The sequence below is a fragment of the Stenotrophomonas testudinis genome, assembly GCF_024499815.1.
Lineage (GTDB): Bacteria > Pseudomonadota > Gammaproteobacteria > Xanthomonadales > Xanthomonadaceae > Stenotrophomonas.
Map to the genome: position 1 here is coordinate 170,692 of NZ_JAMOKY010000003.1, position 53,654 is coordinate 224,345.

61 protein-coding genes and 2 tRNA genes (1 of these 63 running past the window's edge) are annotated in these 53,654 nt (G+C 65.3%); 45 read left to right on the forward strand and 18 right to left on the reverse strand.

The genetic code is table 11. The annotated features are described in order from the left end of the window. From NQ204_RS03415 to NQ204_RS03440, 6 genes are all read right to left on the reverse strand, one after another. On the reverse strand, positions 1-690 hold the 5' portion of the coding sequence (locus NQ204_RS03415; protein WP_256643070.1) for an SOS response-associated peptidase. It extends 54 nt beyond the left edge of the window; the window shows 690 of its 744 coding nt (coding positions 1-690); it begins with the start codon at positions 688-690; its stop codon lies beyond the left edge, outside the window. A gap of 18 nt (positions 691-708) precedes the next feature. Continuing rightward, a complete protein-coding gene (locus NQ204_RS03420; RefSeq protein ID WP_256643071.1) occupies positions 709-897 on the reverse strand; it encodes a hypothetical protein in 189 nt (62 codons plus the stop codon). Beyond that, entirely contained in the window at positions 894-1,142 is a 249-nt protein-coding gene (locus tag NQ204_RS03425) for a hypothetical protein (RefSeq protein WP_256643072.1), read from the reverse strand. The genes NQ204_RS03420 and NQ204_RS03425 overlap by 4 nt, the downstream gene beginning before the upstream one ends. A 142-nt stretch (positions 1,143-1,284) precedes the next feature. Beyond that, positions 1,285-2,481, reverse strand: coding sequence for an MFS transporter (locus tag NQ204_RS03430; protein ID WP_256643073.1), 1,197 nt, complete (start codon positions 2,479-2,481; stop codon positions 1,285-1,287). Between the two features lie 75 nt (positions 2,482-2,556). Further along, complete coding sequence (locus NQ204_RS03435) at positions 2,557-2,709, reverse strand: hypothetical protein (protein WP_256643074.1); 153 nt, start codon at positions 2,707-2,709, stop codon at positions 2,557-2,559. Continuing rightward, positions 2,675-3,007, reverse strand: a complete 333-nt coding sequence (locus NQ204_RS03440) for a hypothetical protein (protein ID WP_256643075.1) — start codon at positions 3,005-3,007, stop codon at positions 2,675-2,677. The genes NQ204_RS03435 and NQ204_RS03440 overlap by 35 nt, the downstream gene beginning before the upstream one ends. Before the next feature lie 123 nt (positions 3,008-3,130). Between NQ204_RS03440 and NQ204_RS03445 the strand changes: the two genes are divergently transcribed. The 21 genes from NQ204_RS03445 to NQ204_RS03540 all read left to right on the forward strand — a co-directional run bounded on the left by NQ204_RS03445 (position 3,131) and on the right by NQ204_RS03540 (position 22,105). Further along, complete coding sequence (locus tag NQ204_RS03445) at positions 3,131-3,388, forward strand: hypothetical protein (RefSeq protein ID WP_116862660.1); 258 nt, start codon at positions 3,131-3,133, stop codon at positions 3,386-3,388. Between the two features lie 36 nt (positions 3,389-3,424). Next, positions 3,425-5,104 carry a type IV secretory system conjugative DNA transfer family protein gene (locus NQ204_RS03450; RefSeq protein WP_256643076.1) on the forward strand — a complete coding sequence of 560 codons (1,680 nt, stop codon included), beginning with the start codon at positions 3,425-3,427 and terminating at the stop codon, positions 5,102-5,104. A gap of 417 nt (positions 5,105-5,521) precedes the next feature. Continuing rightward, positions 5,522-5,968 (forward strand): hypothetical protein, encoded by a 447-nt coding sequence (locus NQ204_RS03455; protein WP_116862662.1) that lies wholly within the window; start codon positions 5,522-5,524, stop codon positions 5,966-5,968. A gap of 89 nt (positions 5,969-6,057) precedes the next feature. Beyond that, positions 6,058-7,089 carry a VirB8 family type IV secretion system protein gene (locus NQ204_RS03460; RefSeq protein ID WP_256643077.1) on the forward strand — a complete coding sequence of 344 codons (1,032 nt, stop codon included), beginning with the start codon at positions 6,058-6,060 and terminating at the stop codon, positions 7,087-7,089. A 52-nt stretch (positions 7,090-7,141) separates the two neighbouring features. Then, complete coding sequence (locus NQ204_RS03465) at positions 7,142-7,921, forward strand: TrbG/VirB9 family P-type conjugative transfer protein (protein WP_116862663.1); 780 nt, start codon at positions 7,142-7,144, stop codon at positions 7,919-7,921. Then, the gene (locus NQ204_RS03470) at positions 7,918-9,165 is read left to right on the forward strand and encodes a TrbI/VirB10 family protein (protein WP_256643078.1); all 1,248 of its coding nucleotides are present in this window, start codon (positions 7,918-7,920) and stop codon (positions 9,163-9,165) included. Before NQ204_RS03465 ends, NQ204_RS03470 begins: the two co-directional genes overlap by 4 nt. 14 nt (positions 9,166-9,179) lie before the next feature. Beyond that, positions 9,180-10,223 carry a P-type DNA transfer ATPase VirB11 gene (virB11, locus tag NQ204_RS03475; protein ID WP_256643079.1) on the forward strand — a complete coding sequence of 348 codons (1,044 nt, stop codon included), beginning with the start codon at positions 9,180-9,182 and terminating at the stop codon, positions 10,221-10,223. A gap of 3 nt (positions 10,224-10,226) precedes the next feature. Next, on the forward strand, positions 10,227-11,201 hold the full coding sequence (locus NQ204_RS19645; RefSeq protein ID WP_256643080.1) for a lytic transglycosylase domain-containing protein: 975 nt from the start codon (positions 10,227-10,229) through the stop codon (positions 11,199-11,201). Positions 11,202-11,274: 73 nt separating this feature from the next. Then, a complete protein-coding gene (locus tag NQ204_RS03485; protein WP_256643081.1) occupies positions 11,275-11,688 on the forward strand; it encodes a TrbC/VirB2 family protein in 414 nt (137 codons plus the stop codon). Further along, positions 11,681-11,989 carry a VirB3 family type IV secretion system protein gene (locus NQ204_RS03490; protein WP_256643082.1) on the forward strand — a complete coding sequence of 103 codons (309 nt, stop codon included), beginning with the start codon at positions 11,681-11,683 and terminating at the stop codon, positions 11,987-11,989. Before NQ204_RS03485 ends, NQ204_RS03490 begins: the two co-directional genes overlap by 8 nt. Positions 11,990-12,072: 83 nt before the next feature. Beyond that, on the forward strand, positions 12,073-14,514 hold the full coding sequence (locus NQ204_RS03495) for a VirB4 family type IV secretion/conjugal transfer ATPase (RefSeq protein WP_256643083.1): 2,442 nt from the start codon (positions 12,073-12,075) through the stop codon (positions 14,512-14,514). A gap of 46 nt (positions 14,515-14,560) precedes the next feature. Continuing rightward, on the forward strand, positions 14,561-15,364 hold the full coding sequence (locus tag NQ204_RS03500) for a hypothetical protein (protein ID WP_256643084.1): 804 nt from the start codon (positions 14,561-14,563) through the stop codon (positions 15,362-15,364). 84 nt (positions 15,365-15,448) lie between these two features. Next, entirely contained in the window at positions 15,449-16,591 is a 1,143-nt protein-coding gene (locus tag NQ204_RS03505) for a TrbL/VirB6 family protein (protein WP_256643115.1), read from the forward strand. A 39-nt stretch (positions 16,592-16,630) separates the two neighbouring features. Beyond that, entirely contained in the window at positions 16,631-17,143 is a 513-nt protein-coding gene (locus tag NQ204_RS03510) for a DUF4189 domain-containing protein (RefSeq protein ID WP_256643085.1), read from the forward strand. Positions 17,144-17,470: 327 nt separating this feature from the next. After that, positions 17,471-17,578: a type IV secretion system protein gene (locus tag NQ204_RS03515; RefSeq protein ID WP_256643086.1), complete on the forward strand. Its 108-nt coding sequence runs from the start codon at positions 17,471-17,473 to the stop codon at positions 17,576-17,578. 18 nt (positions 17,579-17,596) lie between these two features. Next, the gene (locus NQ204_RS03520) at positions 17,597-17,854 is read left to right on the forward strand and encodes a hypothetical protein (protein ID WP_256643087.1); all 258 of its coding nucleotides are present in this window, start codon (positions 17,597-17,599) and stop codon (positions 17,852-17,854) included. 214 nt (positions 17,855-18,068) lie between these two features. Next, positions 18,069-18,587 carry a DUF4189 domain-containing protein gene (locus NQ204_RS03525; RefSeq protein ID WP_256643088.1) on the forward strand — a complete coding sequence of 173 codons (519 nt, stop codon included), beginning with the start codon at positions 18,069-18,071 and terminating at the stop codon, positions 18,585-18,587. A gap of 482 nt (positions 18,588-19,069) precedes the next feature. After that, positions 19,070-19,279, forward strand: coding sequence for a DUF4189 domain-containing protein (locus tag NQ204_RS19650; RefSeq protein WP_488192337.1), 210 nt, complete (start codon positions 19,070-19,072; stop codon positions 19,277-19,279). A gap of 477 nt (positions 19,280-19,756) precedes the next feature. After that, on the forward strand, positions 19,757-20,242 hold the full coding sequence (locus NQ204_RS03530; RefSeq protein ID WP_256643116.1) for a DUF4189 domain-containing protein: 486 nt from the start codon (positions 19,757-19,759) through the stop codon (positions 20,240-20,242). Positions 20,243-20,509: 267 nt separating this feature from the next. After that, the gene (locus tag NQ204_RS03535) at positions 20,510-21,046 is read left to right on the forward strand and encodes a hypothetical protein (RefSeq protein ID WP_256643089.1); all 537 of its coding nucleotides are present in this window, start codon (positions 20,510-20,512) and stop codon (positions 21,044-21,046) included. A 57-nt stretch (positions 21,047-21,103) separates the two neighbouring features. Further along, positions 21,104-22,105: an XVIPCD domain-containing protein gene (locus NQ204_RS03540; protein ID WP_256643090.1), complete on the forward strand. Its 1,002-nt coding sequence runs from the start codon at positions 21,104-21,106 to the stop codon at positions 22,103-22,105. A 39-nt stretch (positions 22,106-22,144) separates the two neighbouring features. Here NQ204_RS03540 and NQ204_RS03545 read toward each other — a convergent pair whose 3' ends face one another. Beyond that, complete coding sequence (locus tag NQ204_RS03545; RefSeq protein WP_256643091.1) at positions 22,145-23,452, reverse strand: XVIPCD domain-containing protein; 1,308 nt, start codon at positions 23,450-23,452, stop codon at positions 22,145-22,147. Further along, positions 23,449-24,036 carry a hypothetical protein gene (locus tag NQ204_RS03550; RefSeq protein WP_256643092.1) on the reverse strand — a complete coding sequence of 196 codons (588 nt, stop codon included), beginning with the start codon at positions 24,034-24,036 and terminating at the stop codon, positions 23,449-23,451. The genes NQ204_RS03545 and NQ204_RS03550 overlap by 4 nt, the downstream gene beginning before the upstream one ends. A gap of 399 nt (positions 24,037-24,435) precedes the next feature. Here NQ204_RS03550 and NQ204_RS03555 point away from each other — a divergent pair, with 399 nt between their 5' ends. Next, positions 24,436-24,948: a GNAT family N-acetyltransferase gene (locus NQ204_RS03555; RefSeq protein ID WP_256643093.1), complete on the forward strand. Its 513-nt coding sequence runs from the start codon at positions 24,436-24,438 to the stop codon at positions 24,946-24,948. A gap of 27 nt (positions 24,949-24,975) precedes the next feature. Here NQ204_RS03555 and NQ204_RS03560 read toward each other — a convergent pair whose 3' ends face one another. Together NQ204_RS03560 and NQ204_RS03565 are read right to left on the reverse strand one after the other, a co-directional pair. Next, on the reverse strand, positions 24,976-25,179 hold the full coding sequence (locus NQ204_RS03560) for a hypothetical protein (RefSeq protein WP_256643094.1): 204 nt from the start codon (positions 25,177-25,179) through the stop codon (positions 24,976-24,978). A 63-nt stretch (positions 25,180-25,242) separates the two neighbouring features. After that, a complete protein-coding gene (locus NQ204_RS03565) occupies positions 25,243-25,680 on the reverse strand; it encodes an acetyltransferase (protein WP_116862680.1) in 438 nt (145 codons plus the stop codon). A 116-nt stretch (positions 25,681-25,796) separates the two neighbouring features. Here NQ204_RS03565 and tadA point away from each other — a divergent pair, with 116 nt between their 5' ends. Beyond that, complete coding sequence (tadA, locus tag NQ204_RS03570; RefSeq protein ID WP_256643095.1) at positions 25,797-26,321, forward strand: tRNA adenosine(34) deaminase TadA; 525 nt, start codon at positions 25,797-25,799, stop codon at positions 26,319-26,321. A gap of 75 nt (positions 26,322-26,396) precedes the next feature. Beyond that, positions 26,397-26,969, forward strand: coding sequence for an oligoribonuclease (gene orn, locus NQ204_RS03575; protein ID WP_116862682.1), 573 nt, complete (start codon positions 26,397-26,399; stop codon positions 26,967-26,969). A gap of 54 nt (positions 26,970-27,023) precedes the next feature. On the opposite strand, the gene NQ204_RS03580 is transcribed toward orn, so the two are convergent. Then, complete coding sequence (locus NQ204_RS03580; protein ID WP_116862683.1) at positions 27,024-27,581, reverse strand: DUF4189 domain-containing protein; 558 nt, start codon at positions 27,579-27,581, stop codon at positions 27,024-27,026. 121 nt (positions 27,582-27,702) lie between these two features. On the opposite strand from NQ204_RS03580, the gene NQ204_RS03585 reads away from it, so the two are divergent. After that, a complete protein-coding gene (locus tag NQ204_RS03585; RefSeq protein WP_116862684.1) occupies positions 27,703-28,575 on the forward strand; it encodes an EcsC family protein in 873 nt (290 codons plus the stop codon). Between the two features lie 162 nt (positions 28,576-28,737). Continuing rightward, complete coding sequence (locus NQ204_RS03590; RefSeq protein WP_256643096.1) at positions 28,738-29,853, forward strand: alkene reductase; 1,116 nt, start codon at positions 28,738-28,740, stop codon at positions 29,851-29,853. 103 nt (positions 29,854-29,956) lie between these two features. On the opposite strand, the gene NQ204_RS03595 is transcribed toward NQ204_RS03590, so the two are convergent. Together NQ204_RS03595 and ppsA are read right to left on the reverse strand one after the other, a co-directional pair. Continuing rightward, entirely contained in the window at positions 29,957-30,853 is an 897-nt protein-coding gene (locus tag NQ204_RS03595) for a mechanosensitive ion channel family protein (RefSeq protein ID WP_256643097.1), read from the reverse strand. A 131-nt stretch (positions 30,854-30,984) separates the two neighbouring features. Beyond that, on the reverse strand, positions 30,985-33,363 hold the full coding sequence (gene ppsA, locus NQ204_RS03600; RefSeq protein WP_256643098.1) for a phosphoenolpyruvate synthase: 2,379 nt from the start codon (positions 33,361-33,363) through the stop codon (positions 30,985-30,987). Positions 33,364-33,506: 143 nt separating this feature from the next. Between ppsA and ppsR the strand changes: the two genes are divergently transcribed. The 3 genes from ppsR (at position 33,507) to NQ204_RS03615 (ending at position 35,558) form a co-directional block, all read left to right on the forward strand. Then, positions 33,507-34,328 (forward strand): posphoenolpyruvate synthetase regulatory kinase/phosphorylase PpsR, encoded by an 822-nt coding sequence (ppsR, locus tag NQ204_RS03605; RefSeq protein ID WP_164074306.1) that lies wholly within the window; start codon positions 33,507-33,509, stop codon positions 34,326-34,328. 186 nt (positions 34,329-34,514) lie between these two features. After that, positions 34,515-35,027, forward strand: a complete 513-nt coding sequence (locus tag NQ204_RS03610) for a DUF1249 domain-containing protein (protein WP_256643099.1) — start codon at positions 34,515-34,517, stop codon at positions 35,025-35,027. 42 nt (positions 35,028-35,069) lie between these two features. After that, the gene (locus NQ204_RS03615) at positions 35,070-35,558 is read left to right on the forward strand and encodes an NUDIX hydrolase (protein ID WP_256643100.1); all 489 of its coding nucleotides are present in this window, start codon (positions 35,070-35,072) and stop codon (positions 35,556-35,558) included. A 156-nt stretch (positions 35,559-35,714) separates the two neighbouring features. On the opposite strand, the gene NQ204_RS03620 is transcribed toward NQ204_RS03615, so the two are convergent. After that, entirely contained in the window at positions 35,715-36,365 is a 651-nt protein-coding gene (locus NQ204_RS03620; RefSeq protein ID WP_256643101.1) for a class I SAM-dependent methyltransferase, read from the reverse strand. Positions 36,366-36,710: 345 nt separating this feature from the next. On the opposite strand from NQ204_RS03620, the gene NQ204_RS03625 reads away from it, so the two are divergent. The 11 genes from NQ204_RS03625 (at position 36,711) to NQ204_RS03675 (ending at position 47,314) form a co-directional block, all read left to right on the forward strand. Further along, the gene (locus tag NQ204_RS03625; protein WP_116862691.1) at positions 36,711-37,325 is read left to right on the forward strand and encodes a CDP-alcohol phosphatidyltransferase family protein; all 615 of its coding nucleotides are present in this window, start codon (positions 36,711-36,713) and stop codon (positions 37,323-37,325) included. 22 nt (positions 37,326-37,347) lie between these two features. After that, positions 37,348-38,433, forward strand: coding sequence for a class III poly(R)-hydroxyalkanoic acid synthase subunit PhaE (gene phaE, locus NQ204_RS03630; protein WP_256643102.1), 1,086 nt, complete (start codon positions 37,348-37,350; stop codon positions 38,431-38,433). A gap of 6 nt (positions 38,434-38,439) precedes the next feature. Next, the gene (phaC, locus tag NQ204_RS03635; RefSeq protein ID WP_116862693.1) at positions 38,440-39,507 is read left to right on the forward strand and encodes a class III poly(R)-hydroxyalkanoic acid synthase subunit PhaC; all 1,068 of its coding nucleotides are present in this window, start codon (positions 38,440-38,442) and stop codon (positions 39,505-39,507) included. A gap of 33 nt (positions 39,508-39,540) precedes the next feature. Then, the gene (locus tag NQ204_RS03640; protein WP_116862703.1) at positions 39,541-39,909 is read left to right on the forward strand and encodes a YfeK family protein; all 369 of its coding nucleotides are present in this window, start codon (positions 39,541-39,543) and stop codon (positions 39,907-39,909) included. A 66-nt stretch (positions 39,910-39,975) separates the two neighbouring features. Then, positions 39,976-40,179 carry a PspC domain-containing protein gene (locus NQ204_RS03645; RefSeq protein WP_106468444.1) on the forward strand — a complete coding sequence of 68 codons (204 nt, stop codon included), beginning with the start codon at positions 39,976-39,978 and terminating at the stop codon, positions 40,177-40,179. After that, positions 40,176-40,628, forward strand: coding sequence for a hypothetical protein (locus NQ204_RS03650; protein WP_256643103.1), 453 nt, complete (start codon positions 40,176-40,178; stop codon positions 40,626-40,628). The genes NQ204_RS03645 and NQ204_RS03650 overlap by 4 nt, the downstream gene beginning before the upstream one ends. A 752-nt stretch (positions 40,629-41,380) precedes the next feature. Then, positions 41,381-41,596: a hypothetical protein gene (locus NQ204_RS03655; RefSeq protein WP_025879252.1), complete on the forward strand. Its 216-nt coding sequence runs from the start codon at positions 41,381-41,383 to the stop codon at positions 41,594-41,596. A 189-nt stretch (positions 41,597-41,785) separates the two neighbouring features. After that, positions 41,786-44,173: a Tex family protein gene (locus NQ204_RS03660; RefSeq protein ID WP_256643104.1), complete on the forward strand. Its 2,388-nt coding sequence runs from the start codon at positions 41,786-41,788 to the stop codon at positions 44,171-44,173. A 207-nt stretch (positions 44,174-44,380) separates the two neighbouring features. Then, positions 44,381-46,564 carry a PAS domain-containing protein gene (locus NQ204_RS03665; protein ID WP_116863985.1) on the forward strand — a complete coding sequence of 728 codons (2,184 nt, stop codon included), beginning with the start codon at positions 44,381-44,383 and terminating at the stop codon, positions 46,562-46,564. 94 nt (positions 46,565-46,658) lie between these two features. After that, positions 46,659-46,880 (forward strand): hypothetical protein, encoded by a 222-nt coding sequence (locus NQ204_RS03670; protein WP_116863986.1) that lies wholly within the window; start codon positions 46,659-46,661, stop codon positions 46,878-46,880. A 62-nt stretch (positions 46,881-46,942) separates the two neighbouring features. Beyond that, the gene (locus NQ204_RS03675) at positions 46,943-47,314 is read left to right on the forward strand and encodes a hypothetical protein (protein ID WP_256643105.1); all 372 of its coding nucleotides are present in this window, start codon (positions 46,943-46,945) and stop codon (positions 47,312-47,314) included. 2 nt (positions 47,315-47,316) lie between these two features. On the opposite strand, the gene NQ204_RS03680 is transcribed toward NQ204_RS03675, so the two are convergent. After that, positions 47,317-48,405, reverse strand: a complete 1,089-nt coding sequence (locus NQ204_RS03680) for a DUF5694 domain-containing protein (RefSeq protein WP_256643106.1) — start codon at positions 48,403-48,405, stop codon at positions 47,317-47,319. Positions 48,406-48,570: 165 nt separating this feature from the next. On the opposite strand from NQ204_RS03680, the gene NQ204_RS03685 reads away from it, so the two are divergent. The 3 genes from NQ204_RS03685 to NQ204_RS03695 all read left to right on the forward strand — a co-directional run bounded on the left by NQ204_RS03685 (position 48,571) and on the right by NQ204_RS03695 (position 51,388). Further along, a complete protein-coding gene (locus tag NQ204_RS03685) occupies positions 48,571-48,846 on the forward strand; it encodes a hypothetical protein (RefSeq protein ID WP_256643107.1) in 276 nt (91 codons plus the stop codon). A 15-nt stretch (positions 48,847-48,861) separates the two neighbouring features. Beyond that, entirely contained in the window at positions 48,862-49,272 is a 411-nt protein-coding gene (locus tag NQ204_RS03690; RefSeq protein WP_165835713.1) for a GNAT family N-acetyltransferase, read from the forward strand. Positions 49,273-49,549: 277 nt separating this feature from the next. Continuing rightward, the gene (locus NQ204_RS03695; protein ID WP_256643108.1) at positions 49,550-51,388 is read left to right on the forward strand and encodes a methyl-accepting chemotaxis protein; all 1,839 of its coding nucleotides are present in this window, start codon (positions 49,550-49,552) and stop codon (positions 51,386-51,388) included. A gap of 62 nt (positions 51,389-51,450) precedes the next feature. Here NQ204_RS03695 and NQ204_RS03700 read toward each other — a convergent pair. Continuing rightward, positions 51,451-51,536 (reverse strand) — tRNA-Leu (locus tag NQ204_RS03700). A 136-nt stretch (positions 51,537-51,672) separates the two neighbouring features. Here NQ204_RS03700 and NQ204_RS03705 point away from each other — a divergent pair. Beyond that, complete coding sequence (locus NQ204_RS03705) at positions 51,673-52,053, forward strand: response regulator (RefSeq protein WP_116863992.1); 381 nt, start codon at positions 51,673-51,675, stop codon at positions 52,051-52,053. Positions 52,054-52,068: 15 nt separating this feature from the next. Here NQ204_RS03705 and NQ204_RS03710 read toward each other — a convergent pair whose 3' ends face one another. Further along, positions 52,069-53,025, reverse strand: coding sequence for an SOS response-associated peptidase family protein (locus NQ204_RS03710; RefSeq protein ID WP_256643109.1), 957 nt, complete (start codon positions 53,023-53,025; stop codon positions 52,069-52,071). Positions 53,026-53,101: 76 nt separating this feature from the next. Between NQ204_RS03710 and NQ204_RS03715 the strand changes: the two genes are divergently transcribed. Continuing rightward, on the forward strand, positions 53,102-53,518 hold the full coding sequence (locus NQ204_RS03715; protein ID WP_256643110.1) for a GNAT family N-acetyltransferase: 417 nt from the start codon (positions 53,102-53,104) through the stop codon (positions 53,516-53,518). 60 nt (positions 53,519-53,578) lie between these two features. Here NQ204_RS03715 and NQ204_RS03720 read toward each other — a convergent pair. Further along, positions 53,579-53,654: transfer RNA gene (locus NQ204_RS03720), tRNA-Glu, on the reverse strand.

Sequence of the window (53,654 nt, forward strand, 5' to 3'; positions counted from 1 at the left end):
ACCCAGAGCGTCGGGGTCCACCGGCTCCAGCAGCGTGTAGTCATCCCGTCGCGGGTCGCGGATACCTAGGCCCACATAGGCAGCCTCCAGCGCCGCGGTATGCGCGTGCCGTCGCAGCTGCGCCGGCGTGGTCAGCTCTCCCCTCAGCCATGCCGCTGCGACCGCGGGCTCCACAAAGACCGGCCCGTCGGTAGACAGCGGGGCCGGGATAGCCGGGTTGCCGTCAGTCAGGATCGAGAACGTGTCGCGCATGTCGCCGGCCTCGTCCTGCCAGTGCTCCCACAGGCCTGCTGCCAGCAACGCCAACCCATCCTGACGCTGGACGAACATCGGCCACGGTGGTCGTCGCTGCCGGTCCCATTTGAAATAGCCCGTCATCGGCACGATGCAGCGCCGCTTGCTCCACGCATCTGCAAAGATGCGGCTGCGCGGGGCGCGTTCCAGCCGGGAGGTCACCGTGGTGTAGGGCGTGGAAGGTTGCTTCGACCAGCGCGGCACCAGGCCCCACTGCATCTCCGCAACCACCGTCGTGGTCTTCGTATCGGCGGCGCCGGCCGCCCAGACCCAGGCGTGGCCGTCCTTGCCGATGTTGTAGCGCGCATCCGCCGTTGCCAGTGCTGCCGACACGTCGCCGGGCAGGGCAGGGGCAAAGCTGTCCACATCCACAAAGGCCTGCACGAAACGCCGCATGCCCGCTCCGTCGTCGGCTCAGCGTGGCGACTGGGCTTGCAACGCGTCGCGTCCGCGCGGGGTCAGGTCGATGTCACCGTCTTCTGCCTGCACGGCAAGGCCTGCGTTGACCGCCCAGGTGGCGGCGTCACTGTCCACCTGCCCCGCATCGGCAATGGCCTGCAGGATCTGGCGCTGTGGCCCGGTCAGGGACGTGTTAATGTTCATACGCCCAGCACGCGCGGCAGCTTCCAGTCCGCAACCCGTGCATTGCTTACCGCTTGGTGGCATCCGCAGTCATCACAGCGGAACAGGGTGCCGCCGGGCAGGTGCAGCAGGTTGCCTTCGGTGGACGAGGTCGTCGCCTCGCAGTGGTTGCAGGTCACCGTCAGCGAGGTGATGCGTTCGACCCCGCCGGCCATGTTGAAGACGGCCTCGAAGGCGCGAATGGCGAAATGACCGGTGTCCGACATGGGGAAAGGGGTGCCAAGGGAGAAGGTGTATTCATCGTCACACTTTCCCCTGTGATGACCCTGTCAGTCCGATGCGGTGGCGAGGTCAAATCCAGTCACGTGGCCACAGCCCCTGCCGGCGGCAAGGGCTGCGTGCAGGACCTCAGGCGGCCTTGCGGCGGCGGTCGACCAGCATCGACACGCCCCACAGCAGCAGGCCACCGATGGCGGTGGCGGCGCCGACATAACCGGTGGTGGCCGGGCTGAAGCCGGCGCTGATGGCCATGCCGCCCAGCCACGGGCCCAGCGCGTTGGCGGTATTGAACGCCGCGTGGTTGGAGGCGGCGGCCAGCGTCTGCGCCTCGCCGGCCACGTCCATCAGGCGGGTCTGCAGCACGGCGGCCAGCGCACCCATGGTGCCCACGGTGATGATCATCGGACCGATGGTCCACACCGACTGCGCGGCCAGCGGGTACAGCAGCAGCATCACGATGGACCACACCAGCACGACGGCGGCGGCGTTGAAGTGGAACTTGTCCACCAGCCAGCCGCCGGCGATGTTGCCGATGATCGCGCCGATGCCGAACACGCCCACGGCCAGCGGCATCCACGACTCGGCCACGCCGGTCACCTGCACCAGGGTCGGCGCGAGGTAGGTGAACACGCAGAACATGCCGGCAAAGCCGACCGCGCCGATGCCCAGCGCCAGCCACACCTGGGTGGTGTTGAACGCGCGCAGCTCACGCATCGGCGAGGTACGCACCTCGTCCGGGTCGGGCAGCAGGAAGCGGGCGATCATCACCACCGTGGCGATGGCCAGCACGCTGACCAGGGCGAAGGCGGTGCGCCAGCTCAGCTGCTGGCCCAGCCAAGTGGTCAACGGGTTGCCGATCAGGATCGCGATGGACAGGCCGAGCAGCACCCGTGACATCGCCTGGCCACGCTGGCCGGCCGGGCTGATGGCCGCGGCCACCAGCATCGCCACGCCGAAGTAAGCGCCATGCGGCAGGCCGGCGACGAAGCGCGCGATCAGCATGGTGCCGTAATTCGGGGCCAGGGCGCTGGTCAGGTTGCCCACCGCGTAGAAGCCCATCAGCGCCAGCAGCAGCTTGCGGCGCGGGAACGAGGCACCGATGAAGGCGAGGATCGGCGCACCGACTACCACGCCGATGGCGTAGGCACTGATCAGGTGGCCGACCTGGGTCTCGCTGATCGACAGGCCGCGGCTGATCTCCAGCATCAGGCCCATGCTGGCGAATTCACTGGTGCCGATGGCAAAGCCACCCAGCGACAGGGCAAGGATGATCCAGGTGCGCTGACGCGGCGTCAGCCGCGCGGCCAGGGGGGAATTAGGGCTCATGCGGGGGCGGGCAGGGCGGGGGAAGCCGCCCATTGTACTGCTGCACCGCAGCAGCGGCACCCGCGCAGGGGTAAATCAGTGTTCGATGGATGGAGCGGGCGGCCCGGGCAGGGAGGCAAGCTGGGCCAGCGCATGACGGTATTTCACGCGCAGGCGCTCGGCGGTGGTGGCGTCCAAGGCGGCCAGCCGGCCTTCATCGGCGTTGTCGGCGATACCGGCCAGCTTCACCTTCAGCGCCAGCGGGTCGGCGGCAATGCGCGCGTGAGTGGTCGGCGTCGGGTGTGCTGTTGCGGCTCAGCATCTGGACCGCGTGCCGTACTGCTGGCGGAAATGCCTGCACCTGCGCGGCAAATCCGGGGCAGTCCTCCACCATATCGTGCAGCCACGCCACCACCTCGGCATCGGCGTCGCCGCGGACGCGGGCGGCTACCCGGCCCACATGGCCGATGTAGGGCTGGCCGGCCTTGTCCATCTGCCCGGCGCGGGCTTCGGTGGCCAGTGCGCGGGCGCCTGCGATCCAATCCATGACAATCTCCGGTGCACGGATGTGTATTGTCGTCTGCGTCGCCTGCATGCCGCCACTACGGCAGGGGCGGCATCATCGCCTGACGCGGGCACGAGATGTGAACGCCATCACGGAGAAGCATGCATGCAGGAGTACACGCATCAACTCGAGCTGCGCGGCCGCTATCGGCTGGTAGCGGTGACCCACGCGCCGGTGTACGCTCCCGGCGATGTGATCGGTCACGCGGTCATCGTCGATGACGGGGAGCGTCTTACCGATCTGATGTCGCTGGCCGAAGCGCGCCGGTACCTGGAGGTGCTGGAGCGTGAAGAGGGCATCGAGCCCGGGCTGGAGAATGAAACCAACCTGCGGAAACGCGCGTCGCAACGACGCCGCCGCTAGGCCGTCGCGCCTCAGTGCGCATCATGGAGGATTCGGGTGTTGCCCAGTAATAAGTTCCTGACCATCGCCATCGCTACGGTGGTCGCCCTGCTGCTTGGTTTCGCGTTGTCCGGCTACCTGACGCTGTTGCTGCTTGGCCTGGACACCAAGCTGTTCACCTGGAATACCTACTACCAGTACTACAACGCACTGGGCCAGCCACAGGTCGCCCCGTTCGTGGGCAAGATCAGGTGGGCCGGCTACCTGGGCTTCGGCCTGCCGCTGCTGATCGTGCTGGTGGGCAGCCTGGTGTGGCTGCTGAAGAAGGAAAAGAAGTCGCTGCATGGCGACGCGCGCTTTGCCACCGGTGCCGACCTGGCCAAGCACGGCCTGTACAAGAAGACCGACCAGAGCATCGTGGTCGGCAGCCATGGCGGCAAGCTGGTGCGACTGGACGGCCAGCAGTTCGTGATCCTCGCCGCGCCGACCCGATCGGGCAAGGGCGTGGGCGTGGTCATCCCGAACCTGCTCGAGTACGGCGAGTCGCTGGTGGTGCTGGACATCAAGCAGGAGAACTTCGACCTGACCAGTGGTTGGCGCGCCAGCCAGGGGCAGGAGATCTACCTGTTCAATCCCTTCGCCGAAGACCGCCGCACGCACCGCTGGAACCCGCTCAGTTACGTCTCCGACGATCCGGCCTTCCGCATCTCGGACCTGATGAGCATCGGCGCCATGCTCTACCCCGATGGTGCCGAGGACCAGAAGTTCTGGGTCAGCCAGGCCCGCAATGCCTTCATTGCCTTCACCCTTTACCTGTTCGAGAACTGGGATGACGAGCGCGCCAGCGGCTTCCCCGGTGGCCAGGGCACGCCCACGCTGGGCGCGGTGTACCGCCTGTCCTCGGGCGATGGCACCGACCTCAAGAAGTTCCTGAAGAGCCTGTCCGAACGGCCGTTCCTGAGCAGCAATGCGCGCTCGGCGTTCGCCAACATGCTGTCCCAGGCCGATGAGACCTTCGCCTCGATCCTGGGCACCTTCAAGGAACCGCTGAACGCCTGGGTCAACCCGGTGCTGGACAAGGCCACCAGTACCAACGACTTCCTGCTCACCGACGTGCGCAGGAAGAAGATGACCATCTACATCGGCATCCAGCCCAACAAGCTGGCCGAGAGCCGCCTGATCATCAACCTGTTCTTCAGCCAGCTGATCAACCTCAACACCAAGGAACTGCCCAAGTCCAACCCGGACCTGAAGTACCAGTGCCTGTTGCTGATGGACGAGTTCACCTCGATCGGCAAGGTCGACATCATCGCCTCGGCGGTGTCCTACATGGCCGGCTACAACGTGCGCCTGCTGCCGATCATCCAGAGCATGTCGCAGCTGGACGCGACCTATGGCCGCGAGATCTCCCGCACCATCATCACCAACCACGCGCTGCAGATCCTTTACGCGCCGCGTGAGCAGCAGGATGCCAACGACTATTCGGACATGCTGGGCTACACCACCATCCGCAAGAAGAACGTCACCCACGCGCGTGAGAAGACCCACAGCTTCACCGAAGAGCGGCGTGCGCTGATGCTGCCTCAGGAACTGAAGGCGATGGGCCCGGACAAGGAAGTATTCCTCTACGAAGGCATCCCGCATCCGGTGAAATGCGACAAGATCCGCTACTACAAAGATAAATATTTCACGTCGCGTCTACTGCCAAAAGTGGAAGCTCCTGTTCTGAATTTGTGAGGAAGCCGCATCCGACTGGCCGAAAAACGCGGTCTCACAAATATAAATTTGTGAGACGCGTCAAGAAAGCGCCATACGTTCGTGCAATTCAGACTTGTCTGACATTGAATTGACGCGTGGTTGTGCCAGTCTATGCATGGCGCGGGGACCTTTTGGTTCAGCTCGCTTTCAGAAGTGGCCAGGAGTTTCAGCCATTGGAACAGGGATGGTTCCGAAGTTGGTGAGGGTGCGAGAGGACGGGTTGGTGTAACCGTTTTCAGCAACCTGGTTGGCGGTCTTCGGGCCGCCGGGGAGCCGTCGTGAAGCCGCGCGTACGCGTCGGGTTCCCGACGCGTGTCCGGTTGGCATAATGCCAAGCCGGAGCAGCCAGGGGACCAACATCGGGACTGCTTTTTCGTACGTCAAAGTGAAGCCCGTATGAATCAGGCGTTTATTGCAAAGTTGTCCATCGCCGCAGCAGCGGCGGTGATGGTGGCCGGATGTGCTACCAAGCCCGCACCCGATTTCGGCGGCCGGTGGAAGCCGGTCAACCGTTTCGCGGAAACCCCCACCGAGATTCCGCTGTATTCCAGCTACGTGTACCAGGCCTCGCCCATGGACGGCACGCTCAAGGGCATGCTCGACCGATGGGCCAAGGATTCCGGCCGCACGCTGGATTATCGCCTCAGCTCGGATTTCACCCTCTACGGAGCGGTGACGCGGATTGATACGACCAACGCGCAGCAGGCCGTGATCGATGTCACGTCGGCCTACTCGGCGCAAGGCGTTTCCGTGTCCATCGTCGGCAACCAGATCGTCGTGCAGAGCGCCGGATCGACGCCGACCGCGTCGGCCCAGGGCCCTGATCCGGACAGCGGCAGCTGAGTCATCCAGGAAACCATCGAACATGCTGCACCCCGCGCCTGGCGCAGGGGCGTTGCACCCATTGATGTTTCAGCAGTACGGAAGAATCCATGTTCCGCAAGAAGGATGCAGGCAACAGCCAGAAGGTCGAGCAGTCGGTCGCCAAGGCGGTCAGCTACGAGATCACCGTGGCCGACATGGCACGCCGCAGCGAGCGGCGCGCGTGGTGGGTGGCTACCGCATCGTTGCTGATGTCGCTGGCCTTGGCCGGTGGCTACTACTACATGCTGCCGCTGAAGGAGAAAGTGCCGTTCCTGGTGATGGCTGACGCCTACACCGGCACCGCCACCGTGGCGCGCCTGCGCGGCACGTTCCAGGGCGAGACGATCACCACCAACGAAGCGGTCAACCGCAGCAACGTGGCCCAGTACGTGCTGGCGCGTGAGTCCTACGACTCCGCTGTGATGGGCCTGCGCGACTGGGAGCTGGTCTTCGTGATGTCCACCGATGCGGTGGGCGCGAGCATGAAGCAGCGTTACGCGGGCAACAATCCGCAGAACCCGTTCGTGATGTATGGGCGCGGCAAGGCCATCCGCGTGAAGATCCTCAGCATCACGCCGCTGGCCGCCCAGGCCAACGGCAGCTTCCGCGGTGCATCCGTGCGCATCCAGCGCAGCCTGCTGGACAAGCGTACCGGTGTCTCGACCTACCTGGACAACCAGCTGGTCACGATGCGCTTCGAGTACAACCAGAACCTGGCGTTGTCCGAACAGGATCGCGTGCTCAACCCGCTGGCCTTCCAGGTCACCGAGTACCGCGTCGACAACGACTACGCCCGCGGCGTGCCGGTGCCCGACGAGGGCGCGATGCAGCAGCAGGCGGACGCAGCGCAGCAGGCGCAGCAGGCTGCAGCACAGGCACAGGGCATGTATGACCCGAACGGCCCGGCCGCGGCGCCGATGGTCGATCCGGCCACGGGCCAGCCGATGCAGGGCCAGCCGATGCAGCGCCAGCCTGTGCAGGGGCAACCCATGCAGCAGGGCCAGCCCATCCAGGGCCAGCCGATGCAGCAGGCGCAGCCGATGCAGGGACAGCCGCAGAGCACGCAGCCCCCGCAGGCGCAACCGATGCGGGGTGGGTAATGAACCGCGCACAGAACCAATCCACCGGAAATGCTGATGGAGCAAGCAACCGATGAGTAGTCGAAAAGTCAGGGGGAGCGCATTGGCGCTGCTGTCGTTGCTGTCGCTGGTGTTTTCCACCGCGGCGATGGCGCAGGCAGTGGACCGATACGAGTATGAGAAGGACCGGATCTACCCGGTTCGTACCGGCCTGGGTCTGACCACCCAGATCGAGCTGAGTCCGAACGAGAAGATCCTCGACTACAGCACCGGCTTCAGCAGTGGCTGGGAACTGACCCGTCGCGAGAACGTCTTCTACCTCAAGCCGAAGAACGTCGACGTCGACACCAACATGATGGTGCGCACCGAGACCCATTCCTACATCTTCGAACTGAAGGTGGTGGCGACCGACTGGCGCCAGCTGGAACAGGCCCGCCGTGCCGGCGTGCAGTACAAGATCGAGTTCGTCTACCCGAACGAGACCGTGTTCGGCGTGGCCCAGGAAGCGGTGGAAGAAGAAGCCAAGCCGCTGCTGAGCACCGAACTGGCCAAGGATCGCCAGTACAACTTCAACTACTCCTATTCGACCAGCAAGGCGAAGAAGATGGGGTGGCTGATTCCGGTGCACGCCTACGACGACGGGCGTTTCACCTACCTCAAGCTGCCGAATTCGCCGGAGTACAAGACCGGCATTTTCCCGGCAGTCTTCGGGCGTGAGAAGGAATACGGTGAGGACTTCGTGGTCAACACCACCGTTGAAGGCAACACGCTGATCGTGCACGGGACGTACCCGTACCTGGTCATCCGCCACGGCGACTTCGTCGTCGGCCTGCGAAGGAACGTGAAGAAATGAGCCAGCAGAACACTCCGGGCAACGACCCGAATCAATCTCCGTACGGGCAGGACCCGGCGGGCCAGGAGACGTCGTCCAACCCGTATTACGGCACTGCCCGGACCCAGGACGCGCCCGATCTGGACGCCGCTGCCCCGCAGCTGCGCTCGGCTGAAGAGCAGCGCCTGAACCGCAAGGCGCTGCTGTTCCTGGGCGGCATTTTGGTGCTGGTGCTGGCGATGGGCTTCCTGCTGATCCGTCAGGGCAACGACGATAAGTCCGAGATCGATCCGGTGCCGCAGGTTGCGCGTTCCAGTACGCCGACGCTGCCGACTGACGTCGCTCCTGATCCGCAACCGGCCATGCCGCCTCCGCAGCCCATCCCGCCGCTGCCGCTCGCCCCTGCCGTTGAACCGGACCGGGGCTCGATGATGGGCGGACGTGAACCCGTGGATCGTGGCCCGACCCTGGCCGAGCGCCGGATGGGCGCGCAGCCAGGCTTCGTCGGCAACGGCGACGGAACGACCGCGGGTAGTGGCCTGAGCAGCACGCAGGACGAATACACCCGGATGATGATCCAGCAGATGGGCGCGCAGAACGGCCAGCCGCCGCAGGATACGCGTTCCCGTCGCGGCCCGGATGTCGAGGATGTGTCGAGTGCGAGTTTCATCCAGAGCCCGGATGCGTTGCTGGTCCGCGGCACCTACCTCCGCTGCGTGCTCGAAACCCGCATCATTACCGATCTGTCGGGCTATACCTCCTGTCTGCTGACCGAACCTGTCTATTCCATCAACGGCCGCAGCCTGCTGCTGCCGAAGGGCTCGAAGATCTACGGTGCCTACGCAGGTGGTGCGAAGGGCAAGCGTGTGGAAGTGGTTTGGGACCGCATCACGACGCCTAATGGCATCGACGTTGCGATGTCTAGCCCGGGCGTCGATCAACTCGGCGGCGCCGGTCACCCTGGCCAGTACAGCGCGCACTGGGGCAGTCGCATCGCCTCGGCGTTGATGATCAGCCTTATCGCCGATGCATTCAAATACGCCGCCGCCGAACATGGTCCTGAGAGCACGACGATTTCCAGCAATGGCTTTGCCGTGCAGTCGCCTTATGAAAGCGCCACCGCCCGCACCATGGAGCGCTTGGCCAATGACGCGCTGAGCAGCAACAACCGTCCGCCGACGGTCACCATCAACCAGGGCACCATCGTGAACGTCTACGTCGCAAAGGACGTTGACTTCACCAACGTGCTCAATCCGCGCCGGTAACCGATAGAACGACCATGGACGCCGAAGTGTCACCCCTCGCGCTTGTCTCCAGCGATTTCCTGCGCTATCAGTACGAAGTGCTGGGCATTGCCGAGTACATGACCTCGCCTGAAGTGACGGAAATCTGCATCAACCGTCCGGGCGAGCTGTACCTGGAGACGCGGGCGGGGTGGCAGCGTGTGGATGTGCCGGGCCTGACATTCGAGCGGGCCCGGCAGTTCTGCACAGCGGTCGTCAACGAGAGCAACACTGGCCAGCGCATCACCGATGCCGACCCGGTCGTGTCGCTGACCTTCCCGACCGGGCAGCGTGCCCAGTTCGTGATCCCGCCGGCCTGTGACGCAGGCAAGGTGTCGATCACCATCCGCCTTCCGTCCAAGCACACCAAGTCGCTCACCCAGTACCACGAGGACGGCTTCTTCGCCCAGATCCTCGAGCAGGATGGCAGCCTGAGCGAGCAGGATCGCGAGCTGCTGGAGCTGCGGCACACCCGCGAGTACGCCGAGTTCTTCCGGCGCGCGGTGATGTACCGCAAGAACATCGTCGTGTCCGGCGCGACCGGCAGTGGCAAGACCACCTTCATGAAGGCCTTGGTCAACCACATTCCGGACAGCGAGCGGCTGGTCACCATCGAGGATGCGCGCGAGCTGTTCCTGACCCAGCCCAACGTGGTGCACCTGCTGTATTCCAAGGGTGGACAGAGCGCGAGCAACGTCACCGCCAAGAGCTGCATGGAAGCCTGCCTGCGCATGAAGCCCGAGCGCATCATCCTGGCCGAGCTGCGCGGCGATGAGGCCTTCTACTTCATCCGTAACTGCGCGTCCGGTCATCCCGGTTCGATCACCAGCTGCCACGCCGGCAGCCCGGAGCAGACCTGGGACCAGCTGGCGCTGATGGTCAAGGCGTCCACCGAAGGCTCCGGCCTGGAATTCAACGTCATCAAGCGTCTGCTGATGATGACCATCGACATCGTTGTGCATATCAAGGCGCATGCCGGCGCGCGCTACATCACCGGCATCGACTTCAATCCTGGGCGTGCCCAGGGGCAGGAGGGCTGAACCATGCTCCCAGGTCTGGAAATGATGGCGTGCCCGGAAATGGCCGTCTCCATGGACGTGATGCAGCACGTCATCAATGTCGAATCCTCGCGCAATCCCTATGCCATCGGCGTGGTGGGCGGCGCCCTGGTGCGGCAGCCCAAGGCGCTGGATGAAGCGCTGGCGACGGTGCGCATGCTGGAAGAGAAGGGCTACAACTTCTCTGTCGGCCTGGCCCAGGTCAACCGCTACAACCTCGGCAAGTACGGCCTGGATTCCTACGAAAAGGCCTTCCAGCAGTGCGCCAACCTGCAGGCCGGTTCACGCATCCTGGCCGAGTGCTACAAGCGCTCGGGGCAGGACTGGGGCAAGTCCTTCAGCTGCTACTACTCGGGCAATTTCGAGACCGGCTTCCGCCACGGTTACGTGCAGAAGATCTATGACTCGATGCGACGTGGGCAGCAGCTGGCCAGCAATGGCGTGGCCCCCATCGACGTGGTCAACCGCGGCGAGCGCCGCGTGGTCAAGGTTGAACACCACCCGCAGAGCGTGTCGCCGATGGAAGCGCGGATCGTGGCGCAGAACACGGCGCCGGTCTATGTGCCCAGCAATGACCCCGCGCGTGCCTACACCGTCTATCCCTCGACCGGCGCGATGGCGCGCGGAAGTCTGCTCAACATTGCAGACCAGGCATTGTCGCGGGTCGTCCTGGGTTCCGTGGATCGCGCGATGCAGCCGCAGGCGCAGGCGCCCCAGGGCTATCCGCAGCCGCTGCCGCAGCAAATGCCGCAGACCGCAGCGCAGCAGCCCTCCCTGGCCATGCCGCAGCAGTTGCCGGGGGCAGTTTCCGGCGGCAGCGATGCCCCGGTGATGCTCCGTCCGTGGAATGAACGCAATCAGCCGGTTGCGGCACCTGGCAATGTTTACAACGCACCGGCGACGGCACCTGCCGCGCCGGTTCAGCAGATTCCCGCAGGGGATGCGGCCTTCGTGTTCTGACGAAGTCGTGGTGCGACCGGTCCCCCGGCCGGTCGATTCAGTTGTGTTAGTCCATCAACAAGGAAATCCATCCATGAAGCAGTTCAATCTCGACGTCGTACAGGCCCAGCGCACGCTGAAGACCATGCTCATGGCCGTCGCATTTGCCGGTGTGCTTTTCGCCCCCCAGGCCTTCGCGGGCACGGACTACGGCGGCACCGATGAGCGCGTCTGCGGCTTCTTCTCCAACGTCAACGGCCTGCTCAACATGGCCTCCATCGCCGTGGTGACCATCGCCGTGGTCTTCGCCGGCTACCAGATCGCCTTCGCCCACAAGCGCATCGGCGACGTAGCCCCGATCCTGATCGGTGGCGTGCTGATCGGCGCGGCTGGCCAGATCGCCCGCATGCTGCTGGGCAAGGACGCCGGTTCGTGCGAAAGCGTGGGTGGCGGTGTCACCATGACGATCGAAGCCCTGAAGCACGTCGGCCAGATCTACGGTGCATAAGAACGTCGTGTTTCGCGGCTGCACCCGCCCTGCCATGTTTCTGGGCGTGCCTTACCTGCCATTTTTCATAGTGGCCGGTGGACTGCTCCTGCTCAGCATGTATACGAATTTCTGGTTCCTGCTGACTATCCCCGTCGCCATTTTCATCATGCGGCAGATGGCCAAGCGTGACGAGATGATCTTCCGGCTGCTGGGATTGCGCCTGATGATCAAGCTCAGGGTTCGAAACGTGCGTGAGAATGATGGCATGTGGGTGTTCAACCCGAATCACTACCGCGACAAGCCAGCCCGCAAGGATTGAGGGGCGGTAAGGGCCGACGGGCGTCCAGCGCCCGTCGGCTCCTGACGAGAATTCCTTCGCAGTACCTCTTTGGAAGCAGTCGTATGTTCAGCCCAGACACCTCCATCAGCGAGTTCATTCCCCTGTCGTCGCATGTAGCCCCGAACGTGGTGAAGACCACGGGCGGCGATTACCTGTTGACGTGGCATCTGGAAGGGCTGCCGTTTGTCGGTCGCGAGGAGTGGGAGCTGGAGCACCGGCACAATACGTTCAACCGGCTGCTGCAGACCCTGCGCGCGCCGGATTTCGTCAACGTGGCCTTCTGGGTGCACGACATCCGCCGTCGCCGCACGCTGAAGGGAAAGAGTACGTTCAAGCAGCGCTTCAACCAGGACGTCTCCGACCAGTACATGGGCATGCTGTCCTCGCAGCGCATCATGCAGAACGAGCTGTACCTGACGATGATCTATCGTCCGGTCGTGGCCGGTAAGCGCTTCGTCGAGAAATCGGCCAATGTCGACAAGCTGCGTGCAGAGCAGGAACAGGCCGTCGAAAAGCTGCTGGAGCTGGCCGGCAACGTCGAGGCTGTCATTCGCGATTACGCGCCGTATCGCATGGGCATGTACGAAGCAAAAAACGGTGTGGTCTTCTCCGAAACGCTGGAGCTGTTCGGCTACCTGATCAACCGCATCGATGAGCCGGTTCCGGTGCTGTCCGCCCCGGTGAAGGACTACCTGCCGGTCAGCCGGCACATGTTCTCGGCCAAGACCGGTGACTTCGTCATCAACACCCCCAATGGCGCCAACCATTTCGGCGCAATCCTGAATATCAAGGAGTATGCCGAGGGTACGTACCCGGGCATCCTCAATGGGCTGAAGTACCTGGACTACGAGTACGTCATCACACACTCTTTCAGCCCTATGGGTCGCCAGGACGCACTGAAGGTGCTGGACCGCACCAAGGGCATGATGATCTCCTCGGGCGACAAGGCCGTCAGCCAGATCGTTGAACTCGACCAGGCCATGGACCAGCTGTCTTCAGGCAACTTCGTGCTGGGCGAGTACCACTTCATCATGACCGTGTATGGCGACAGCCAGGCCAAGCTGTCCCAGAACGTGGCCACCACGCGCGCCGAGCTGTCCAATGCCGGCTTCGTGTCGACCAAGGAAGACTTGGCTGTCACGTCCTCGTTCTATTCGCAGCTGCCGGGTAACTGGCGCTACCGCACGCGTCTGGCCAATGTCAGCTCACTGAATTTCCTCGGCCTGTCGCCGCTGCACAACTTCGCCACCGGCAAACAGCACAACAATCCGTGGGGCGACTGCGTCACCACGCTGCAGACCACCAACGGGCAGCCGTACTACTTCAACTTCCACGCCACCCATCCGTCGGAAAATTCGCTGGGTGAGAAGGCCATCGCCAACACCATGGTGATCGGTAAGTCGGGTACCGGTAAAACCGCGCTGATCAACTTCCTGCTCAGCCAGGTACAGAAGTACGAGCCGTCGCCGACCATCTTCTTCTTCGACAAGGACCGCGGTGCGGAGATCTTCGTGCGCGCCTGCGGCGGCAACTACCTGGCCCTGGAAAACGGCGCGCCGACCGGCTTCAATCCGTTCCAGTGCGAGAACAACGAAGGCAACGTGCAGTTCCTGGCCGACCTCATCAAGGTGCTGGCCGGCAAGCGGGAGTACAGCGCCCGTGAGGAAGAGGATATCTACCGCGCGGTGGAGAGCATGCTCGACACACCGATGCACCTGCGCAGCATGACCAACTTCCAGAAGAGCCTGCCCAACATGGGCGACGATGGGCTTTACGCGCGCATGCGCCGCTGGACATCGGGCAATTCGCTGGGCTGGGTGTTCGACAACCCCGTCGATACGGTGGACCTGAGCAAGGCCAACATCATCGGCTTCGATTACACCGACATCATCGACAATCCCGAAGTGCGCGTGCCGGTCATCAATTACCTGCTGCACCGCCTGGAGTCGCTTATTGACGGTCGTCCACTGATCTACGTGATGGACGAATTCTGGAAAATCCTGGATGGCGAAGGTGGCCTGAAGGAGTTCGCCAAGAACAAGCAGAAGACCATCCGTAAACAAAACGGCCTGGGCATCTTCGCCACGCAGAGCCCGGAAGATGCGCTGAAGAGCGACATCTCTGCGGCTCTGATCGAACAGACCGCCACGCTGATCCTGCTGCCGAATCCGAATGCCAGCAAGAGCGACTACATGGATGGCCTCAAGCTGACCGAGGCGGAGTTCCGGGTGGTCACCGCACTGGACGAGCGCTCGCGCTGCTTCCTGGTCAAGCAGGGTCATGCATCCAGCGTCTGCCAGCTCAACCTGCGCGGCATGGACGATATCCTGTCGGTGATCTCGGCATCCACCGACAACATCGATGTAATGCACCGTGTGCTGCAGACCGCAGCCGTCCGTGCCCGTGTGACTGTGGATGAATTGACGCCCGAACAGTGGCTGGAAGAGTTCTACAAGCAGCGGAAGGGTTCGCGCTCGACCCCCAACAAGGAAGAGGCCGCCTGAGGCATTGCGCTTCAGGGACGCTTATGCATCGAGTATGGAGAAGAGAATGAAAATGGCAATGAACTTGGCAGTCGGAACCACGGTTCGATCCCGTAGCCTGATCAAGCCGCGGTTCGCGGCGTTGGCCGTGGGCTTGGCGCTTGCATTCGGCGCAGGTGCGCCGAACACCGCAGTGGCCAGCGGTGTTCCTGTCTTTGACGGCGCTGGCTGGTTCGAGACAATGATGGGGCGCCTGCAGACGATGTACGAGTACGTCAAGGACAATACGCGTTGGCTGGCAGTGCTGAAGGATGTCTCGGACGCAGTCATTCAGGCATACGGAATTTTCAAGTCATTTGGCCTGCCGCCGGGTGCCATCTTGACGCCTGTGCCGGATACTTATCTCGTCAACGAGTCATGCGGATCGCCAAATGATCTGTCAGTCGATTCCCTCCTCGGCTACTTCGTGTTCAACAGCAAAGGGGATTGGAAGGCTCAGCAGCGTCAGATCTGCGTGAACATCCGTATGATGCAGAATCGAAAGTACAATGATTCAGTCGCATTCATTACCCAAACGATCCCGCAGATGGATCAGTTGATGGAAGCAATCAACAAACTGCGAAAGGTGAGTAACCTGAGCGGAAACGTTGCGGCGGTTGATAGCGACTCGCTTCGGACGGCAAATGAACTTGCGGTCCAGGCGCAATCATGGCAGGCGCGAATGAAAGCCTACGATGCATACATTGAGGTTATGGAAGCGAACCAGCGTGTGGTAGCTGAGGCTGCGCTGAAAGGTGAGCCCGGCGGGAAGAAGCTGGCGAGTGACCTTGTCAAGACGGTATCGCTCAAGGCGGCTCTCAGTATTAAGTAGCACAGTTTGAGCGTCTGGCTTTGTCAGCTCACGATGACGCAGTTGACGGTCTTGGCGAAGTGGGACCACCAAGGGATTGTGGAAATGTCGATTTTTTCGATTGCCAATTTTGATTTTTCAAGTGGGTTGAATGATCTCCTGAGCTACGCGGTTCGCGTCCAGTCGATCGGCGACTTCGTGTTCTTTCGGTTGATCCTCGATTACCTCCACGACAGGATCAACGACTTTGGCTTGGACATGATGAAGAACATGATGAAGTGGGTTGGGGGCATCGCGCTCACGCTCATGACAATGTGGGTGTTCATACAAGGCTATCGAATTGTCACAGGGCGAAGCCGCGATTCGATGATGGTGCTTGTAACCAGCATGGCTCGCGCAGCGCTCATTGTCAGTGTCGCTACAAGCTTTGCAATGTTTGGTACTAATCTTCAGAAGTTCCTTACAAATGATGTAAAAGGTGTGATCACGACTACGGTCACCGGGAAGAACGAGAAGCCTGAGGATCAGATTGACCGGAGCCTTGCGTGGATGCAGGTTGCGCTTTCAAGCGTAGATGCCATTCGGGTTTTGGATGATCCCGGACTCCAGGCGGACAAGACCCGCGCGCAGTGGTTTATCGGTCTGGGAACTGGCGGTCCCGCGGTGACGGCAGGCGCTATGCTCCTGCTCTACGAGGTTGCCATGGCTCTGTTCATCGGCTTTGGTCCGCTGTTTATCCTTTGCCTGCTCTTCGAGCAGACCAAGCAGTTTTTCCAGAAGTGGCTGTTCTACGGCATAGGTACGATGTTCTCAATGGCCGTGCTGGCTGCGATGGTATCCATTGCGCTGGATATGGTAATCCGGGTCTCTGCTTCGTTCTGGACCACCGCGCTGGTCAACAAATACCTGCTGGGCTTGTCGAACGACGGCATGACAAGTCAAGCCATGCAGCAGGGCGGAATGGGCTTGATACTGACTACTCTCATTCTGACTGCTCCACCAATGGCCGCGATGTTCTTCCAGGGAACCCTCGGTAGCTTCATGGCATACTCGCAGATAGGTGGTGGTGCAGCTGGCGTCCCGAGTGCTGACGGTCGCCCGCCAGGAACTTACACTCCTCCTGGACCATCGAAGGCTGGGGGGCAGGGTCATGAAGGTTCGACAGGCGCTTCTCCTAACGTAGTGGTTACTACGCCGTCGCAACCACTCACACCTCAAGAAACGGGTCTTCGTGGGCTGAACCGTTAACTGCGTGATATTCCACATCTTCAAAGCCGTGCTCATGCCATGACCAAACCGACCATGTTTCTGCTTCTTTTTTGCCTCTTGTGTGCAGGGGAAGCCTATGCGGAAGGAAGTTGTCCGCCGGGACAGTATCCGATTGGCGGCCAGGGCGTGCAGGGTTGCGCCCCCATCCCGGGTGGTGGTGGTGAGCAGGGGGGGCTGGCACCGAACGGCAGATGGATCAAAACATGGGGTGCTATCTCCTACTCTGAGAAAGTTGGGACAGTTGGGGCAGTCGTTGGAATGCTGACCAAATCTGACGCGGCCAAAGAGGCTCAAGATCGCTGCGCTTCTCAAGGCGCCAGTGACTGCAGGGTGCTGATGACCTATAAAAACCAGTGTGCCGCTTACGCCTATGGCAAGCGAAGTGGCATGGATGGGGTCGTTTCCACGACGAGGGCCCGGTCCAAAGATGAGGCTGCTTCGTCTGCGCTTCAGCACTGTGTTGTTGATGGCGGCCAGGCATGCAAGGTCGTCTACACGGACTGTTCCGAGCCGCTTCTGCAGAAGTTCTAGTGTGGAGCTAGGTTCATTAGAGGGGAATGACCTCCCCTAAACTGCTGTGCTGACCTCATTTATGCAGGTTTTCTGCAGCGAAGTCCGGTAGGCGTTGGGAAATATGAGTAGGGTTCAGGGAGCGAGGAGGGCGCTGTGAGTTGTTCGAACTGCACGGGGCTTTCTTCCAGAAGAGTCTTCCCGTACTCGTCCGTCTTGTCCTCGATCGCCTTGACGATTGCGAGTTCGATCAAGATCATCGACGATCAGGGGCTGTAGGCTGACAAGGCCCGCTCCAAGTACCTCATTGGGCTGGGCACGGGAAGCCGGGTGGTTACCGCCTGTTCGATGCTGTTGTTCTACGAAGTGGCAATGGTCCTGGTCATCGGGTTCGGGCTGCGGTTGATCCTGTGTCTGCTGCTTGAGCAGACCAAGCAACTGTTCCAGAGGTGGTAGTTCTATGGAATAGGCACAATGTTCTTCACGGCTGTACTGGCGGCCATGGTGTCTATTGCCCTGGATATGGTCATTCGAGTATCCGCTTCCTTCTGGACCACTGCACTCGTCAACAAGTATCTATTGGGCCTCTCAAACAACGGCATGGGCGCTCAAGCAATGCAGCAAGGCGGCATGGGCCTCATTCTCACAACCTTGATCCTGACTGCGCCCCCCCAATGGCTGCGATGTTCTTCCAGGGAACACTGGGAGGCTTCATGGCATATTCGCAGATAGGCGGTGGCGCGAGTGCTTCGCCGAGCGCTGTTGGTCGTCCGCCGGGTAGGTCGGCACCGCCGCCGGCGGTATTGGAATCGTCCGGTACGCACACGACCTGTGGTCAACATTACGATATGGGGAAGGTCTTTGATGGCAGTGGCGGGCGTGGTTCTGCGATCCCCGGACAGCGCGGTGCAGCTACCTCGAACCAAGGAAACTAGGAACTGATCCGATGAAGCTTGGGAATCTCAAAAAAGCACTTTGTACGTCAATCCTGCTGTTTGGATCATTGTCTGTCAGCTCCGCATTTGCGGAGGGGCGATGCCCTCCAGGCCAGTACCCGATTGGCGATCAGGGTGTTGGTGGGTGTGCTCCCATCCCTGGTGCCGGGCAGGGTGCGCCGGCAGAGAATCCTGGGCATTGGGTGAAGACATGGGGCGCTGTCGCGAGCTCTCCTACCGGTGATGCTGGGTCAGCCACGGGGCATCAGGCCAAGGGATCCGCTGAGCGACAAGCGCTCGAGCGATGTGGCTTTGGCGGTGCCACAGATTGTCGGGTCGTCTTTACTTACTACAATCAATGCTATGCCGCAGTTGGTGCAGCACGTCCACACAATGGTGTGAAGTTCAGCACGGGCGCAACCAAACAGCAGGCGCAGGAGCGGGCAATCCAGGACTGTAAGGGCACCGGAAGCCAAGAGTGCACGGTGATTCATTCGGACTGCACCAAGGCATTCTTCCAAGAAGGTTGACTCTAGGCGCGTGCCCACCTGATGGGATCGACGCAACTGCTCTGGAGCTCAGAGTTGCTGTTGGGCGCCTAGCCCGGGAGCCTGCAGATGTTGCGTGACACAGGACAAATGAACTCAAGGAAGCGCTGGTTGGGATGAGCTCGTTCCGTTTGATCGGAAGTCCTTTGATATTCTTTGTATTGGTGTGCGCTGCTAGCGTCGAGCTAGCGGCGGCCGAGGGTCGTTGCCTCCTAGGGCAGTATCCGATTGGAGATCAGGGTGTGGGCGGCTGCGCGCCCATTCCCGGTACAGGTCAGTCGGCTAGTGACAGCACGCCAACGCGGAGGTGGGAGAAGCGATGGGGTGCCATCGCTTACCACGCGACTCAGGACCGCCAAGGGACGGCTGCAATTGGCGTGGCGGAGTCGAAGAGGACCGAGGCCGAAGCAAGAAGCGCCGCTCTTGAGGAATGCAGGAAACTTGGTGGTCTGTAATGCCAGGTTTTGCTTGCATATCACAACCAGTGCGCAGCGTTGGCGGGGCCCACCATCGAACAACTCAGCCTCTGGGGAGGGGTGCTGAGGGCAGCCGGCGCCGGCAGTCTTGAGAAAGCAAAAGCCAACGCACTGAGTGACTGTGAATCGGCGGAGGGCGGACAAACCTGCATTCTGGTGTGTTCGGCATGCGCTGTTCCCGAGTTTTTTGATAATTGATTCGGATGACCCGCAGGATTGTCAGCCCGTAATTGAAACCAGCGAGCCACTGATGACTGTAGGCGATCTTTCGAAGCGTTTCTGTCTGGCGCTCCTTCTGCTGGCAGGACTGCACATCCGTTCGGCGTTGGCGGAAGGGTGCTGCCCTCCGGGCCAATATCGGACTGGTGATCAAGGGGTAGGTGGCTGTGCTGCCATCCCCGGCGCCGGGGAGAGCGCATCGGAGGAAAATTCCGGGTATTGGGTCAAGACATGGGGAGCGGTTGCCAGCTCTCCTGACGGCGACGCGGGCTCTGCAACCGGCCATCGAGCCAAGGCTGCCGCCGAGCGGCAGGCCGTGTGGTCAGACGCTGGACCGAATCATACGTCTTTGTGTCGGGGCACGAGTGTGGGTGGAGCAATTCATTTTACTGTGGGTGTGTAGAAAATGAGTAGAACGGATTCTTTCAAGCACCAGTGGATCTTCATCTGGTGCTGATGGCTGGCGCGCTGCCCTTCGGTGCCCTGGCAGAAGGCAACTTCCCTTCCGGTATGTATCCGATAGGAGGCCAGGGTGTGCAGGGCTGTGCTCCCATTCCCGTCAGCAGCACTGGATCGGCCTACAACAACCGTCCCAACTGGGGGCAGACGGTCGCCGGCATGGTGATGGACTTCCGTGGCGACACCTTCATCAGCAACTCGATGCGATCACGCGGCAAGGCCAAGCGCGCGGCCATCAAGGAGTGCAAGGCGTTCGGCAAGGGAGAGTGCTCGCTGGTGACGCTGTTCGAAGCGCAGTGCGTGGCCGTCGCCCACGCGGGACTGGACAATGGGACGACCAGCGTCGTCGCAGCGATGTCAGAGCAGGGTGCGGTGATCGTTGCCCTGCAGCGGTGCGCAGGCAAGGCGGGCTGGAAGAAGGTGCCGCAGGATCAGTCTCGGATCGCCAAGAGTGCTTGCAGGGACGATCTCTACATCAAGTAGGCCTGCGTTCACGATGGGACGGTTTTTTTGTGATCAACCGCGCTTTTCATATCGCGCGCCCTTAGACGCATCGAACCTGCGCGCGGTAAGCTCTTGTGCGTCAGAAAAATGACGCGCCAGTACTGCCGACTGCAGGAGCTTTCCCGTCCATGAGGACTGTGCCCGCCCGCCCGACGGGTGACGCTTGCCAGCTTCCCCGATGCGCCACAGCCGGCGCTATGATCCGCCATGGCAGTCGACGCGGCGTTTTCGAAGGAGTGGCTGGGGATGGAGAAGGGGACTGGCGCGCACATGGACGATGCCCTGGCATTTGTTCCCTCCGGCGCGAACCTGCTGGAAGCCGTGCGCGGCGAGCGCAATGGCGAGGGCGTCGAGTACCAGTTGCTGGTGATCGACCAACCGTCTCCGGAAGGGCTGTCGCCCGGCCAGCACGGCCCCAACCGGGTGCTGCTGTTGCTGCGCGGTGATGGTGGTGGCCGCTGGCAGCTGGCCGCGCGCAACGACACGCTGGTGCCGTGTTCGACCCGCGGTGGCCTGGCGGGGGATCCTTTTGCGTATGCAATGGTAGAGGAAGACACGTTCAGCGTGATCACCAACGGTGGCAGCCGCCAACGCTGGAGCAGTACCTACACCTTCCGCTTTGCCCCGGCGGAGAGTGCGTGCTGGGTCGATGCGGTGCGCCGCAAGGTCGTGGACATCGAGACCGAGGCGACCGACATCCGCGAATTCTCGGCAAAGGAACTGGGGCGCGTGCGGTTCGAGGACTTCGACCCGGCCACGGTCGCCGAGGTCTCGCTGCCATGAGCCAGGTTTCAACCGGCGGGACGGAATCCGCGCTGATGACGATCCAGGAGTTGCACCGTGTCGACGGATAGAGAGTCGCAGCTGCTGCGGCAGGCGACGGATGCCGGCATTGATTCCCCCCGCGAGCTGGCCAACTTCATGGCGCAGGCGGGGCACGAGTCGCGTGGCCTGAGCCGCCTCAACGAGAGCTTCAACTACACCCGGGCGACCTCGCAGATTCCGGTGGAAGCGGCGTGGCGCAGTGGTAATGACGCGCTGGAATCGGCGCGCCAGGAAGCACTGCGTGGACGTCCGAATGACCTGGCCGAGCTGATGTATGGCGGCCGCCTGGGCAACGATGCTCCGGGCGATGCCTTGAAGTACCACGGGCGCGGCTACCTGCCGCTGACCGGCAAGGACAATTACGAGCGCGCGGGCAAGGCGCTGGACCTGGATCTGGTGAACCAGCCGGAACTGGCCGCTCAGCCCGAACACGCCGCCCGCATCGCCGTGTGGCAATGGCAGACCCGTGTGCCGGAGCATGCGCGTGAGAACGTGCGTGAGGCGACGTATGCCATCAACGGTGCGATGAACGGCGTCGAGGATCGGCTGCGCCGCTTCGATGCGTGGCAGCAGAAGCTGACCCCGGACGTGATGCAGCGGCTGGCGCATGGCGACGTGGGCGAGCAGGCATCATTGGGCCAGGCGCCCGGTCAGCCTGGTGCTGCCGGTAACCGGCTGTTCGATGACGCGCGCACGCAGCTGCAGCAGCTGGGACCACGCAGTGGCCTGCAGTCGGACCGGGAACTGGACAATGCCGCCGGTGCGCTGGCTGTGAGCGCGCAGAAGGCCGGCCTGCAGCAGATCGATCACGTGGTGGCCGGCAACGATGGCCGCATGCTGTTTGCGGTACAGGGCACGATGGGCGACCCGGCGATGCTGCGTGCCTCGGTCGATCGCGCGCAGGCCGCGCAGCAGCCGTTGGAACAGAGCAGCCAGCAGCTGGCTGCCGCGCAGGACCGCGAGCAGGAACAAGCAGTCAGCCGTGAACAGGAGCAGCAGCGCTCCCGTTCGATGTGAGGCCGGCTTGGCCGCCCTATGTCGGCCGGGCAGACGTGCTCAGGCGTGCAGCGGGCGCGCGTGCTGCTGCGACTGCTCCAGCGCTACGTCCTGTGCCTGGCGCTGCTGAGCGGCCAGCTGCTCCACGCGCTGGCTGCTCTGCTCCAGCGGCGTGTTCATCCCCGCAGCGGTATCGACTGACACGCGCAGGTGACCCGGGTCACCGCCCTGGCCCTGCACCGCGAAGCTGCGCGACGCATCATTGCTCATCACCACCTCGTCGATGCGCTGGCCGCCGGCCGCGTGCATTTCTGCCGCCAACGAGCCAGCCAGGCGTTCGCTGCCGGCATCCGGTGTGCGGCCCACGCGCGCGTCCTGCGCGTGCACGCCGCGCAGTGCATCGGTGTACAGCGGGTTGCCGACATGGTCGGGGTGGGCCAGGCTGGCGCGACCTTCCTTTGCCGCGTCGCGCGCTTCGGGTTCGCCGGCCTGCAGCGGCCCGCGCGCAGTGTCGTACAGGTCGTAGAGGTTGCCGGTGATGCCACGCGCGCCGATGGTGATACCGCGGCGTATGCGGATGACATCGTCGCGGTACTCATTGATCATGTTCGCGTTCTGCCGCGCAAGCTTCTGGCTTTCCGGCTTGTTCAATACCGAATCGTTGCCGAGGAAGTTGTCCAGCTGGTGCGAGCTCAGCGAGGACGCCGCCGCGCCTACCGCGCTGTCGGGGATGAGCATGCGGAAGCGGCTGTTGCTGAAGCCCCAGTTGCCCAGCGTGTCGATCTCCTTTTCGGTGGCGTACATGCGCACCTGGCCGAAATGCTGGGAGGCTGAGCTCACCGGGTCGGCGGCCATGACGTGGTTGATCAGGTTGTCGCCGCCTTCGGGAACGCGGTACGTCAGGCTGACCGCGCCATAGGCGTTGAAGGTCTCGCCCTTGAGGTTGAAGTGGTGCGCGGAGACCTGCGCCAGGGTGCCGCCCAGCGAGTGGCCGGTGACGGTCACCTCCGGCGTGTGGCCGAGATCGCGGCCTTGCTTGTTGGCGTACTCGAGTGCGCGACGGGTCAGCTCCAGCGCGTCGTCGGCCTGCAGATTGCGGCGCATCACCACCATGCCGGCATCGGTGAGCAGGCCATCGCGCACGATCTGGTCGGTGCCGCGGTGCGCCACCACGATCTCGTCGGTGTCCACGCGCTGGTAGATCGTGCCCTGGTAACCGGTGAGGCGGTTGTTGACGTGCTCCAGCACACGGTACGGGTGGCCATTGAGCGGGACCGGTTGTTCCTGGCCGGGCGCGTGGCGGCCCACCCGTTCGTCGCGGTAGGCATCCCTGGAGAGTGCGGCGTAGTCCTGGCTGGCAAGGGTCACGGGCGCACCTCGTTGGCAGTCAACGAGGCGGAGAACAGCTGGTCGCGCAGCTCGGCGCGGAAGCGGCTGGGATCCTGCTGGCCGGTAGCGCCGTAGTCGGGCAGTTCGGCCACGCGGGGATAGTCGCCACGCAGGTAGTGCCGGGTCTCGGTCTGCCCCTGCACGAACGGCTCGGCGCCGAGGAAGGACAGGAAGCGTGTCTCGCCGTTGGCGCCGGTCGCCTTGAGCATCGCCCCGGCACCGCTGAACACCCAGTTGCAGACGCCGCGACCGTAGTAGTCCTCGTCGAGCATGCGGTCCAGGTAGACGGTGCCGCGGTATTCGTCATCGGCCACCTTGCGCAGGGTCACCGGTTCTTGGCTGGTGATGCGCGCAGCCACGCCGGTTTCCGGTTCGATGTAGCCGCACTGTTCCTCGTTGCTGACGTCGTACTGGGCAACGCCTTCGACGAAGGCGAAACCGCCCGGTGCGTTCTGCAGCTTCAGCACCAGTTCGTAGGCCCGGCTGGGCGACGGGTTGAGCTTGGCCAGGCCACGCCCTCCCTGGGCGACATCGGCGGCGGCGGGGCCGAGTTCCTGGGTCATGGCGATCTCCGTTCGGCAGGCAACCAGCATCAGCAGCAGTGTGCCCGGCAGCAGCAGGGTGCTGCGCCATCGGGCGCTGGAAGCGGTGGGTGGAAAGCAGGGATGACAGGTCATAAGGCGACCTGTCGAAGGACGTTCCTGGTCATGGCCGGTGCGACGGGAAAACACGATAGGTTTCCGTTCCTTGGCAGCAGGACGTCTCGATTATGGGACGGCTTCTTGACGATATTCCACCGTTTCTCCGGTGAATGTGCCGGGATATTGGCATTTTCCGTCGATGGATCAGCCGAATCGTGATGGGGTTGGTCAATTCACATTGGTGACTCAGGCCGCTGTGTGCCGCACGCGCGCATTGCAGGCATGCTTGTCACCACCCCTCACTCCGCGTTCGAACGTGCCATGACCTACGCCATCCGTGCTGAAACGCCGGCCGACATCGCGGCCATCCATGCGGTGACGGCGGCAGCCTTCAAGGACGCGGCGCACAGCAGCTACACCGAGCAGTACATCGTCGATGCACTGCGCGAGCGCGGCGAACTGGTGGTCTCGCAGGTGGCGGTGCGGGACGGGCAGGTGATGGGCCACGTGGCGGTGTCGCCGGTGGCGATCAGCGATGGCAGCGAGGGGTGGTTCGGCCTGGGGCCGATTTCAGTGGACCCGCCGCATCAGGGGCAGGGTGTCGGCGCTGTGCTGATGCAGGCTGCACTGGATGCATTGCAGGCCATCGGTGCGCGCGGCTGCGTGCTGCTGGGCGAGCCGGCCTATTACGGCCGCTTTGGCTTCCGCTGCGTGCCGGGTCTGGTGCTACCCGCGGTGCCAGCGGAGTATTTCCAGGCGCTGTTGCTGCAGGCGCCGATGCCGCGTGGCGAGGTCAGTTACTCGCCCGCGTTCGAGGCCGGCCCGCCCGGCTAGTACGCGGGCGGGCAAGCGGTGCTGCAGTCAGGGCGCGCGCCAGGGCGTGGGTTCCGGTTCCGGCGGCGGAATGCGGTCGCCGCCGATGTATTCCAGCAGGGTATTGGTGCGGCGCTGTTCGGCCAGCAGTTCGCCCAGCAGGCGGCGCACGCCGAAGATTGCGAATGGCACCAAGACCCAGATGATCGCGAGTGCCAGCGTCACCAGCGTTGCAAATACACTTCCACCCATGTCGTGTTGCTTCCTGCAGTGAAGGGGCATCGACACTAGCATGCCGGTGCGCCCACGCTGGCATCAGCCGCCGTGGCGCAGATGGATGAGCGGGTAGGGGCGGCCCTGCGAATCCACCTCTGAACGCCCGGTTTCGACAAAGCCCATGCGCAGGTAGAAGCCCAGCGCCTGCGCGTTCTGTGCGTTGACGTCGGTGGTCAGCGTGCTGTGCTGGGCCAGTGCGCGCTCGACCAGTTGCCGGCCGATGCCCTGGCCATGCACCTCCGGGTCGATGAACAGTGCTTCCATATGGCTGCCATCAAGCAGCATGAAGCCCTGCGGGCCATCCTCGACGTCGACGGCCAGCAGCAGCGGCGCCTGTGGCAGGAAGCCGACCACTTCGGCATCGATGGCGCGGCGATCCTCAGCGCTGAGGAAATCGTGGGTGGCATCCACGGCGCGGCGCCATAGATCGACAACAGCATCGCCGTCGGAGGCGCGCGAGGGACGGAGTGTGTTCATGGACGTGCTCAAGGTGCTGCGGAACGCCAGTCTAGCGGTGCAGGCCCCTGCGGGTCGGCGTTGGCCGAAGCGCGCTACACTGCCGCCGCGTGAACTGCCTGACGCCGAGAACCCTCATGACCGACACCCTGGGCGTGCCTGTGCACGACGCCGACGAACACTGGATGCGCCACGCGCTGGCCTTGGCCGAACGCGCGCAGCACGAGTTCGACGAGATTCCGGTGGGCGCGGTGCTGGTGGGCGCCGATGGCCAGCTGCTGGGCGAGGGCTGGAACCTCAACATCGCCTCGCACGATCCCAGCGCGCATGCCGAGATCGTGGCGATGCGCGAGGGGGGGAAGGCGCTGGCCAACCACCGGCTGATCGGCAGCACCCTGTACGTGACGCTGGAGCCGTGTGCGATGTGCGCCATGGCCATCGTGCACGCGCGGGTGGCACGGCTGGTCTACGGTGCCAGCGACCCCAAGACCGGCGCCTGCGGCAGCGTGTTCAACCTCTTGGGCGATGACCGCCACAACCACCGGGTGGAGATCCACGGCGGCGTGCTGGCCAAGGAGGCCAGCCTGCGCCTGACCAATTACTTCCGGGCCAAGCGTGGCAAGCCGCCGCTGCTGCTGCAAGACCATGCCGGCGAGGCCTGAGCAGCGAAAGGGTATGATGGGCGCCTCTTTCCTTTTCCGGTGGGCGTCCTGCCTGCCCAGCAACGAGGCGACACGATGGTGGAGAACGGCGCGGCCAACGAGCGACTGATCTGGATCGACCTGGAAATGACCGGGTTGGATACCGACAACGATTCGATCATCGAGATCGCCACCGTGGTCACCGATGCCCAGCTGAACGTGCTGGCCGAAGGCCCGGAATTCGCCATCCACCATTCGCTGGAAACGCTGGAAGCGATGGACGAGTGGAACCGCAACCAGCACCGTCGTTCCGGTCTGTGGCAGCGCGTGCTGGACAGCACCACCACCCTGGCCCAGGCCGAAGCGCAGACCGTGAACTTCCTGGCGGAGTGGATTCCGGCCGGCGTTTCGCCGATGAGCGGCAACTCGATCTGCCAGGACCGCCGCTTCCTGCACCGGCAGATGCCGCGCCTGGAAAAGTACTTCCACTACCGCAACCTGGACGTGTCCACGGTGAAGGAACTGGCCAAGCGCTGGGCGCCGACGGTGGCTGCCGGCCTGGCCAAGAACAGCAACCACACCGCGCTGAGCGACGTGCACGACTCGATTGCCGAGCTGCGCCACTACCGCCAGTTCATGGGCGCGCTGTCGGGCCTGCCGACCGCCTGATCGGCAGTGCCGGCCGCTGGCCGGCACCGCTGCGCCGAAGCGAAGCGCTTTGCCTCAGGGATACCAGTTCGGCCCGTAGGTTGGCGCACCGTCGTGCACGTCGAACGGTCGCGCGCACTCGAACTGAATGTTCCGGCAGCCATTGGGGCATGAGCGTTGCGCGACTTCCTGGGGCAGCTCCATTACATCGGTACCCAGCACGACTTCAAGCTGGCTGGTGTCCCTGTGGACCATCGCATAGGCGCACTGCTCGTTTGTCACCCTGGCGACGATCTCGCATTTCTGTCCGCTGCGCTTGTTGCAGGCTTTCAGTGCCTGCCTGTCGGATGCTCTTTCCTTGTGCTGGCGAACGCTCCAGCCCATCACCAGGCCATCTGGCGAGCGCGCATAGCTGATCCAGCGCGGAACCATCTTCACTGACTGGATGTAGGGGGGCGGCGCGTTGCTGCCGCCGCTGTCACCGGCGCCCGGGATCGGGGCGCACCCCAGGACACCATTGGCGCTGCCGATGGGGTACTGCCCCGGCGGGCAGCGGCCTTCAGCCTTGGCGTGTTGTGAAATGCCCAGCCCAGCCAGGAAGAGGGTACAGAGCAGCAGCAATCGTACGTGCATGGCGCGTCCTTGTGATGATTCATCCAGGCCGCTCGGCAGATGGGGCGGCTTTGGCGACCATAGCCCCGCGCCCACGTGACCACCACCAGACGTTCAACTGGCCGGCGCTATGATCGGCCCCATGAACGAGCCCATCCTGCTGCCCCGCGATATCGCCCACGATGCCCAGGACTGGGCCGACCTGCAGCGGGCGGTCGTCCTGCTGGAAGCGCCGACGATCACCGCGCGCATGGCCAATCTGGTCGGTACGCCGCTGGAGTTCGCGGTGAAGGCCCTGCCCAAGTCCATTTCCGGGCGCATCCATGGTGCGGTCGAGGCGGCACTGTCGAAATCCGCGCAGGCCGCGCTGTGGAGCATGGGCAATACGCCGGGCAAATCGGCCTCGACCCGCTGGCACAAGCTGGCGGCGGCCACGTCCGGTGCGGTGGGCGGTGCGTTCGGCTTCGCCGCGCTGTTCATCGAGCTGCCGGTGTCGACCACCATCATGATGCGCGCCGTGGCCGACGTAGCCCGCAGCGAGGGCTTCGACCTGGCCCACTTCAGCACCCGCCAGGCCTGTCTGGAGGTGTTCGCGCTGGGTGGCAACTCGCCGCGCGACGATGCCAGCGAAACTGGCTACTACCTGGCCCGTGGCTTCACCACCGATGTGATGCGCCACCTGTCTGCCGAGCTGGCCGGGCGCGTGGTGACCGGCCGCGACCTGACTCTGGGCGTGGCACCAAAGGAGGCCGGCAAGCTGCTGGCCAAGCTGGTGGAGAAAGTGGCCGCGCGCTTCGGCGTGGTGGTAACCGAGAAGTTCGCCGCGCAGGCGGTGCCGATCGTGGGTGCTGCGGCTGGCGCCACCCTCAATACGATGTTCACCGACTACTACCAGGACATGGCACGCGGTCATTTCATCGTGCGCCGGCTGGAGCTGAAGTACGGCGAGGATGTGGTGCGCACCTGCTATGACCGGGTGGCTCATGGTGCGTTGAAGATCGAGCCGACGCTGTAACCGGGGTCTGCAAACGGGGTCAGAGCCCTTACCTGCGGAAAGGGATCCGCCCCCCGCCTCCACCCTTGCCTCCACGGCACAACTGTTTTGCCCATCCGCGCCTGTTGCGGGCCACGCCTCATCCCCATTCTTGCGGGCAGTCCCGCCGCAAGAGAATGCGCCATGTTGTTCACCCCCCACACTCTGGGCCCGCTGTTGCTGCCCAACCGCATCGTGATGCCGCCGATGACCCGTTCGCGGGCAGCCGCCGGCAACGTCGCCACCGCACAGATGGCGGAGTACTACGCGCAGCGCGCCGGTGCCGGCCTGATCGTCAGCGAAGGCACCCAGATCAGCCCGCAGGGGCAGGGCTATGCCTGGACCCCGGGCATCCACAGCGAGGAACAGGTGCAGGGCTGGCGGCAAGTGACCGATGCGGTGCATGCGGCCGGTGGCCGCATCTACGCGCAGCTGTGGCACGTCGGTCGCGTCTCCCATGTCGCCCTGCAGCCCGATGGCGCGGCGCCGGTCTCGTCCTCGGCGCTGCTGGCCGAGGGGGTGAAGGTATTCGTCGACCCGACCGGCGCCGGCCCCGAGGCGGGCGTGGGCGAGATGATCCAGCACTCGATGCCGCGTGCGCTGGCCGAGAGCGAGATTCCGGGCATCATCGCCGACTACGCGCAGGCCACCCGCAATGCGCTGGCCGCAGGCTTTGATGGTGTGGAGCTGCACGGCGCCAATGGCTACCTGATCAACCAGTTCATCGATTCGCAGGCCAACCAGCGCACCGACGGCTACGGTGGCGCACTGCAGAACCGCCTGCGCTTCCTGCGCGAGGTGGTGCAGGCGGTGGTGGCCGTGGCCGGGGGCGAGCGCGTCGGCGTGCGCCTGGCGCCGCTGACCACGCTGCAGGGCGCGGTGGATGATACGCCGCAGGCGACCTACCTGGCCGCCGCGCACCTGCTGGGCGAGCTGGGCGTGGGCTACCTGCACATCGCCGAGGCCGACTGGGAGGATGCGCCGCTGATGCCGGTCGCGTTCAAACAGGCACTGCGCATGGTCTACCCGGGTACGCTGATCTACGCCGGCAAGTACACCGCCGAGCGTGCCGAGCGGGCGCTGGCCGGGGGCTGGGCGGACCTGATCGGTTTCGGTCGGCCGTTCATCGCCAATCCCGACCTGCCGGAGCGGCTGCGGGTGGGCGCGGAATTGAATGCGCCGGATCGCGCGACGTATTTCGGTGGCGGCGCCGCCGGGCTCATCGATTACCCGGCGTTGGAAGAGGCCGCGGAGGCCTGACGCCGATCGGTGGTGGATGCCGATCGCGCCGGGCCATGCCCGGTGAGCGCACCGCGCGGCATCAACGAACTCCGCCGGGCATGGCCCGGCGCTACCTCGACAATCAGGGCTTGTCGCGCACCAGCGCATCGGCCTCGACCACGCCGCCGTCCTTGCCATGCAGGTACAGGTGCATGTCCTGCTGCGGGTAGGGAATGTTGATGCCGGCGTTGTCGTAGCCCAGCTTGATCTGTTCCAGCAGGGTGACCTTGGTGCCGAACTGGTCGGCCGACTTCGTGAAGCAGCGGATGCCCAGCTTGATCGCGTGGTCGCCCAGTTCGTACACCACCACGTCCGGCTCGGGCGAGGGCAGCACGCGGCTGTCGGCCTTCATCAAGGCGATGGCGGTTTCGCGTGCCAGCTGGATGTTGTCTTCGTAGCCGATGCCGATCACCAGTTCGACGCGGCGGGTCGGCTCCGCGGTGAGGTTGATGATCGGCGCGGCGGTGATCAGCGTGTTGGGGATGGTGGTGTGCTGGTTGTCGGCGCCGGTGATGACGGTCTGGAAGATGCGCACTTCGCGCACGGTGCCGGTCTGCCCGGCCACGGTCACCACATCGCCTACGCGAAATGGACGCAGGGTCACCAGCATCACCCCGGAGGCAATGTTGGACAGCGAGTCCTTCAGGGCCAGGCCGACGGCCAGGCCGGCGGTGCCGAGCACGGCCAGCAGCGGGGTGATCTGCACGCCCAGCGTGCCGATGGCCAGCACCACCACGATCACCAGCGAGGCGGCATAGACCACGTTGCGCAGGAAGCTGCCCAGCATCGGGTCCATGCCCATGCGCGAGGTCGCGCGCGGCAGCGCATTGGACAGGCGTCGTGCCACCCACATGCCGACCAGCAGCACGACGATGGCCGCCAGCAACGGTACGCCGTAGGTTTCCAGCAGGCGTTCCCAGTCGAGCGAATGGAACCAGGACGTGGCGGCGGGGACGGGCGGGACGGCAGCGGCGGTCATGCGGGCTCCTTTGCAGCGATGGTCATGGCGTGTGCAGACGCCAGAAACAGGCACGCCCCGCAGAGGCGGGGCGTGCGTGCAGCTGCAGTATGGGCGGACGCCAATGAAAGCGACGTCAGCCCATCAACGGATTAACCGTTGGCCTTGTGCTTGGCCAGGCGCAGCCAGGTGTCGACCACGGTGTCCGGATTCAGCGACAGCGACTCGATGCCTTCCTGCATCAGCCACTCGGCCAGATCCGGGTGATCGGACGGGCCCTGGCCGCAGATGCCGACGTACTTGCCCTTGGCGCGCGCGGCCTTGATGGCCATCGACAGCAGCTTCTTCACCGCCGGGTTACGTTCGTCGAACAGGTGCGCGACGATGGACGAATCGCGATCCAGGCCCAGGGTCAGCTGGGTCAGGTCGTTGGAACCGATCGAGAAGCCGTCGAAGATCTCCAGGAACTCATCGGCGAGCAGTGCGTTGGACGGCACTTCGCACATCATGATGATCTTCAGGCCGTTCTCGCCCTGCTTCAGGCCATTCTGGGCCAGCACCTCAACGACCTTGCGACCTTCTTCCAGTGTGCGCACGAACGGGATCATGACCCACAGGTTGTCCAGGCCCATCTCATTGCGCACGCGCAGCACGGCCTTGCACTCCAGCGCGAAGGCGGCCGAGAAGCTCGGGTCGACGTAACGGCTGGCGCCGCGGAAGCCGATCATCGGGTTCTCTTCGTGCGGCTCGTAGCCGCTGCCGCCGATCAGGTTCGCGTACTCGTTGGACTTGAAGTCCGACAGGCGCACGATCACCGGATTCGGTGCGACCGAGGCAGTCAGGGTGGCGATGCCTTCGGCCAGACGGTCCACGTAGAAGCCGACCGGATCGGAATAACCGGCGATCTTCTCGTCGATCTTCTTCTTCGTCGCGGCGTCCTGACGGTCGTATTCCAGCAGCGCATTGGGGTGGATGCCGATGTGGCTGGCGATGATCATTTCCAGGCGGGCCAGGCCGATGCCGGCGTTCGGCAGCTGCCCGAAGTCGAAGGCACGTTCCGGGTTGGCCACGTTCATCATGATCTTCAACGGTGCCGGCGGCATGTTGCCCAGATCGGTGGTGGTGCGCTCGAAATCGAGCTTGCCTTCGTAGATGAAGCCGGTATCGCCTTCAGCGCAGCTGACGGTGACCTGCTGGCCATCTTCGATCACCTTGGTGGCGTTGCCCGAACCGACCACGGCCGGCACGCCCAGCTCGCGCGCGATGATCGCGGCGTGGCAGGTGCGGCCACCACGGTTGGTGACGATGGCCGAAGCGCGCTTCATCACCGGCTCCCAATCGGGGTCGGTCATGTCGGCGATCAGCACGTCGCCCGGCTGCACGCGGTTCATGTCTTCCAGCGTCTTGACCACGCGGGCGGTGCCCGAGCCGATCTTGGCGCCGACGGCACGGCCTTCGGCCAGCACGTTGCCGCCCTTTTCAGTCAGCGCGAAGCGCTCGATCTGGGTGGCGTGGCTGCGCGACTTCACCGTTTCCGGGCGGGCCTGCACGATGAACAGCTTGCCGCTGACACCGTCCTTGGCCCACTCGATGTCCATCGGGCGGCCGTAGTGCTTTTCGATGACCAGCGCCTGCTTGGACAGTTCCTGCACGTCCTCGTCGCTGATGGAGAAGGTGCTGCGCAGTTCGACCGGGGTGTCCTCGATCCTGACGCGCTCGCCGGGGACATCCGAATACACCATGCGGATCGCCTTGCTGCCGAGCGAGCGGCGCAGGATCGCCGGCTTGCCGGCCTGCAGGGTGGGCTTGTAGACGTAGTACTCGTCCGGGTTGACCGCGCCCTGCACGACCATTTCGCCCAGACCGAACGACGAGGTGACGAACACCACGTCGCGGAAGCCGGACTCGGTGTCCAGGGTGAACAGCACGCCGGAGGAACCGACGCCCGAACGCACCATCAGCTGCACGCCGGCGGACAGGAACACGTCCTCGTGCTTGAAGCCGTGGTGCACGCGGTAGGCGATGGCGCGGTCGTTGTACAGCGAGGCGAACACTTCCTTGACCTTGTGCACGACATCGTCGGCACCGGTGACGTTCAGGAAGGTTTCCTGCTGGCCGGCGAAGGACGCATCGGGCAGATCTTCGGCGGTGGCCGAGGAGCGCACTGCAACGGCCACTTCGCCGCCGCCGTTCTCGTCGCACAGCTGCTGGTAGGCGCTGCGGATGTCCTGGTCCAGCTGCGGCTGCAGCGGGGCATCGATCACCCAGGTGCGGATTTCCTTGCCGGCCGCGGTCAGCGCGTTGACGTCTTCGACGTCGAGCGTGGCCAGCTTGTCGAAGATGCGCTTTGACAGGTCGTTGTGGGCAATGAAGTCCTTGAAGGCTTCAGCGGTCGTGGCGTAACCGCCGGGGACGGAGACCCCCAGACCGGCAAGGTTGCCGATCATTTCGCCCAGCGACGAATTCTTGCCGCCTACGCGGGCCAGATCGCCCAGACGCAGTTCGTGCAACCACAGGATGTTCTCGTTCAAGCGCGATGCTCCGTTTGGCCATCGCCCGAGGCGGGCTGAATGGCCGCGTCCGTAGGAAGAAGCCGATATGATGCAGGTCGCAGTACCGTCGGCACAAGCTTGTGCTGCAACCATTTTCAGCTTCAGAGGGGTGAAAACCGCGTATGTCGACCATCCGTCCGGTGTTCTACGTTTCCGATGGAACCGGTATCACCGCTGAAACCATTGGGCATAGCCTGCTCACGCAGTTCACCGGGTTCAGCTTCATCACTGATCGAATGTCGTTCATCGACGACCCCGAAAAAGCCCGGGAAGCGTGTGTCCGGATCCAGGCAGCGGGGGAGCGGTACCAGGTCCGGCCCATCGTGGTGAACTCCTGCGTCGACCAGAGCCTGAGCCTGATCCTGGCCGAAAGCGGGGCCCTGATGCTGGACGTGTTCGCCCCGTTCATCGAGCCGCTGGAGCGTGAACTGGCCAGCCCGCGCCTGGCCCGGGTCGGCCAGGCCCACGGCATGGTGGACTTCGAGACCTACCATCGCCGCATCAACGCGATGAACTTCGCCCTGACCCACGATGACGGCATCGCGGTGAATTACGACGATGCGGACGTGATCCTGGTGGCGGTGTCGCGCGCCGGCAAGACGCCCACCTGCATCTACCTGGCCCTGCATTACGGGGTGCGCGCGGCCAATTACCCGTTGACCGACGAGGATCTGGAGAGCGACCGCCTGCCGCCGCGGTTGAGAAACTATCGTCGGAAACTATTTGGCCTGACCATCGATCCGGACCGGCTGCAGCAGATCCGCCAGGAGCGCCGCCCGAACTCGCGTTACGCCAACCTGGACACCTGCAAGCGCGAGGTGGCTGCGGCCGAGGTGATGTTCCAGATGGAACGGATCCCGACGCTGAGCACCACCCACACCTCGATCGAGGAGATTTCCAGCAAGGTGCTGGGCACGTTGGGGCTGCAGCGCGAGATGTATTGACTGCCCCCCCTGTAGAGCCGAGCCCACGCTCGGCTGATCTTCGGCCAGACTCCGGCGGCCCAGCCGAGCGTGGGCTCGGCTCTACAGGCATGAGCGCTGTCGGCGGGTTGGCGGCGTTTGAACGTCCCCCCTTTGGCCGGGGCCATGCAGCCCCCACGTTGTATGGCCAACGTGTAGGATCGACCCATGGCCCACGCCTCGCCCCGCACCGAACGCATTCCCCGCCTGAGTCGGCTCAGCTGGCTGATGGGCCTGTATGCCGAGAATTACCGGCATCTGGTGCGCCTGTTCGCCCCGGCCGAACTGACCGCTGGCAGCTACGTCTCCTCGGTCGGCGACGGCTTGAACGTGCGCCTGGACGTCATCGAGTGCCACCGCTATACGGTGGAGCTGCGCCTGACCTACGACCTGGCCGACCCGGTGACCGGCGAGCCGGACCCCTCGGCCTATGTGCGCCTGTACCGTGACGCCCGCCAGGCCGAGACGACCCACTGCTACGTGGGCCGCCGCTGGCAGGACACGATGGGCCTGTACCCGCCGCCGGCCGAGCTGATCAGCCACCGCATGCGGATGAACACCTTCCTCGGCAAGTGGCTGGAATACCTGGCCGAGCGCGGCCACGGCGTGGCCACCCTGCGCCGTGACCCGGAAGGCAGCGTCGCGCTGCCGGCCGAGCGCCGCCTGTCGCTGGTGCGCTGATCGGCCATAATCCGGGGCTGACCTGCCGCTGGATGCACACCCATGCCGTATACCCCAATCGTCGCCACCCTGGGCTATGTGCTCTCGCCCGATCGTCGCCAGGTGCTGATGATCCACCGCAACACCCGCCCCGGTGACCTCCACCTGGGCAAGTACAACGGCCTGGGCGGCAAGGTTGAACCGACCGAGGACGTGGCCGCCGGCATGCGCCGCGAGATCGCCGAGGAAGCGGGCATTGACTGCACGGCCATGCGCCTGCGCGGCACCATCAGCTGGCCGGGCTTCGGCAAGCATGGCGAGGACTGGTTCGGCTTCGTGTTCGTCATCGATAGCTTCGAGGGCAGTCCGCACGGCGGCAACCACGAAGGCACCCTGGAGTGGGTGGACGTGGACAAGCTGGACACGCTGCCGATGTGGGAAGGCGACCGTAATTTCCTGCCACTGGTGTTCGACGCCGACCCGCGGCCGTTCCACGGGGTGATGCCGTACCGGGACGGGCGCATGCAGAGCTGGGCGTTCAGCCGCCTCTGAGGCGATTGGGGCGCCGCTGCGCTCGCCCGGCATGGCCCGGCGCTACCGATGCAGCTGTCTCCGGGTAGCGCTGGGCAATGCCCGGCGGATTTTCGGCCCGCCTCCTCCAGGTAGCGCCGGGCCACGCCCGGCGGATTGTCGGCGCGGCGGGGTGGCTCAGCGCCGGTGCGCCAGCAGCAGGTGGAAATGCTTGTCGCGCGACTGCCCGTCGTTGCCGGTGGCTGTCTCCCGGTGGCTGCGCCAGGCCGAGACGTTGAAGCCGGACACCCGCAGCGCCAGCTCCACGGCATCGAGCTCATGCAGCTGGAAATCGGCAGCGAACGGCAGGCTGCGCATGAAGCCGGCATCGCCGAAGGCCAGGCACAGGCGGCCGCCGCGGCAGAGCACGCGCGCCAGTTCGCCCAGCACCGGGGCCAGGTTCGGCCAGAAATACAGCGTGTTGACCGCCAGTGCGGCGTCCACCGAGGCGTCGGCCACCGGCAGCACGTGGGCATCGCCGTGGCGCAGGGCAGCGCGATCGGCCAGGCCGGCACCTGCCAGATGATGGTTGCCGGCATCGACCATCGCCGTGGACAACTCGATGCCCAGGTAGCGGCTGCCGTCCGCCTGCAGCAGCAGGGGCGCGTAGGCCGCATTGCCCGGGCCGATCTCCAGTACCTGTTCGCCCGGCGCCACCGCCAGCAGGGTGATGGCGGCGCGGTTGAGCTCGCCGTTGCTGCGGTTCATCGATTCGCCCACGGCCAGTGCGGCTTCGCCGTGGGGGTGCCGCAACTGCGCGGCCAGGGTGCGTGCGTCCAGCATCGACAACGTCCATGAAGAAGGAATCGGACGTGGCGTCGGCGGGTCCGCCGGTGACCATAGCGCCGGGTCAGTGGATTGGGAAGTAGGAAAACCCCGCGTCGAGGTGATCAGCAAATGGCCAGCGTCGCAGCCCTTGAGACCAGGTTGTCCACAGGGGGTGTGGATTACGCGTGGGCAACTTTGTGGATAAGCCGCGACAGGCTCCACCCCCCTAGGCTGTCAAGATGGGTGGCGAAAAATTCACCGCCGGTGATGAGGGGTGACGTACGGGTGAAGGCCGGCTGATGCCAACGCTGTCACCGGCGGCGGCGCTCGCGGTACCCTGTCTGCCTTGATGCCCCGTGAGACCCCATGAAACGTCATTTCTCGATGCTGCGTGAGTTCCAACTGGCGGACTGGTTCACCCTGGCCAACGCCTTCTGCGGCACCGGGGCGGTATTTGCCGCCATGCGCTTCCTGCAGGACGGCGAGCGTGGCTACCTGATGTTCGGCATGGCGCTGATCCCGCTGGCCTTCATCTTCGATGCCCTCGACGGCCGCATCGCGCGCTGGCGCAAGTCCAGCTCCACTCTGGGCCGCGAGCTTGATTCGCTGTCGGATGTGATCTCCTTCGGCGTGGCCCCGGCGGCGCTGGCCTATGCCTGCGGCATGCAGGGCGGCTGGGACTGGCTGGTGCTGAGCTACTTCGTCTGCTGCGGCGTCAGCCGCCTGGCCCGCTACAACGTCACCGCCGAGGCGATGTCCGGCGACGAGGGCAAGGTCAAGTACTTCGAGGGCACGCCCATCCCGACCAGCCTGGCGCTGGTGATCGTGTTGGCCATTGCTGCCGGCACCGATGCCATCGGCCACGACCTCTGGTTCGGCCAGTGGCAGCTCGGCCCGTGGCAGCTGCACCCGATGGTGCTGCTGTTCGCGCTGTCCGGCTCGCTGATGATCAGCAAGACCCTGCACATTCCCAAGCCATGACCCAGCCCAGCGGAGGCCCGCGATGACCAGCTCGGCCCACGACGCCGGCAGCAGCGATTTCGAGAACCTGTCCCGCCAGTACTTCGGCGCCTGGGGCGATGCCCTGCGCCATGCCGCTACGGCGGGGGCACCGGCCGGCGATGACCCGGGCAGCTGGCAGCGCCTGTTCGACTGGTGGGCCCAGCTGCTGCCCGAACAGGGACAGGGCGCGCCGGAAGATGCGCTGCGCCGCTTCCGCGAGCAGGCCGGGAGCTGGTACGGCACCATGCAGGAAGTGGCCGCACGATTCGCCGGCCGCGATGCCAGCAGTGCCGACGTGGCCCAGGCCTGGCGCGAAGCCGTGCAGGGGCAGGGCGACGGCATGCTGCAGTGGATGCTGCAGGGTGCACGCGGCAGCACCCAGGCCGGTGCCGCGCTGCCCGAGTTCGCCGCGTGGCTGCAGCAGTGGCAGGTGCAGGCCGGCCCCTGGCTGCAGAGCCCGGCCTTCGGCCCCGGCCGTGAGCACCAGGCGCGCTGGCAGACCCTGCTGCGCGCGCAGGAGGAATACCAGCAGCATTCGCGCGCCTACGTGGACCAGATCAAGCAGGCGCTGGAAGAGGCCTTCGATCTGTTCGAAAAGCGCCTGGCCGAGCACGAACAACCGGGCAGTCAGTTGACCAGTGCGCGGGCGATGTTCGACCTGTGGATCGAGGTGGCCGAAGAGGCCTACGCCAAGGTCGCCCTGTCCGAGGCGTTCCAGCAGGTCTACGCCTCGCTCGGCAACGCGCAGATGCGCCTGCGTGCCGGCCTGCAGCGCGAGGTCGAGCAGGTGAGCGAGCGCATCGGCCTGCCCACGCGCAGCGAGATGGATGCCGCCCACCGACGCATCGCCGAGCTGGAGCGCAGCCTGCGCCGCCTGCAGGCGCAGGTGGCCGTGCTGGTCGGGACCGCCGAGGTCGACCCGGTGGCACAGCCCGCGCCGGCCAGGGTGAAGCCGGCCGCACGCAAGCCCGCGAAGAAGGCCGCGCCGGCGAAGAAATCCGCTGCGCCCAAGCCGCCTGCCAAGAAGGCGGCAACAGAGAAGACGCCGGCGAAGCCCGCCTCACGCCGCACCACCGCGCGGAAATAACGACCGATGAAAGGACCGCTGGGCTTCAACGCCGATGACCTGATGCAGGAAACCCTGGCCATGCAGCGCAAGCTGATGGAAGGGCTGAAGCTGCTGCCGCAGGTAGAGGACGTGGACTATGGCGCCACTGCGCGCGAGGAAGTCTGGCGCGACGGCAAGGTGGTGCTGTACCGCTTCGTGGGCGAGCAGGCGCCGACCCGCAGGCCGCCGCTGCTGATCGTCTACGCGCTGGTGAACCGGCCGTACATGGTCGACCTGCAGGCCGACCGTTCGCTGGTGCAGAAGCTGCTGGCGCTGGGCCAGGACGTGTACGTGCTGGACTGGGGCTACCCGGACCGCTCCGAGCGCTTCCAGACCCTGGAGGACTACCTGCTGCGCTACATCGATGGCGCGGTGGATGCGCTGCGCGCGCGCAGCGGTGGCCCGGTGGACATGCTGGGCATCTGCCAGGGCGGCGTGTTCGCGCTGTGCTATGCCGCGCTGCGCCGGCAGAAGCTGGGCAGCCTGATCACCATGGTCACCCCGGTCGATTTCCACACTGCCGACAACATGCTCTCGCACTGGGCGCGGCAGGTGGACGTGGACCTGCTGGTGGACACGCTGGGCAACATCCCGGCCGACTTGATGAATGCCAGCTACCTGATGCTCAAGCCGTTCCGCTTGAACGTGCAGAAGTACGTAGGCCTGCTCGACATCCTCGACGACAAGGCGGCGCTGGAGGATTTCCTGCGCATGGAGAAGTGGATCTTCGATTCGCCAGACCTGGCGGGCGAGGCGTTCCGTGACTTCATCAAGCAGTTCTACCAGGGCAACGGGCTGGTGAACGGCACGGTGCGGATCGGCGAGGAAGCGGTGGATCTGTCGCAGGTGACGCTGCCGGTGCTGAACATCTACGCCGAGCAGGACCACCTGGTGCCGCCGGATGCCTCGCGCGCGATGCGCGGGCGCCTGGGTACCGACGACTACACCGAATCCAGTTTCCGCGGCGGGCATATCGGCATCTACGTGTCCGGCCGCGCGCAGCGCGAAGTGCCGGCGACGATCGATGGCTGGCTGAAGGCCCGCGACCTGTAGGGTCGAGCCATGCTCGACTGCTTTGGGGGAATGATGACGTACCGTATTCCGCTGATCCTCGCCGCACTGCTGTCAGCGCCACTCGCCCACGCCGCGCCCGGCGCGCAGGCGCAGCGCGAGATCGCGCAGCTGATCGGCAGCCTCGATGGCGCGCAGTGCAGGTTCCAGCGCAATGGCAGCTGGCACGACGCGGCCGAGGCGCGTGCGCACCTGCAGCGCAAGTACGACTACCTGCTGAAAAAGAACAAGGTGGACAGCGCCGAGCAGTTCATCGAGCGCGCCGCCAGCCAGAGCAGCATGAGCGGCAAGGCCTATCGCATCCGGTGCCCGGGACAGGCTGAACAGACCGCCGCCGCCTGGTTCGGCGCCCGCCTGCAGGCCCTGCGTCAACGCACGCCGTAGACATACCCGCGGTGTAGAGTCGGGCCACGCTCGACTGCTCTTTCTGGTTCCCGAGGAGGTGCCACCATGAACACCACGCCACGCACGCTGTCGCGTTCGTTGAACGATCGGATGATCGCCGGCGTGATGGGCGGCATTGCCCATCGCTTCGGCTGGAACCCCACCCTGGTACGGATCCTGTTCGTGCTGGTTTCGATCGGTTCGGCCGCTTTCCCCGGCATCCTGGTCTACCTGATCCTGTGGCTGCTGATCCCGAACGAGGCCGATTGAACGCCGGCTCGCGGCCCTGGCCGGTCTGGCTGCGCGCGCTGCAGGTGCTGGGCGCGGCCTGGACCCTGCCAAATACGCTGATCGGCGTGATCGGCGGGCTGGCCGGCCTGCTGGGCGGGGCGAAGCTGCGCTGGAGCGGCCGCGATTGTGCGCTCATCTTCGACCACTGGCCGTGGGGGCCGGGCGGGGCGATCACCCTGGGCAACGTGATCCTGCATACCGGCCACGACTTGGGCATATCCTGCCGGACCTACGCGCACCAGGCGGGGTGGGGCGTGGAGCCGCTGATCCGGCTGGATGACCATGAGCGGGCGCACGTGTACCAGTACCTGGTGCTGGGCCCGCTGTACCTGCCGGTGTACCTGCTGTGCGGGGGCGTGAGTGCGCGTAATCCGTTCGAGCGGGCGGCGGATCACTACGCCCGGTTCGGGCATGGCTGGTGGCCGTAGTTTCCAGCCAATGGCGCAGCCCCTCGTGGCTGGGGCCGGTAGAGTCGACTGTCAGTCGACTGGCATTGCGAGTTGGGCCGGCGGGGTGGGTTCGATCCCGCGAACCCACCCCGCCCGGCCCCTGACAGTTGCCGTGCGTCCAGCCACGGAAAAGAAAAAGAACAGCAGAAGTGGGTCGCGCGCTGCGGTTGCTTGTGTGGAGCCGAGCTCGCGCACGGCTTGCCGTTGCCCCGCGAAAGGCAGCCGAGCATGGGCTATGCCGGTCGTCCTGACCGGCACCCTTCGGGCCGTCGCCATGGGCGACGTTGGCAGCGGCTCCTGCCGCTGCCATCGGCTCTACAGGAAGCAAAGAGCGGCCGGCCAGGCTGCTTTGCTTTTGATCCTCTTTTTCTTTTCCGTGGGTGGCGGACGCCGCAGCCATCTGGATGCCGCAGCCAAGCCCCCAGGGACGGGTTCACGGCGTCCCCCTCGAATCCGACCCGACCGCCCAGCGCGACGGTTTTGCGATTGATTGACCCACTTCCGCCACGCACGAGGGGCTGCGCCGTTGGCTGGAAACCCCCGTTTGTTAGTCGAAGGTTAAAGATCCGTAAGCGTTCTGCAGTGATCGGGCAGTCATCTGCATGCAACCGATCGTCATTAGCCTTCGTGACGTTCCAGTCAGCTTGGTCGCGGTAAGCTCTACCCCGATGAGCTCGCAAGTACCGCTCATCCTGTGCAGTACGCAGTAGCAATTTGGAGGAAGACATCACATGGCAATTGTTCTCTATGTCGGTGGTAGCAAGGATGGCGAGAAGGGCGTGGTGCCCTACGGCTTCAGCAAATCCCGCGCCGACACCGCGCTGGGGCCGGAGTTCTACACCGAGCGGTTCATGGAACTGCAGGGTGTCGGCAAAGTCCGGTTGATGGCCCTGGAAAGCCTGCGCGACGACATCGTCATGCAGCGCGCCGCCCGCCACTACCGTTGACCCCGTAACACGCGGCAGGGCGCGCCCATCATCGCGCGCCCGCGCCGGCATCCCAGCCCCCCTCGCCAGGATGCCGGCGTCCCGACCGGCCGCCGGAGGCTGAATCCCGCCCCCTGTCAACGCCTTGTCCCGCTTGGTCGTGGGTTGCCAGAATGGGGCCTTCCCGTAATGCGGCCCAGACCTGAAGCAATGCACGACGCCAAGAACGCCAAGAGCGCGCTCGCCCAGCAGATCGCCCAGACCATCGCCGACGAGATCGGTGCCCAGTCCGCCCAGGTGCGTGCCGCCGTCGGCCTGCTCGACGAGGGCGCCAGCGTTCCGTTCATCGCCCGCTACCGCAAGGAAGTCACCGGTGGTCTGGACGACACCCAGCTGCGCAACCTGGAAACCCGCCTGACCTACCTGCGCGAGCTGGAAGACCGCCGCGCCGCCGTGCTGGCCAGCATCGGCGAGCAGGGCAAGCTGAGCGACGAACTGCGCAACGACATCCTCGCCGCCGATACCAAGAGCCGCCTGGAAGATCTGTACCTGCCGTACAAGCCCAAGCGCCGCACCCGCGCGCAGATCGCCCGCGAGGCCGGGCTGGAGCCGCTGGCCGATGGCCTGCTGGGCGACCCGACGCAGGATCCGCAGGTGTTCGCGGCCACCTTCGTCGACACCGACAAGGGCGTGGCCGATACCAAGGCCGCGCTGGAAGGCGCCCGCGCGATCCTGATGGAGCGCTGGGGCGAAGATGCCGCGCTGGTCGGCGAACTGCGCACCTGGCTGGGCGAGGGCGGCGTGATCCGCGCCCGCGTGGCCGAGGGCAAGGAAAACGAAGGCGCCAAATACCGCGATTATTTCGAACACGCCGAGTCGCTGGCGAAGATTCCCTCGCACCGCCTGCTGGCGCTGTTCCGCGCGCGCCGCGAAGAGATCCTGTTCCTGGAACTGGACCCGGGCAGCGATGCCGAGGCTGGCCACCAGTACGCCGAAGGGCGCGTGGCGCGCAAGGCCGGCATCGCCGACCAGGGCCGCGCCGCCGACCGCTGGCTGCTCGATGCCTGCCGCCTGACCTGGCGCGCCAAGCTGCACACGCACCTGCTGCTGGACCTGTTCAACCAGGCGCGCGAGAAGGCCGAGGCCGATGCGATCGCCGTGTTCGGCGACAACCTCAAGGATCTGCTGCTGGCCGCGCCGGCCGGGCCGAAGACCGTGCTCGGCCTCGATCCGGGCATCCGCACCGGCTGCAAGATCGCCGTGGTCGATGCCACCGGCAAGCTGGTGGCGACCGAGACCATCTACCCGCACGAGCCGCGCCGGCAGTGGGATCAGTCGCTGCAGACGATCGAGCAGCTGTGTGCGAAGCACAACGTCGAGCTGATCGCGATCGGCAACGGCACCGCCAGCCGCGAGACCGACAAGCTGGCCGGTGAGGCGATCAAGGCCGCCGGCAACCCGAAGCTGCAGAAGGTGGTGGTCAGCGAAGCCGGTGCTTCGGTGTACTCGGCGTCCGAATTCGCGGCCAAGGAGTTCCCCAGCCTGGACGTGTCGCTGCGTGGCGCGGTGTCGATCGCCCGCCGCCTGCAGGACCCGCTGGCCGAACTGGTCAAGATCGAACCGAAGGCGATCGGCGTCGGCCAGTACCAGCACGACGTGGACCAGTACCGCCTGGCGCGGGCACTGGATGCGCGCGTGGAGGACTGCGTGAACGCCGTCGGCGTGTACGTCAATACCGCCTCGGCCGCGTTGCTGTCGCGCGTGTCCGGCCTGTCGTCGACGGTGGCCGAGAACATCGTGCGCCATCGCGATGACAACGGCCCGTTCAAGCGCCGCAAGGATCTGTTGAAGGTTGCGCGGCTTGGCGATAAGACGTTCGAGCAGTGCGCCGGCTTCCTGCGCATCGCCGATGGCGACCAGCCGCTGGATGCCTCGGCCGTGCACCCGGAAGCCTATCCGGTGGTCGAGCGCATCGTCGCCAGTACCGCGCGCCCGATCAAGGCGCTGATCGGTGATGGCAGCTTCCTCCGAGGCCTGAAGGCCGAACAGTTCACCGACGCGACCTTCGGCGTGCCGACCGTGCGCGACATCCTCAAGGAACTGGAAAAGCCGGGCCGCGATCCGCGTCCGGAGTTCAAGGCTGCGCGCTTCGCCGAGGGCGTCGAGGACATCAAGGACCTGCGCGAAGGCATGGTGCTGGAAGGCGTGGTCAGCAACGTGGCGGCCTTCGGTGCGTTCGTCGACATCGGCGTGCACCAGGACGGACTCATCCACATCTCCGCGCTGTCGGACACTTTCGTCAAGGACCCGCGCGACGTGGTCAAGGCCGGCGACATCGTCAAGGTGAAGGTGCTGGAGGTGGACGTGCCGCGCAAGCGCATCGCCCTGACCCGGCGCCTGGGCGACACCCCCGGCCAGGCCACCAGCCGGCCGGGCCAGCGCGAGGAGCGTGGGCAGGGGCAGGGGCCGCGCCGCGATGCAGACGGTCCTAACCGTGGCCAGAACCGCGGGCAGGGCAATGGCGGCCGTCCGGCGCAGTCGGCGCCACCGGCCAACAATGCCTTGGCCGACGCCTTCGCCCGCGCCAGGCGCAGCTGAGTCCGGCACCCCTCCAGGCGCTCGCCTGCGAGGGGGGGACTTGTCGGGGTTCCCCCGCAGTGCGCACACTTGCGCCCAAGGGGGCCATCGGGCCGTCCCGTCGTCGCCGGGGAGGGCCGTGGCGCCAATCGTTCCCGTCAGCTTCCATCAGGGTTGCAGCCTTGCGCTGCGGCCCGCGCGCGCCTGCGCGCAGGGCAGGGAGAGCTGATGGGCGGCCCCGGCAACAACGAAGGCAACCTGGTCGAGCGGCGCCTGGTGGAGCTGGCCGAAGACCGCCGCCGCCTGGCGATGATCATCGAAGGCACCGCAGCGGGCACCTGGGAGTGGAACGTGCAGACCGGCCAGATGCGCATCAACGCGCGCTGGGCCGAAATCGTCGGCTATCGCCAGGAAGAACTGGAACCGGTGAACCAGGATACGTTCCAGGCGCTTGTGCATCCTGATGACCTGGCCCGTTCCGATGCCGCGCTGGAGGAGCACTTCCGCGGGCACACCGACCACTATGCGTGCCTGCTGCGCATGCGCCACAAGGACGGCCGCTGGATCTGGATCCACGACCGCGGGCGCGTGTTCGAGCGGGACGGTCAGGGCCGCCCGGTGTGGATGGCCGGCGCCCACGATGATGTGACCGAGCTGCAGCAGGCCCGGCAGGACGCAGCGGAAATGCGCCAGCGGCTGCAGGCGCTGGTTGATGCATCCGACGAAGTGGCGGTGATGGCTACCGACCCGCAGGGCATGATCACCCTGTTCAACAGCGGCGCCGAGCGCCTGCTGGGCTATACGGCCGATGACGTGGTGGGCCGGGTCGACCCGGGCGTTTTCCACGAGCCCGACGAGATCGCCGTCTTCCTGGCACCGCTGGCCGATGCCGAAGGGCGCCTGCCGACCGTCTTCCAGGCCCTGGCCGCGCAGGCCCAGGGCCGCACGTTCTCACGGCAGTGGACCTTCCTGCGCAAGGATGGCCAGCGCCGCCAGGTGCGGCTTTCGATCAGCCGCATGGACGGTGCCGACGGGCAGTGCATCGGTTACGTCGGCATGGCCATCGACATCACCGAGATGCAGCAGGCGCGTGCCGACGCGCGTCTGGCCGCGGAAAAGTTCGCCGGTGCGTTCACCTCGGCGGCGCTGGGCATGGCCCTGGTCTCGCTGGAAGGGCGCTGGCTGGACGTCAACAATGCGCTGTGCCGGATCCTGGGCTACCCGCGCGAAGAGCTGCTGCAGGTGGATTTCCAGCGTCTGACCCATCCGGCCGACCTGCAGACCGATCTGGCGCTGGTGCAGGACCTGCTGGCCGGCCGGCGCAACTACTACCACCTGGAAAAGCGTTACCTCAACCGCGATGGCAACACCATCTGGGCGCGCCTGTCGGTCTCGCTGGTGCGCAACGAGCGCGGCGAGCCGCTGCATTTCGTGTCGCAGATCCAGGACGTCACCGCCCAGCGCAGCAGCGAGCAGCGCCTGTACGAAACCGAGCAGCGCAGCCGCATCACCCTGGATGCGGTGGCCGACCTGGTGCTGAGCGTGACCCTGGAAGGACGTATCGAGTACGCCAACGCTGCGGCCGTGCGCATCCTGGCGGGTGACAACGCGCTGGCCCTGGCCGGCCACAACGTGCAGGACGTGCTGTCGCTGACCACCGAATACGCGCCCGGCTCGGTGCTGGATGTGGCCGTGCTGCTGGATCCGGACAGCAACGCGGTGGACCTGCATGCCGACCTGCTGATGCGGCTGGGCGCGGCCACGGTGCCGGTGGACCTGACCCGCGCCTGGCTGCGCGATGACGAAGGCCAGGTGCGTGGCGCGGTGTGGGTGCTGCGCGACGATACCCAGCAGCGCGCCCGCCAGCGCGAGGCACGCCACCTGGCCGAGATCGATCCGCTGACCGAGCTGGGCAACCGCCGCGGCTTCGAGGCGCACCTGCAGCAGGCGATCACCCGCGTCGAGCGCACCGGCCAGGCGGCCTCGCTGATGTTCATCGACCTGGACCGTTTCAAGCCGGTCAACGATACCTGGGGTCACCTGGCCGGCGATGCCGTGCTGTGGGCGGTGGCCAGCGTGCTGCGTCATGGCGTGCGCGATTCGGACATCGTGGCGCGGCTGGGCGGCGACGAATTCGCGGTCATCCTGCCCGGCTGTGGCCCGCGCCGGGCCGCGCGCATCGGCCGCGAACTGCTGCAGACCCTGGCCGCGCTGTCCATTCCGTGGGATACGGCACGGCTGCGGATCGGCGCCAGCATCGGCATCGCGCCGCTGGAGGCGGGCATGACGGTGGACGAGGCGGTGGCGTCGGCCGACGCCCAGTGTTACCGGGCCAAGGCCATGGGCCGCAACAACGTGCAGGTGCAGGGCGAGCTGGGCGAACTGCCCGGCGAGGACAACGACGCGGGCTGAACCGGTGCGTATCGCACGAGGATTGATGGCGTCTCAATCTGTGAGAGGGCGGGGCGGAACAATCGCCCCATCGCCACCTCGACAGGGAGTTGCCATGAGCCGTTGGAACACACAGATCGTCGGCGCCTACGCGCCCGCCTGCATTGGCTGGCTGCTGGCGCTGGCCGGTGGCCTGCGCCTGGAGCAGCTTCGCCTCGATCCCTTGGCACAGGCGCTGGTGCCGGTCCTGCAGTGGGGCGTGGCCAGCGCACTGCTGGCCACCCTGGGCTGCATCATCGGCGCCAGCGCAGTGCTGTGGCGTAATGGGCGCCGCTGACCACGCATCTGTAGAGTCGGGCCATGTTCGACTGTTTTCCTCTACGAATGACGAGGTCACCGATGTTTGCCTGGGACGAAACCGCGTTTCTTGAATTGTTCGGCGTCGTACCGCGGGTGGACACGTCCGAGGGTATCGACGTGCTGGTCGCCCATGCACAGGGCAGCGTGAAGCTGCAGCTTGGCTTCAATGCGCTCACCGGCGATGTACGCGTGCAGGTATTCGCAGCAGGGCAGGGCGAACCGCTGTTCGACGGTCGCCTGGCATCCAGTCCGGGCGCCCGCGTCGTCCGCAATGCGGGGGCCGAGTTCGTGGAGATCGGTGGTGCCGGCAGCTGGCCGCATGCGCGTGGCTACGACATGCAGCAGCCCTTGGAGCATGGGCTGCGCGTGTACGTCTCGCCCGCGTTGATGGTCAAGACGTTCGGTCCGTAGCGTCAGCGCAGTACCGGCTCCACATCCACCAGCCGCACGTCATGCATCTGGTCGAGGTAGGCCTCGTAGTACCACTTGTGTGACGCACCGACGATGGCCAGCATGCGCGTGCCCGGGTACCGGCCCAGCACGTCGCGGATGTTGGCGACCATGCGCAGGTTGCGGGTTTCCCAGTAGCCCACGTAGTTGCGGCCAAAGCCCTCCGGTGACGGCTCGACCAGGGCGGCGCCGAAATCGCTGTCGTAGACGCTCTGTGCGGTCTCCGGGGAGTTCTCGTGGCGATAGAGCGCCAGCAGTCCGCCCGGCTGGTTCACATTGTCCTCAAAGGGGGCGGAGGCGGCGCTGCGCGCTTTGCCGGCGGGGTTGTCCCAGGCGCCGCGGAGGGCCTTGGCGAACGCTTTCTGCTGTTCCTCGGGCGTATCCGTATCGGCGGTGTGGTCATCCACAGACCACAGCCGCTCCAGCCCCAGCCGTGCGGCCAGTTGGGCGGCGACCAGGTTCACCTCGTCCTTGCGCAGCACGCGTGCGTCGAGGAAGGCGACCAGTTCCGGGGTCAGGCTGTCGGACGCGCGGCGTTCGCTGCTGGGCAGGCGCAGCCACTGCACGATGGCCGAACCGCGTTCGCCGGCGGCCAGGGCCACCGCAGCCAGCCTGCGCCGCTGTGCCGGCGTGGCGTCCTTCGGCCATGTGGCGAGCAGACGCTCCATTTCGGCACTGGCGCCGGGCACATCCAGTCCGGTCGCCGCCTCGGCCGGTGCGGTGTCGACGCAGTAGCTACTCACGCTGTCGGCATAGCGGGCCGGGCTGCGGCGCATGAAGTCGCACTGCAGGCCGGAGACGTTCTCCACTGCGATGGCCGTGGGCTGCCACGCCTGCAGGCGCTCCAGCAGCGGTTCCAGCATCGCCGGCTGGAACGCGTCGGGCAGGGTGGAAAGATGCGGGCTGCCCAGAACCAGGACGTCATTCAAGCGGCCGGCGGGTGGTCCCTTGTGCTCGCCAGGATGGAAGGCGGAGCGGTAGGGTGCATCGGCGGCGCCGGCGGCGGCACTGCACAGGCTCAACAGCAGAACACAGGCACGACGTTTGAACATGGGCTTCTCCCTGCAATGGATGCATCCGTGATGACGATGATCCTGCACGCAGCACCGCGCAAAGGAATCCCCCGTTGGTCATTGCAACCTTCCGGCCGCTGCCTGCATCGCAGCCAGGCGTGGCATGGGCCACAATGGACGTTGCAACCTGGAACGAACGACGACATGGACGCCGCACTCCCCATCGTGACGATCGCCGCACTGTTCGGTGCGATCATCGGCTTTGTCGGGCCGCTGGGCTGGCGCTGGCAGCTGCTGCGGCTGTCGCCGGTGTTGCTGCTGCCGCTTGCCCTGCATGTCCTGCAGACCGCGCCGTGGTTCTTTGGCGGCGGCGGCAACTGGGTGACTGCGGCACTGCTGGTCTGGGTGGGCAGTCTCGGTTATCTGCCGGCGGTGCTGGCCATCGCCGTGCTGCGCTGGATGATGTGGCGGCAACGCTGACCGCGGAGGAACATGATGCTGGTAAGGGCAGGCACTCTGGACGAAGCCCTGCAGGTGCTGCAGGGCGTGGGTGAGCTGGGCCAGGGGTGCACGCATGCCACCTACATGCAACGCCTGGCCGGCCGTCGCCACCTGGTGCTGGTGGCCGAGCAGGGCGGTGAGCTGGTCGGCTTCAAGGTCGGCTATGCGCTGGACCGCCGGCGTTTCTACAGCTGGGTCGGCGGCATCCATCCGGCACATCGCCGCCAGGGCATCGCCCAGGCCCTGCTGGAAACCCAGCAGCGCTGGGCTGCCGCGCAGGGCTACGACAGTATCGAGGTGAAGACCTCGCAGGCCTTCCCGCAGATGGTGGCCTTGCTGGAGCGCAACGGCTACCAGCCCCAGGGCGAGGCCGAGGGCAAGCTGCTATATCGCCGGGTGCTGTGAAGACGCGGGAACTGCAAATGACCCTAAAGGCCGCGACCTGCCGGCCGATAACCTGACTGGATCCCGCTCCTGTCCCTCGCTGCTGGACTCCAGGCTGCCCCGACGGGCGGTCCGTGCTGTGTGTACCGCCTTCCGCAGTCCGCAGTCCGCAGTCCAGAGCTTTACGCACACAACGAACAAGGACGCTTCCCCGCGCGTCTGCAAGTCCAGGCAATTGATGGCCCCGCCGGGCACCCGCCCGCCGGATTGCATTTCATTGGACTCCGAGGAACCCACGATGCTGATGCCAGGCTTCACGGCGGGTGAGCAGACACCGGCCGACCCGCACTCCCGTTTTTCGCCCTGGCGCGTGATGCTGGGCGCGCTGGGCGGTCATCGCACCTCCACCGAGCTGTCCGCGCAGGATCACCGCCAGGATGAGCTGGCCGCGCAGGTGGCTGCGCTGCATCGCGTGCAGGCGGTCATCGAATTCGCGCTGGACGGCACCATCCTGCAGGCTAACGACAACTTCCTGCAGGCGGTGAGCTACCGCCTGGACGAGATCCAGGGCCAGCATCATTCCCTGTTCGTCGATCCCGAACATGCACGCAGCGCGGAGTACCGCGAGTTCTGGGCGCGGCTGGCGCGCGGCGAGTTCGACGCCGGCCAGTACCGGCGCTTCGGCAAGGGTGGGCGCGAGATCTGGATCCAAGCCTCGTACAACCCGGTGCTGGATCGCCAGGGGCGGCCGTACAAAGTGGTGAAGTTCGCCACCGACATTACGGCGCAGAAGCTGCAGGCCGCCGATTCGGCAGGCCAGCTGGCGGCGATCGACAAGTCGCAGGCGGTCATCGAGTTCAGCCTGGATGGACGCATCCTGTCGGCCAACGCCAACTTCCTGGCTGCCACCGGCTACACGCTGGACGAGGTCCGCGGCCAGCACCATTCCCTGTTCGTCGAACCCGACCACCGTGGGAGTGCCGAGTACCGGCACTTCTGGGAAAAGCTTGGCCGCGGCGAGTACGACGCCGGGCAGTACCGGCGGCTGGGCAAGGGCGGGCGCGAGGTCTGGATCCAGGCGTCTTACAACCCGATCCTCGACATGAACGGCCGCCCGTTCAAGGTGGTGAAGTACGCGACCGACATCACTGCCCAGGTGCACGAGAACCAGGCCACCCAGCGCGCCGTCGCGCAGACCCGCGAAGTGGTGGCGGCGGCAAAACAGGGCGATCTGACCCACCACGTGGACATGACCGACAAGCGCGGCCCCATCGCCGAGCTGTGCGAGGGCGTCAATGCGCTGGTGGAGGCGATGGCCGGCATCCTCGGCCAGATCAAGTTGGCCGCCGACACCATTGCGGTGGGCGCGAGCGAGATCGCGCAGGGCAACAGCGATCTGTCCCAGCGCACCGAGCAGCAGGCGGCCTCGCTGGAAGAAACGGCGGTGTCGATGAAGGGCCTGGCCGACACCGTGCAGCGCACTGCCACCAACGCACGCCAGGCCAGTGAACTGGCCGGCGGCGCGGCGGACGTGGCCGCGCGCGGCGGCACCGTGGTACATGAAGTGGTCTCGACCATGGCGGTGATCAACGCCTCCTCGCGCCGCATCGTCGACATCATCGGGGTGATCGACGGCATTGCGTTCCAGACCAACATCCTCGCGTTGAACGCGGCGGTGGAAGCGGCACGCGCGGGCCAGCATGGTCGTGGTTTCGCCGTGGTGGCCACCGAGATCCGCGAGCTGTCGCAGCGTTCGGCCAGCGCGGCCAAGGAGATCAAGCAGCTCATCGACGCATCGGTGGCCAATGTCGGCGCCGGCACCGCGCAGGTGGAAAGCGCCGGGCGCACCATGGATGAGATCGTGCGCGACGTACGCCGTGTCAGTGATCTGATGACCCAGATCAGCACGGCGGCCCAGCAGCAGAGCGATGACATCCAGCAGATGAACCAGGCCGTCGACCTGATCGACCAGGGCACGCAGCAGAACGCGGCACTGGTGGAAGAGGCCTCGGCGGCGGCACGCAGCATGGAGGAACAGTCCGCGCAGCTGCTGCAGACGGTGGCCGGGTTCCGGGTTGATGTGGGGCAGGGTAGTGCGACGGCACTGCGCACGCCGATGCTGCGGGTGGTCCACTGAAGCCGGGGGATGAGCCTTCAGATACGCAAAAGGCCAGATCGATGACCTGGCCTTTTGTTCAATGGTGCCGGTGAAAGGACTCGAACCTTCATGGGGTTACCCCCGGCTGATTTTGAGTCAGCTGCGTATACCATTCCGCCACACCGGCAGCAGCGGGCTAGTGTAACCGAGCCCGGCGGACCTTCATAGAGGCCTGTTCGGACAGGGCCAGAAGCCCGCCGTCCTGCCGGCAATGGCTGGCTGATGGCTATACTGGATCGGCTTAACAGGTGGGGGGAGGCCCCATGGCGGCGTTGCAGGATCTGCGCGTGTTGGTGGTCGAAAACGACGAAATGAGTGCGGCCCTGCTGCAGATGCAGCTGGTGCAGGCCGGCGCCGTGGTCGTCGGCCTGGCGGCGACGGTTGCTGATTCGCTGCGCCTGCTGCAGGAAACCTCGCCGGACGTGGCACTGCTGGACTACCGGCTGGCCCGAAACGAAACCAGTGAGCCGGTCGCCGCGGCGCTCGCTGCAGCGGGCGTGCCCTTCGTGCTGGCCACCGGCATGACCGCCGAGCAGCTGCCTGCATCGATGCGCGACGGCGTGCTGCTGGTGAAACCCTATCTGTCGGTGGATCTGTCGCAGGCCCTGCTGCGCGCGGTCGGCCGTACCGGCGCGCGGGCCTGAGGGCAGTCTTCCGGCTCAGGCCGCTTCTTCGTAGACGTAACGCAGATCCTCGCGGTCATCGAGGATGGCGTACTGCGTGGCCAGCTGGTCCGGATCGGGATTGAGCCAGGCGTCCAGGTGTTCGCGACGGATCGGTACCACGCCGCGGTCATGGCCGGCGGCAGCCACGTCGGCCGACGGTGCGTCGGTGATCGCAGCGAAGGACAGCAGGCGCCCCTCCGGTCCTTCCCATTCGGCCCACAGGCAGGCCAGCAACAGGTCGCGCGGTGGGTCGGGGCGGAATTCCAGGACCACGTCCTGTTCCTTTTCATCGGCACCCAGGCTGCGACCGGCGATGGCGTGGCGCGGCACATGCTCGTAGAACGCACTGACCACCACCACGCCATGGCGCAGGCCGAAGGCGCCGCGCCAGTAGCCTTCCAGGCTGTCGCGGCGCGCGTTGTAGGTGCCCGGGTACAGCACGTCGTTGCGTGCGGGCTTGTCCGGCAGGCGGCACTGGTAGCGCATCGGCTTGATGACCCGCTGTCCGTTCTCGCTGACCATCACCGGTGCGTACGTGCCGGGAAAGATGCGGTTGTCGCGCGGCAGCAGCTGCACGCGGTGCAGGTCGTCCAGGCGGGCCTGTGCGCGCTCGATGCGGTTGCTGGCCACGCGCAGGTCGTTGCGTGCCTTCTGCGTGGGCCGCGTGGCCAGGGTGGCGTTGGCGATGTCGCGCCGTTCGCCCTGCTTCAGCAGTTCGGTCTGCAGCGTCTGCTGCTCCTCGGCATGCCATTGCTGGATCTTCGCCACGATGTCGCGGCCCTCTTCGGTGCGTGCGCTGGCAAAACCATCGTCCATGGCTTTGGGTGTCTTCGGCCGCTTCTTGCCGGGATCGTGTGCGTACAGCTCGGCGAATTCTTCCAGCGACAGGACGGCGCCGTACTCACGGACAAGCTTGGCGTAGTCGGCGCGGATCAGGGCGGAATAGCACATGGGCGTTCTATGGGCGAAGGTCGCAGCGGCTGCGACGAGACTGCGGCAGGATAGCCCGACACCCGGGAGATGACGCATGAACGATTCGACGACCTGCCAGTTCCGCGATGGCGTGCCGACCGTTGAGGATTACTGCCAGCTGCGCCTGCTGGCGGGGCTGAGCGCCAAGACCGCCGAGGCAGCCATCCGCGCGCTGCCCAATACCCTGTTCGGGGTCTGCGCGTATCAGGGCAGCGAACTGGTGGCGATGGGGCGGATCGTCGGCGATGGTGGCTGCCACCTGCAGGTGTGCGATATCGCTGTCGTGCCCCGGTTGCAGGGGCAGGGCCTGGGCAAGGAGGTGATGCGGCGGCTGGACGCCTGGATGCAGGCAACGCTGCCGCCTTCGGCCTATGTGAGCCTGCTGGCCGATGGTGAGGCACACCGCCTGTATGCGCAGTTCGGGTTTGCACCGACCGCGCCGGCCTTGATCGGGATGTGCCGGCGGTTCTGAACGGAATGCCTGGATCGCAGGCAAAGAAAAACCCCGGCCGAGGCCGGGGTCTTCAAGAATTGGCGTCCCCACGGGGATTCGAACCCCGGTCGCCACCGTGAAAGGGTGATGTCCTAGGCCTCTAGACGATGGGGAC

Bases quoted from the DNA above. Each gene is read 5' to 3' on its own strand.
- NQ204_RS03675 (WP_256643105.1), top strand. From the start codon at position 46,943: ATGTTTGCCTGGGACGAAACCGCGTTTCTTGAATTGTTCGGCGTCGTA.
- phaE (WP_256643102.1), top strand. From the start codon at position 37,348: ATGACCAGCTCGGCCCACGACGCCGGCAGCAGCGATTTCGAGAACCTG.
- NQ204_RS03430 (WP_256643073.1), bottom strand. From the start codon at position 2,481: ATGAGCCCTAATTCCCCCCTGGCCGCGCGGCTGACGCCGCGTCAGCGC.
- NQ204_RS03525 (WP_256643088.1), top strand. From the start codon at position 18,069: ATGAAGCTTGGGAATCTCAAAAAAGCACTTTGTACGTCAATCCTGCTG.
- NQ204_RS03690 (WP_165835713.1), top strand. From the start codon at position 48,862: ATGCTGGTAAGGGCAGGCACTCTGGACGAAGCCCTGCAGGTGCTGCAG.
- NQ204_RS03420 (WP_256643071.1), bottom strand. From the start codon at position 897: ATGAACATTAACACGTCCCTGACCGGGCCACAGCGCCAGATCCTGCAG.
- NQ204_RS03445 (WP_116862660.1), top strand. From the start codon at position 3,131: ATGCAGGAGTACACGCATCAACTCGAGCTGCGCGGCCGCTATCGGCTG.
- NQ204_RS03580 (WP_116862683.1), bottom strand. From the start codon at position 27,581: ATGCACGTACGATTGCTGCTGCTCTGTACCCTCTTCCTGGCTGGGCTG.
- NQ204_RS03515 (WP_256643086.1), top strand. From the start codon at position 17,471: ATGCTGTTGTTCTACGAAGTGGCAATGGTCCTGGTCATCGGGTTCGGG.
- NQ204_RS03615 (WP_256643100.1), top strand. From the start codon at position 35,070: ATGCCGTATACCCCAATCGTCGCCACCCTGGGCTATGTGCTCTCGCCC.
- NQ204_RS03610 (WP_256643099.1), top strand. From the start codon at position 34,515: ATGGCCCACGCCTCGCCCCGCACCGAACGCATTCCCCGCCTGAGTCGG.
- NQ204_RS03520 (WP_256643087.1), top strand. From the start codon at position 17,597: ATGTTCTTCACGGCTGTACTGGCGGCCATGGTGTCTATTGCCCTGGAT.
- NQ204_RS03470 (WP_256643078.1), top strand. From the start codon at position 7,918: ATGAGCCAGCAGAACACTCCGGGCAACGACCCGAATCAATCTCCGTAC.
- NQ204_RS03485 (WP_256643081.1), top strand. From the start codon at position 11,275: ATGAAGCAGTTCAATCTCGACGTCGTACAGGCCCAGCGCACGCTGAAG.
- NQ204_RS03640 (WP_116862703.1), top strand. From the start codon at position 39,541: ATGACGTACCGTATTCCGCTGATCCTCGCCGCACTGCTGTCAGCGCCA.
- NQ204_RS03715 (WP_256643110.1), top strand. From the start codon at position 53,102: ATGAACGATTCGACGACCTGCCAGTTCCGCGATGGCGTGCCGACCGTT.
- NQ204_RS03550 (WP_256643092.1), bottom strand. From the start codon at position 24,036: ATGACCCAGGAACTCGGCCCCGCCGCCGCCGATGTCGCCCAGGGAGGG.
- NQ204_RS03655 (WP_025879252.1), top strand. From the start codon at position 41,381: ATGGCAATTGTTCTCTATGTCGGTGGTAGCAAGGATGGCGAGAAGGGC.
- NQ204_RS03645 (WP_106468444.1), top strand. From the start codon at position 39,976: ATGAACACCACGCCACGCACGCTGTCGCGTTCGTTGAACGATCGGATG.
- NQ204_RS03535 (WP_256643089.1), top strand. From the start codon at position 20,510: ATGGAGAAGGGGACTGGCGCGCACATGGACGATGCCCTGGCATTTGTT.
- NQ204_RS03625 (WP_116862691.1), top strand. From the start codon at position 36,711: ATGAAACGTCATTTCTCGATGCTGCGTGAGTTCCAACTGGCGGACTGG.
- orn (WP_116862682.1), top strand. From the start codon at position 26,397: ATGGTGGAGAACGGCGCGGCCAACGAGCGACTGATCTGGATCGACCTG.
- NQ204_RS03460 (WP_256643077.1), top strand. From the start codon at position 6,058: ATGTTCCGCAAGAAGGATGCAGGCAACAGCCAGAAGGTCGAGCAGTCG.
- virB11 (WP_256643079.1), top strand. From the start codon at position 9,180: ATGGACGCCGAAGTGTCACCCCTCGCGCTTGTCTCCAGCGATTTCCTG.
- NQ204_RS03425 (WP_256643072.1), bottom strand. From the start codon at position 1,142: ATGTCGGACACCGGTCATTTCGCCATTCGCGCCTTCGAGGCCGTCTTC.
- NQ204_RS03455 (WP_116862662.1), top strand. From the start codon at position 5,522: ATGAATCAGGCGTTTATTGCAAAGTTGTCCATCGCCGCAGCAGCGGCG.
- NQ204_RS03555 (WP_256643093.1), top strand. From the start codon at position 24,436: ATGACCTACGCCATCCGTGCTGAAACGCCGGCCGACATCGCGGCCATC.
- NQ204_RS03585 (WP_116862684.1), top strand. From the start codon at position 27,703: ATGAACGAGCCCATCCTGCTGCCCCGCGATATCGCCCACGATGCCCAG.
- NQ204_RS03530 (WP_256643116.1), top strand. From the start codon at position 19,757: ATGGCTGGCGCGCTGCCCTTCGGTGCCCTGGCAGAAGGCAACTTCCCT.
- NQ204_RS03705 (WP_116863992.1), top strand. From the start codon at position 51,673: ATGGCGGCGTTGCAGGATCTGCGCGTGTTGGTGGTCGAAAACGACGAA.
- NQ204_RS03560 (WP_256643094.1), bottom strand. From the start codon at position 25,179: ATGGGTGGAAGTGTATTTGCAACGCTGGTGACGCTGGCACTCGCGATC.
- NQ204_RS03505 (WP_256643115.1), top strand. From the start codon at position 15,449: ATGTCGATTTTTTCGATTGCCAATTTTGATTTTTCAAGTGGGTTGAAT.
- phaC (WP_116862693.1), top strand. From the start codon at position 38,440: ATGAAAGGACCGCTGGGCTTCAACGCCGATGACCTGATGCAGGAAACC.
- NQ204_RS03685 (WP_256643107.1), top strand. From the start codon at position 48,571: ATGGACGCCGCACTCCCCATCGTGACGATCGCCGCACTGTTCGGTGCG.
- NQ204_RS19645 (WP_256643080.1), top strand. From the start codon at position 10,227: ATGCTCCCAGGTCTGGAAATGATGGCGTGCCCGGAAATGGCCGTCTCC.
- NQ204_RS03510 (WP_256643085.1), top strand. From the start codon at position 16,631: ATGACCAAACCGACCATGTTTCTGCTTCTTTTTTGCCTCTTGTGTGCA.
- NQ204_RS03695 (WP_256643108.1), top strand. From the start codon at position 49,550: ATGCTGATGCCAGGCTTCACGGCGGGTGAGCAGACACCGGCCGACCCG.
- NQ204_RS03680 (WP_256643106.1), bottom strand. From the start codon at position 48,405: ATGTTCAAACGTCGTGCCTGTGTTCTGCTGTTGAGCCTGTGCAGTGCC.
- NQ204_RS03595 (WP_256643097.1), bottom strand. From the start codon at position 30,853: ATGACCGCCGCTGCCGTCCCGCCCGTCCCCGCCGCCACGTCCTGGTTC.
- NQ204_RS03495 (WP_256643083.1), top strand. From the start codon at position 12,073: ATGTTCAGCCCAGACACCTCCATCAGCGAGTTCATTCCCCTGTCGTCG.
- ppsR (WP_164074306.1), top strand. From the start codon at position 33,507: ATGTCGACCATCCGTCCGGTGTTCTACGTTTCCGATGGAACCGGTATC.
- NQ204_RS03665 (WP_116863985.1), top strand. From the start codon at position 44,381: ATGGGCGGCCCCGGCAACAACGAAGGCAACCTGGTCGAGCGGCGCCTG.
- NQ204_RS03565 (WP_116862680.1), bottom strand. From the start codon at position 25,680: ATGAACACACTCCGTCCCTCGCGCGCCTCCGACGGCGATGCTGTTGTC.
- NQ204_RS03465 (WP_116862663.1), top strand. From the start codon at position 7,142: ATGAGTAGTCGAAAAGTCAGGGGGAGCGCATTGGCGCTGCTGTCGTTG.
- NQ204_RS03440 (WP_256643075.1), bottom strand. From the start codon at position 3,007: ATGGATTGGATCGCAGGCGCCCGCGCACTGGCCACCGAAGCCCGCGCC.
- NQ204_RS03710 (WP_256643109.1), bottom strand. From the start codon at position 53,025: ATGTGCTATTCCGCCCTGATCCGCGCCGACTACGCCAAGCTTGTCCGT.
- NQ204_RS03590 (WP_256643096.1), top strand. From the start codon at position 28,738: ATGTTGTTCACCCCCCACACTCTGGGCCCGCTGTTGCTGCCCAACCGC.
- tadA (WP_256643095.1), top strand. From the start codon at position 25,797: ATGACCGACACCCTGGGCGTGCCTGTGCACGACGCCGACGAACACTGG.
- NQ204_RS03670 (WP_116863986.1), top strand. From the start codon at position 46,659: ATGAGCCGTTGGAACACACAGATCGTCGGCGCCTACGCGCCCGCCTGC.
- NQ204_RS03500 (WP_256643084.1), top strand. From the start codon at position 14,561: ATGAAAATGGCAATGAACTTGGCAGTCGGAACCACGGTTCGATCCCGT.
- NQ204_RS03660 (WP_256643104.1), top strand. From the start codon at position 41,786: ATGCACGACGCCAAGAACGCCAAGAGCGCGCTCGCCCAGCAGATCGCC.